Source organism: Pseudobutyrivibrio xylanivorans (assembly GCF_008935055.1).
GTDB lineage: Bacteria > Bacillota > Clostridia > Lachnospirales > Lachnospiraceae > Pseudobutyrivibrio > Pseudobutyrivibrio xylanivorans_A.
The window spans coordinates 1-57671 of sequence record NZ_CP043029.1 but is presented as its reverse complement, the minus strand read 5'-3'; the positions used below and the strand labels follow the sequence as shown (position 1 = coordinate 57671).

At 36.0% G+C, this 57671-nt stretch carries 48 protein-coding genes and 3 pseudogenes (1 of these 51 running past the window's edge); 46 read left to right on the top strand and 5 right to left on the bottom strand.

Annotated elements, in window-relative coordinates:
• The 14 genes from wecB to FXF36_RS15530 all read left to right on the top strand — a co-directional run.
• Positions 1–36, top strand: the 3' end of a protein-coding gene (wecB, locus tag FXF36_RS15595; RefSeq protein ID WP_151625946.1) for a non-hydrolyzing UDP-N-acetylglucosamine 2-epimerase. 1122 nt of this gene lie to the left of the window's left edge; only the last 36 of its 1158 coding nucleotides appear in the window; its start codon lies off the left edge, out of view; it ends in the stop codon at positions 34–36.
• 181 nt (positions 37–217) lie between these two features.
• Complete coding sequence (locus FXF36_RS15590) at positions 218–1261, top strand: polysaccharide biosynthesis protein (protein ID WP_151625944.1); 1044 nt, start codon at positions 218–220, stop codon at positions 1259–1261.
• The gene (locus FXF36_RS15585) at positions 1261–1650 is read left to right on the top strand and encodes a DMT family transporter (RefSeq protein WP_151625942.1); all 390 of its coding nucleotides are present in this window, start codon (positions 1261–1263) and stop codon (positions 1648–1650) included. Before FXF36_RS15590 ends, FXF36_RS15585 begins: the two co-directional genes overlap by 1 nt.
• Position 1651: 1 nt before the next feature.
• The gene (locus tag FXF36_RS15580; protein WP_151625940.1) at positions 1652–1993 is read left to right on the top strand and encodes an EamA family transporter; all 342 of its coding nucleotides are present in this window, start codon (positions 1652–1654) and stop codon (positions 1991–1993) included.
• Positions 1994–2116: 123 nt separating this feature from the next.
• Positions 2117–2938, top strand: coding sequence for a HipA domain-containing protein (locus FXF36_RS15575; RefSeq protein WP_151625938.1), 822 nt, complete (start codon positions 2117–2119; stop codon positions 2936–2938).
• Positions 2939–3151: 213 nt separating this feature from the next.
• Positions 3152–3733 (top strand): hypothetical protein, encoded by a 582-nt coding sequence (locus tag FXF36_RS16815; RefSeq protein ID WP_317617429.1) that lies wholly within the window; start codon positions 3152–3154, stop codon positions 3731–3733.
• A gap of 742 nt (positions 3734–4475) precedes the next feature.
• Positions 4476–6518, top strand: a complete 2043-nt coding sequence (locus FXF36_RS16770; RefSeq protein WP_263008664.1) for a flagellin N-terminal helical domain-containing protein — start codon at positions 4476–4478, stop codon at positions 6516–6518.
• 329 nt (positions 6519–6847) lie between these two features.
• On the top strand, positions 6848–7078 hold the full coding sequence (locus FXF36_RS15555) for a hypothetical protein (RefSeq protein WP_151625936.1): 231 nt from the start codon (positions 6848–6850) through the stop codon (positions 7076–7078).
• A 45-nt stretch (positions 7079–7123) separates the two neighbouring features.
• Complete coding sequence (locus tag FXF36_RS15550) at positions 7124–7450, top strand: hypothetical protein (protein ID WP_151625934.1); 327 nt, start codon at positions 7124–7126, stop codon at positions 7448–7450.
• Positions 7451–7481: 31 nt separating this feature from the next.
• A complete protein-coding gene (locus FXF36_RS16430) occupies positions 7482–7694 on the top strand; it encodes a hypothetical protein (RefSeq protein ID WP_167511444.1) in 213 nt (70 codons plus the stop codon).
• Between the two features lie 19 nt (positions 7695–7713).
• Positions 7714–8208, top strand: coding sequence for a hypothetical protein (locus FXF36_RS15545; RefSeq protein WP_151625932.1), 495 nt, complete (start codon positions 7714–7716; stop codon positions 8206–8208).
• Between the two features lie 21 nt (positions 8209–8229).
• Positions 8230–8613: a hypothetical protein gene (locus FXF36_RS15540; protein WP_151625930.1), complete on the top strand. Its 384-nt coding sequence runs from the start codon at positions 8230–8232 to the stop codon at positions 8611–8613.
• 19 nt (positions 8614–8632) lie between these two features.
• A complete protein-coding gene (locus FXF36_RS15535) occupies positions 8633–9097 on the top strand; it encodes a helix-turn-helix domain-containing protein (protein ID WP_151625928.1) in 465 nt (154 codons plus the stop codon).
• Positions 9091–9387 (top strand): type II toxin-antitoxin system PemK/MazF family toxin, encoded by a 297-nt coding sequence (locus tag FXF36_RS15530; protein ID WP_151625926.1) that lies wholly within the window; start codon positions 9091–9093, stop codon positions 9385–9387. The genes FXF36_RS15535 and FXF36_RS15530 overlap by 7 nt, the downstream gene beginning before the upstream one ends.
• Before the next feature lie 28 nt (positions 9388–9415).
• Here FXF36_RS15530 and FXF36_RS15525 read toward each other — a convergent pair whose 3' ends face one another.
• From FXF36_RS15525 to FXF36_RS15515, 3 genes are read right to left on the bottom strand one after another with little or no spacing between them, the layout of a single operon-like run.
• Entirely contained in the window at positions 9416–10267 is an 852-nt protein-coding gene (locus tag FXF36_RS15525; protein ID WP_151625924.1) for a beta-1,6-N-acetylglucosaminyltransferase, read from the bottom strand.
• Positions 10268–10313: 46 nt separating this feature from the next.
• Entirely contained in the window at positions 10314–11264 is a 951-nt protein-coding gene (locus FXF36_RS15520; protein WP_151625922.1) for a glycosyltransferase family 2 protein, read from the bottom strand.
• Between the two features lie 40 nt (positions 11265–11304).
• The gene (locus FXF36_RS15515) at positions 11305–12687 is read right to left on the bottom strand and encodes an O-antigen ligase family protein (protein WP_151625920.1); all 1383 of its coding nucleotides are present in this window, start codon (positions 12685–12687) and stop codon (positions 11305–11307) included.
• A 161-nt stretch (positions 12688–12848) separates the two neighbouring features.
• On the opposite strand from FXF36_RS15515, the pseudogene FXF36_RS15510 reads away from it, so the two are divergent.
• The 6 genes and pseudogenes from FXF36_RS15510 (at position 12849) to FXF36_RS15485 (ending at position 25069) form a co-directional block, all read left to right on the top strand.
• Positions 12849–14050 (top strand): annotated as a pseudogene (locus tag FXF36_RS15510) (glycosyltransferase family 4 protein).
• Between the two features lie 13 nt (positions 14051–14063).
• Positions 14064–14897, top strand: coding sequence for a glucosyltransferase domain-containing protein (locus FXF36_RS15505; protein WP_151625918.1), 834 nt, complete (start codon positions 14064–14066; stop codon positions 14895–14897).
• A 158-nt stretch (positions 14898–15055) separates the two neighbouring features.
• Entirely contained in the window at positions 15056–15592 is a 537-nt protein-coding gene (locus FXF36_RS15500; protein ID WP_151625916.1) for a hypothetical protein, read from the top strand.
• A 238-nt stretch (positions 15593–15830) separates the two neighbouring features.
• Positions 15831–16703 (top strand): acyltransferase family protein, encoded by an 873-nt coding sequence (locus FXF36_RS15495; RefSeq protein WP_167511443.1) that lies wholly within the window; start codon positions 15831–15833, stop codon positions 16701–16703.
• A 408-nt stretch (positions 16704–17111) separates the two neighbouring features.
• Positions 17112–23324 (top strand): phosphodiester glycosidase family protein, encoded by a 6213-nt coding sequence (locus FXF36_RS15490; RefSeq protein ID WP_151625912.1) that lies wholly within the window; start codon positions 17112–17114, stop codon positions 23322–23324.
• Between the two features lie 542 nt (positions 23325–23866).
• On the top strand, positions 23867–25069 hold the full coding sequence (locus FXF36_RS15485; protein ID WP_151623496.1) for an IS110 family RNA-guided transposase: 1203 nt from the start codon (positions 23867–23869) through the stop codon (positions 25067–25069).
• 181 nt (positions 25070–25250) lie between these two features.
• Here the strand turns inward: FXF36_RS15485 and FXF36_RS15480 are convergent, their stop codons facing one another.
• Entirely contained in the window at positions 25251–26552 is a 1302-nt protein-coding gene (locus FXF36_RS15480; RefSeq protein ID WP_151625910.1) for a glycosyltransferase family 61 protein, read from the bottom strand.
• A gap of 268 nt (positions 26553–26820) precedes the next feature.
• On the opposite strand from FXF36_RS15480, the pseudogene FXF36_RS15470 reads away from it, so the two are divergent.
• The 26 genes and pseudogenes from FXF36_RS15470 to FXF36_RS15340 all read left to right on the top strand — a co-directional run bounded on the left by FXF36_RS15470 (position 26821) and on the right by FXF36_RS15340 (position 56789).
• A pseudogene (locus FXF36_RS15470) lies at positions 26821–27701 on the top strand (acyltransferase family protein).
• A 638-nt stretch (positions 27702–28339) separates the two neighbouring features.
• Positions 28340–30040 (top strand): DUF6056 family protein, encoded by a 1701-nt coding sequence (locus FXF36_RS15465; protein ID WP_151625904.1) that lies wholly within the window; start codon positions 28340–28342, stop codon positions 30038–30040.
• Positions 30041–30054: 14 nt separating this feature from the next.
• Positions 30055–31002 (top strand): glycosyltransferase family 2 protein, encoded by a 948-nt coding sequence (locus FXF36_RS15460; protein WP_151625902.1) that lies wholly within the window; start codon positions 30055–30057, stop codon positions 31000–31002.
• Positions 31003–31319: 317 nt separating this feature from the next.
• The gene (locus tag FXF36_RS15455) at positions 31320–33101 is read left to right on the top strand and encodes a CotH kinase family protein (protein ID WP_167511442.1); all 1782 of its coding nucleotides are present in this window, start codon (positions 31320–31322) and stop codon (positions 33099–33101) included.
• A complete protein-coding gene (locus FXF36_RS15450; RefSeq protein ID WP_243143622.1) occupies positions 33085–33777 on the top strand; it encodes a polyphosphate polymerase domain-containing protein in 693 nt (230 codons plus the stop codon). Before FXF36_RS15455 ends, FXF36_RS15450 begins: the two co-directional genes overlap by 17 nt.
• A gap of 13 nt (positions 33778–33790) precedes the next feature.
• Positions 33791–34459 carry a DUF4956 domain-containing protein gene (locus FXF36_RS15445; RefSeq protein WP_151625897.1) on the top strand — a complete coding sequence of 223 codons (669 nt, stop codon included), beginning with the start codon at positions 33791–33793 and terminating at the stop codon, positions 34457–34459.
• A gap of 194 nt (positions 34460–34653) precedes the next feature.
• Positions 34654–35859 (top strand): glycosyltransferase family 4 protein, encoded by a 1206-nt coding sequence (locus FXF36_RS15440; RefSeq protein WP_151625895.1) that lies wholly within the window; start codon positions 34654–34656, stop codon positions 35857–35859.
• An 8-nt stretch (positions 35860–35867) separates the two neighbouring features.
• Positions 35868–36929 (top strand): acyltransferase family protein, encoded by a 1062-nt coding sequence (locus tag FXF36_RS15435; protein WP_243143621.1) that lies wholly within the window; start codon positions 35868–35870, stop codon positions 36927–36929.
• Positions 36895–38118 (top strand): hypothetical protein, encoded by a 1224-nt coding sequence (locus FXF36_RS15430; protein WP_151625891.1) that lies wholly within the window; start codon positions 36895–36897, stop codon positions 38116–38118. Before FXF36_RS15435 ends, FXF36_RS15430 begins: the two co-directional genes overlap by 35 nt.
• 23 nt (positions 38119–38141) lie before the next feature.
• Positions 38142–39314 carry a radical SAM protein gene (locus FXF36_RS15425; RefSeq protein ID WP_151625889.1) on the top strand — a complete coding sequence of 391 codons (1173 nt, stop codon included), beginning with the start codon at positions 38142–38144 and terminating at the stop codon, positions 39312–39314.
• A pseudogene (locus tag FXF36_RS17040) lies at positions 39283–40408 on the top strand (polysaccharide pyruvyl transferase family protein). Before FXF36_RS15425 ends, FXF36_RS17040 begins: the two are co-directional and overlap by 32 nt.
• A gap of 11 nt (positions 40409–40419) precedes the next feature.
• On the top strand, positions 40420–41601 hold the full coding sequence (locus FXF36_RS15410) for a Coenzyme F420 hydrogenase/dehydrogenase, beta subunit C-terminal domain (RefSeq protein WP_151625883.1): 1182 nt from the start codon (positions 40420–40422) through the stop codon (positions 41599–41601).
• Between the two features lie 24 nt (positions 41602–41625).
• Positions 41626–42678, top strand: coding sequence for a glycosyltransferase family 4 protein (locus FXF36_RS15405; RefSeq protein WP_151625881.1), 1053 nt, complete (start codon positions 41626–41628; stop codon positions 42676–42678).
• Between the two features lie 34 nt (positions 42679–42712).
• Complete coding sequence (locus tag FXF36_RS15400; protein ID WP_151625879.1) at positions 42713–43852, top strand: glycosyltransferase WbsX family protein; 1140 nt, start codon at positions 42713–42715, stop codon at positions 43850–43852.
• 43 nt (positions 43853–43895) lie between these two features.
• The gene (locus FXF36_RS15395) at positions 43896–45047 is read left to right on the top strand and encodes a glycosyltransferase WbsX family protein (protein WP_151625877.1); all 1152 of its coding nucleotides are present in this window, start codon (positions 43896–43898) and stop codon (positions 45045–45047) included.
• Positions 45048–45066: 19 nt separating this feature from the next.
• Positions 45067–46362 (top strand): glycosyltransferase family protein, encoded by a 1296-nt coding sequence (locus FXF36_RS15390; protein ID WP_151625875.1) that lies wholly within the window; start codon positions 45067–45069, stop codon positions 46360–46362.
• A 216-nt stretch (positions 46363–46578) separates the two neighbouring features.
• On the top strand, positions 46579–47430 hold the full coding sequence (locus FXF36_RS15385; RefSeq protein ID WP_167511440.1) for an O-antigen ligase family protein: 852 nt from the start codon (positions 46579–46581) through the stop codon (positions 47428–47430).
• A 214-nt stretch (positions 47431–47644) separates the two neighbouring features.
• Positions 47645–48727 carry a polysaccharide pyruvyl transferase family protein gene (locus tag FXF36_RS15380; RefSeq protein WP_151625871.1) on the top strand — a complete coding sequence of 361 codons (1083 nt, stop codon included), beginning with the start codon at positions 47645–47647 and terminating at the stop codon, positions 48725–48727.
• Positions 48705–50207, top strand: a complete 1503-nt coding sequence (locus FXF36_RS15375; RefSeq protein WP_151625869.1) for an MATE family efflux transporter — start codon at positions 48705–48707, stop codon at positions 50205–50207. The genes FXF36_RS15380 and FXF36_RS15375 overlap by 23 nt, the downstream gene beginning before the upstream one ends.
• Positions 50208–50230: 23 nt before the next feature.
• Positions 50231–51271, top strand: coding sequence for a Coenzyme F420 hydrogenase/dehydrogenase, beta subunit C-terminal domain (locus tag FXF36_RS15370; protein WP_151625867.1), 1041 nt, complete (start codon positions 50231–50233; stop codon positions 51269–51271).
• Between the two features lie 104 nt (positions 51272–51375).
• Positions 51376–51867, top strand: a complete 492-nt coding sequence (locus FXF36_RS15365) for an acyltransferase family protein (RefSeq protein ID WP_167511439.1) — start codon at positions 51376–51378, stop codon at positions 51865–51867.
• A 788-nt stretch (positions 51868–52655) separates the two neighbouring features.
• On the top strand, positions 52656–53006 hold the full coding sequence (locus FXF36_RS15360) for a hypothetical protein (RefSeq protein ID WP_151625863.1): 351 nt from the start codon (positions 52656–52658) through the stop codon (positions 53004–53006).
• Positions 52996–53358 (top strand): IS66 family insertion sequence element accessory protein TnpB, encoded by a 363-nt coding sequence (tnpB, locus tag FXF36_RS15355; RefSeq protein ID WP_072919712.1) that lies wholly within the window; start codon positions 52996–52998, stop codon positions 53356–53358. Before FXF36_RS15360 ends, tnpB begins: the two co-directional genes overlap by 11 nt.
• A gap of 269 nt (positions 53359–53627) precedes the next feature.
• Positions 53628–54764 carry an IS66 family transposase gene (gene tnpC / locus FXF36_RS15350; RefSeq protein WP_151625861.1) on the top strand — a complete coding sequence of 379 codons (1137 nt, stop codon included), beginning with the start codon at positions 53628–53630 and terminating at the stop codon, positions 54762–54764.
• 53 nt (positions 54765–54817) lie between these two features.
• Positions 54818–55054 carry an IS66 family transposase gene (locus tag FXF36_RS16765; RefSeq protein WP_263008665.1) on the top strand — a complete coding sequence of 79 codons (237 nt, stop codon included), beginning with the start codon at positions 54818–54820 and terminating at the stop codon, positions 55052–55054.
• A 55-nt stretch (positions 55055–55109) separates the two neighbouring features.
• The gene (locus FXF36_RS15340; protein ID WP_151625859.1) at positions 55110–56789 is read left to right on the top strand and encodes a site-specific integrase; all 1680 of its coding nucleotides are present in this window, start codon (positions 55110–55112) and stop codon (positions 56787–56789) included.
• 147 nt (positions 56790–56936) lie between these two features.
• Here the strand turns inward: FXF36_RS15340 and FXF36_RS15335 are convergent, their stop codons facing one another.
• The gene (locus FXF36_RS15335; RefSeq protein WP_524538441.1) at positions 56937–57191 is read right to left on the bottom strand and encodes an HI_0787 family protein; all 255 of its coding nucleotides are present in this window, start codon (positions 57189–57191) and stop codon (positions 56937–56939) included.
• Between the last annotated feature and the right edge of the window lie 480 nt (positions 57192–57671).

Genomic DNA, 57671 nt, shown 5'->3' with positions numbered 1-57671 from the left:
ATAGTTAACAAGATGGTGTGGAGAAAAGAAATATAATTAATAATTTAGATGAGTGAGTTTGAACAGACTATATACTTTGCAGATGAACCCTTGATGAGCCATCCCTACTTAGATGGTGCTTTAGCAGCATCTTATGTAGGGTAATGAGCGAATAAGAGCGAAAGCGTGGTGAATTGCAAGGTATATAGTCTGTGATAACCACGGATTGGAGATTATCATGAATTGTGAATTATTTAAAGATAAGACTTTGATGATTACTGGAGGAACAGGTTCATTTGGTTCCACAGTACTTAAGCATTTTTTGGATTCAGATTTGAAGGAGATTAGAATTTTCTCACGTGATGAGAAGAAGCAGGATGATATGAGACATCAGCTTCAGGCTGAGCATCCAGATCTTGCAGGCAAGGTAAAGTTCTATATCGGTGATGTTAGAAATATGCGTTCTGTTCAGGATGCTATGCCAGGTGTAGATTTCATCTTCCATGCAGCAGCACTTAAGCAGGTTCCATCTTGCGAGTTCTTCCCAATGGAGGCTGTTCGCACAAATGTTGAGGGAACAGATAATGTGCTTCATGCAGCAGTTGAGGCTGGTGTTAAGCGTGTCGTTTGCCTTTCAACTGATAAGGCAGCTTATCCAATCAATGCTATGGGTATTTCAAAGGCTATGATGGAGAAGGTTATCGGTGCAAATGCCAGAGTTGCAGCAGGAAAGACAACAATTTGCTGTACACGTTATGGTAATGTTATGTGCTCTCGTGGTTCGGTTATTCCACTTTTCATCGACCAGATTAAGGCTGGAAATCCTATCACAATCACAGATCCAAACATGACTCGTTTCCTTATGAATTTGGATGAGGCTGTTGCACTTGTTATGTTTGCATTCGAGCACGGCGAGCCAGGTGACCTTTTTGTTCAGAAGTCAGATGCTTCTACAATCGGAGATTTGGCAAAGGCTGTTCAGCAGCTCTTTGGTGATACAGGTACAAAGATTATCGGAACCCGTCACGGCGAGAAGCTTTATGAGACACTTATGACTAACGAGGAGTGCGTTCGCTCAATTGATATGGGCAATTACTTCCGCGTTCTTCCTGACGGTCGTGATTTGAACTACGACAAGTTCTTTGTAGATGGACAGGTTCACACCATGGCTAACGAGGCTTACACATCTCACAATACTCGTCGCCTTGATGTGGCAGGCACAGTTGACAAGATTATGACTACTGACTACGTAAAAGAAATGCTTGAGAACTGGGGTAAGTAATGAAAAAAGAGACGATTAAATGGTTCGCCATTCTTCATATTATTATTTTGATTTTCTCTGTAAACAGTATCTGTTCAAAGACAGCAGCTCAGTACGAGTTCCTGAGTCCAAAGTGGATTCTGTTTTATGGAATTGTAATTTGTATTCTTGGCTTTTATGCAATTGCATGGCAGCAGGTGCTTAAGCATCTGCCACTTATCACAACCTACGCCAACAAGGCAGCCACCACAATCTGGGGACTGATTTGGGGATATGTGATTTTTAAAGAGCAGATTACTTTGCCAAAGGTAATTGGTGCGATTGTTGTTATCATCGGAGTTTACCTTGTTGTAAGCGGCGATGATGAAGTGATTGCATCGAAGAAAAAGTCTGAAGAGGAGGTAAAGTAGAATGCTTAAATATGCACTTATCATGCTGACAGGCACCTTCATTGCCTCATGCTCACAGATAGTTTTAAAGAAAGCTGCAGAGAAGGAATACGCCAGCAAAATCGCTGAGTACCTAAACCCTATGGTTATGGGCGCTTATGTTGTGTTCTTTGGCGCATCTCTCTGCTCAGTACTTGGTTACAAGAAGGTGCCACTTTCAATTGGCCCAATCCTTGAAGCCACAGGATATATATGGGTTGCCATCCTTGGAAAAATCTTCTTGGGCGAGCATATTAGCAAGCGCAAAGGCCTTGGCCTTGTGGTCATTATCCTTGGAATTGTGATTGCAGCGTTTGGAGTTTAAAAGAATATTGAAGTAATTATAATGAAGGGACTGGCGAGCCAGTCCCTTTTTTGTGCGAGTCATTCAGATTTATTTGACGCGCGTCAAATAATATTATAGTATTACGCTAGGAGGTTCTATAGAATGGAAAGTAGAATTATCTTGGAAAAGCAAGATTTAAGATTTTTACAATGGTCCCACACTAGAGCATCCAGCGGTACCGCTGGTACTTTTTTGAAGTCTCAGGAGAAAAGAGATGGTAGAAAAATATACTATAAGCTTTCTCGATTTGACAGTGAAAAGGGAATTATAGGACATGAATGTGTAAACGAAATTATTGTGGACAGGTTACTGACTATTTTAGGAGTTGAGCATCTGCATTATGAATTAATACATGCCGATGTGGAAATTGATGGAACCGAATATGAAACCTGGGTCTGTGCTTCAGAAGATTTTAAGCAACGTGGAGAGACAAAAGCGTCTTTGGAAAATTATTATCAGGTCAATTGTGCTTCTGGGGAAAGTCACTATGATTTTTGTAAAGAAAATGGCTGGCAGAAGTATATAGATACTATGCTTGTAGTCGATTACTTGATTTTAAATAGAGATAGACACGGGGCTAATATAGAAGTTTTAAGAAATGCGAGAAATAAAACACTACGAATAGCACCGCTGTTTGATCACGGATTATCGCTTTTATGCTCGTGCCTTTCTCAGGAGGAAATACGTAAATACGATATTGCTGAAGATAAGCCCTGCCAGAATTTTATCGGTAGTAGATCAGTGTATGAAAACTTATCATTGATTGAAAACAAGGAAGGCATTTTTTCGGAACGATTAACTCAAAGAAGTAGAGATTACATTTTTAAGGATGTCAACGAAATTCTTTCGGAAGAACATATAGAAAAGATTTGGAATATGCTTAGCATGAGGTGGAATTATTATGAAAGTCTTTGCAATTCATGATGATGAAATTGATAAAAAAGAAGAAATAGGCTTTTGTTTTTTTATGAGAAGTCTAATTCTTTTGTAATTGAGTTGAAACAGTGCCTTAACGAATGGAATGCACCTTTGTTATTTTCATCGCTCGTGAGGCGAGGAATCTATACGGTGCCTAAAGATATTGCAAGGCTTTGGGTGGAGGAAAGAGTCATACCAATTGGACGGCAAAACATTGGAATGATTCTGAAGAATGCCAAGATGACAAAGTATAATGAGGGGAGATTATTGGCGCTAAGTAAAGGAAGATCATCCCAAGATTCTTGTTATTTACGTGAGGTAAAAACAAATGATTTGCCAGAATGGGTAATGGCAAGGCAGAGTGATAATCTGTTTGAAGCATTTCCTATTATAGATAATAGAATAATATGTTTGTTAAAAAATGATACAGTGCTAGAGGTGGATTTGAAGGAATGCTTAGAAGAAGTACCAAAGCTTTACACAGTTTTATCAAATGAAAGATTGCTTTCCACACTAAAAGTGGATGCTGGCGGATATGGTGTTTCTATTAATGAATCCATATATATCGAGAAGAGAGTGCTTTTGAATAAAGGTATCATAATTCCTATTTACGCGCAGGTATTCAAGGATTTTGCAAAGCATTGCGTCGTCAACACAGCTGAGGCCTGTTCTATATTGGAATGCACCAGGCAGAATTTGTCGCACTTAATTAAGACTGATGTGCTTCATCCATTGAAAGAAGGGTGGAGAGAGAATGTGTTTCTGAAGGGTGAGATTACGGGAGGAGATATGTTGCAATAATGGAAGAGTTGAGTGATTTAAAATGAAGTGGCTATGCAATTGGAAAAGCTTGTTGATGAAGCAAAAAAGCAAATGCAGGAGATTTCTGTTATGGAATACACAGAGGTTGCTTAGGAACTTTATGACCATTCTGTGAAAATCCGTCACAATCAAAAAATGGTGCTATAATGGTGCTACAGGTAGGTGGAAAACTTACCGTAGCGCCATTTTTAATAACAAAAATATTTTTTGAAGAAATTTTAAAAATGGGGTTAAGTTTATAACATTCTATCCGATATAGTTATTGCAAGGGTGAAAAGAGCTGGAAAAATAAAGCTTAAAATATTATTAAAAATTTTTTCAAAAAGCTATAAAGTTTTCCAAACTTCATCCGATAACTAAAATGTAGATAAATGAAACGGATTTTGTTTATCTTCGTTAGCAACATCAAATCTAATATCGTTTTCGACACAGGACACGGATGTTAAGTATCGAAGAATAATTTCAAATCTATTTCCATTTATCAATTGTACATTTACAATTGAATATTTTTATGCTTGTTTATGAGACAAAACTACTAGAAAACAAGGAGGAAATGGCCATTAAACGCCATTCATCCAATTATGTTAAGTAGGTATAATCCCTACAGTGTGTCGCGCGAGCATTGTAGTTGATTATAGATGTAATTTATTAACAAAGTATGTGAACAATTCACATCTCCCAGGAAAGGAATCCAGGGAGTATCTACAAGGAGGTAGAATTTATGGTAGTACAACATAACATGCAGGCAGCTAATGCTTCAAGAATGCTTGGTATCACATCTGGCAATCAGGCAAAGTCAACTGAGAAACTTTCTTCAGGTTTTAGAATTAACCGWGCAGCAGATGATGCAGCTGGTCTTTCAATTTCTGAGAAGATGCGTAAGCAGATTAGAGGTCTTGATCAGGCATCTACAAACGCATCGGACGGTGTWTCTGCAGTACAGACAGCTGAAGGTGCATTAACAGAAGTTCACTCAATGCTTCAGAGAATGAATGAGCTTGCAGTTCAGGCAGCTAACGGCACTAACAGCCAGACAGACCGTAAGTCAATCCAGGACGAAATCGAGCAGTTAACAACTGAAATCGATCGTGTTGCTGAGACAACCAAGTTCAACGAGACTTACTTACTTAAAGGTGATCCTAACGACACAAAGGTTACAAAGACTGTAAAGGCTCATGATGCTGGTCTTGATGGTGATCTTGTAGAGAACGCTGTAAATGGCACAACTAAGTTTACTCTTAAAGAGAAGCTTAAGGATGGCGATCAGGTTATGATCGGTGGCAAGGAGTACAAGATTGGCTCAGGAAAGTCTGAGGATAGCTATAAGACCACATTTACATTGTCAACAAAGCAGTTAGGTGTTGGAGATAGTATCACAGTTGATGGCAAGACAACTACTATTACAAAAGATGTAAAGGCTTCAGATGTAATGGCAGCAACAGCTAATGTTGGTGATCAGATTATAACAAAAGATGGTACTGTATATCAGTATTATGCTCAGACACAAGCAACAGATAATACTGCTGTTAACGTTAAGGCTGGATGGTATGACAAGTCTACATATGAGGCAACATCTCTTTATGAGGCTCAGGGTCATATGAAGACAACTGGTCAGATTGCAGTAGAGGGTTCTACATGGAAACGTATCGGTAATGGTCAGGGTGCTACAGCTGCAGTAGATACAGGCAAGAGAGCAATAGATGATCAGGCACGAAGCGGTGGTGTTACAGAGTTTAATATTGTTAAAAATATTAAAGATGGTGAGAAGTCTATCTACAATATCAATTCATCTGTAGCAGATGCAAACTCAGGAGATAAAAATAAGGTATATGCAGAGCATGTTAAGGGCTCTCAGATTGCTGCTGGAGATTCTATTACAGTTTCTGGTGAAGAACTTACAGCTACTAAGGGCGCTGCAGCAAGTGGTGATGACGTATATGATGCAAAAAAGTTTTCTGAGATTGCAAAATCAATTGGTGCAATGAAGGGTGGTCAGAACGTTACTGTATCTAACATTGACGGTTCAAACTCAGTAAAATATACAATTGCTGAGACTGCAGACCAGGAAGACAGCGCATCTAATAAGTACACTCGTGATCATATTATCGGGCTTCTTCAGGAAGGTCAGCGTGTTGACTATAAAGAAGCAAGTGGCGATACATGGACTACAAAGAAGGATACTGTAGCAGGTATTGATGCAGCTGATGATAGCAAGATTTCAGCTACAAGAGCTTATACACTTATGGCTGAAGAGCTTCAGAAGGCTTCTTCAATTGGTGCAGACACAGAGGCAAAGGTTACTAGCAATAACGATGGTTCATTTGATATTAAGCAGGGTACTGTAGAGTACACAGATAAGCTTTCATTCAACCTTCATGTTGGTGCTGATGCTGATATGACAAACAAGATTAACGTTGATGTTAATTCTATGAGCGCTGCATACCTTGGAATTAAGGGTATTAACGTAAATGATGATACAGGTACAGCAGCAACATATGCAATCGATGCAATCGCTGACGCTGTTGCTAAGGTATCTGAGCAGAGATCTTCACTCGGTGCTGTTCAGAACAGATTAGAGCACACAATCGCTAACGTTGATAACGTAGTTGAGAACTCTAACGCAGCTGAGTCACGTATCCGTGATACAGATATGGCTGATGAGATGGTTACATACAGCAAGAATAACATTCTTGCTCAGGCTGGTCAGGCAATGCTTGCTCAGGCTAACCAGGCTACTCAGGGCGTACTTTCAATCCTTGGCTAATCTTAAGATTAATGAAGCATAGCATTCTTAATCACATAAATTATCGATTTTCGATTCGCGCAGACTAGTTAATCGGTACTAACTAGGGGATTGGGGGACTCCCATCCCGGAGCCCCCTATTTTCTTAAACGGTGCTAACGCACTCTCTCAGAAACGGAATTCGAGAGTATACTTACAAGGATGTAAAAGACTACAAAGGACCTCCAGATTGGAGGTCCTTTTTCATGGCTGTTGACAGAATTACGGATATACCGTAATATAACTACGGAGTAAGTTAATGCAAGATTATTTATTCACTTATTCTGGAATGTTATAATGGAGGAAGAGTAATGGATATTAGTTTACGCAGACTAAGGAGGCCACTTATGGATGAGAAATATTTAACTGTTTCTGATTTAAAGCTTGGCATGAGAACTACTGCCGACCAGCTTAGCCATATAGTCAATAAATACATGATTTTGGTTTATGATAATGATGATGACGATGAAGGTACACTGGTCTTTATTGGAAGTAGGAGAAATAGAGAGTATAAAAAGTGGTTTAATCAGGAAAACCAATAACACCGATTTTTCATTCTCCTTGGGAATTTGAGGAGGATGTAGTGTTTGATGAGTAAAAACTTTATAGAAATTGAAATGCAAAGTCATGCAAAAGGAGGGGGCTCGTTTTCTTGTAGTGCTGATTTTGTATTGGATAACGTGAAAATACATTTTAGAAGAATTCCAGTGAAGATTGATACAGGGTGTGCGATAAGCACTATTCCGCTGCGAAGATTAACCAAATCTCCTTGGGAATGCTATTTACTAAAAAGGAATGATATTGTCAACAATGTACCAGCGATAAGAAGTTATGGTGTTGAGACCGCTGGATCTAAACATGAAAAGGTTGAAACATATAGGCAGAAAATGCACTGTAAGGCATTAAAAATTTAAGCACAGTGTTAAAGGATTTAAGCTGGGGGATGTGCCACTGTCAGTTGATAGTATATACATTAATTATGATAGAACAAGTAGTGTTCTTATCGGTATGGACATCATTGAAAAGATGGTCACCTACATTGATATCAGTAAACAAACAGGCAAGCTCACACTCCTAAGTTGCCCAAAGGAACGTCTTACACCTGAATTTTGGGAAGCAGTTTATAATCATTTTGGGTTAGTGCAGGAGTGTGCGTAGGCGTGAAGGATAAATACAAATGAAATATAGATTTTGTGAATTGTTCGATAATACAGTTGTAAGTTATACAGAAATGCAAAGCGATGGTTCTATAAAAACATTTTTTGAGTGTTCTAATTATAATGTAAAAAAATATGCGGAGTGTTTGTTGCCGGCATATGAATGGAGTGAGATTGAGGGGTACTCCAAGATAGAAATACAAGGCTTAGAATATTTTCTAAAAAAGGTAGAAGAAACATTGCTTTACAGTGCTGGAATGAAGGCCAGCGATTCTATCATTTACTACAAATATTATCCAAATGTAAAAGATGTGCGATGTATTGCAACAGCAACTATGTATGGTGAGGCATTTTATGAAGGTTTTATAGAAGGTGCTGCTGAATTAAATGAAACATTTGATTGGCTTATAAATTCTGGAAGAATAACAGAGGCAGTGGCACTGCTTAAATCCAAAGATGAGGATTATATAAATTCTTTAATAAATGAATATATTTTATACAGAGATATGAATTAAATAAGTTACACGGAGTTATAAATGGGAAAATCAGATGTTATGAGCTGCAATATTATGGATAATCCAGCATATTTTGCAGATACAATTAATAATGGATTGTTTAGAGGTCTGGAGGTTGTTAAGCCGGAAAATCTTCAAGAATTAGATTCAAAAGAAAATGCAGTTTTTGAAGCAGCTTTTAAGAAGGTTGTAGCTGTTAACCAGTTCGCTAAAGGGGATATACCAATTAACGAGGATAAGGAGAATACCGATATGTGCTATGCTCTTCAATCTATGAAGGATGATGCGAGAAATGAAGGAAAGATAGAGACACTAGCAGCCCTTGTAAAAGACGGCCTTTTAGATATATCTGAAGCAGCAAAGCGAGCTGGTATTTCAGTTGAAGATATGAAGGCGATGCTATAAATATTTTGGAGTATCTTACATGCAACAACAATCGCAGGACCTTAGAGTCCAAATCTCAAAAAATATAAAAATACTTCTTAAGACAGAAAAAAAGACCCGCCGTCAGGTGAGTGATGATCTTGGGGTGAAGTACACCACCTTTTGCGACTGGGTCAATGGGAAGACTGCGCCAAACTATAGGATGTTGGAGCAGTTGGGTGATTATTTCAATGTCGGAGCAGTCGACTTCTATGAGCCAGATATTGAGGAGAAGCGTCAGAGAGCAAAAGTGCTGCTGGATTATGCTTCGTATCTTAGTAAAGGAAAGGTACTAGATATGAGTCTACTGGATTCCTTGGAGGAAGAACAGATTAAGGAATTATTAGCATCAGGATTCAGATTTGCTCGTAAACCATTGGAGGAATATGTAGAAAGCACAGGACGACCACTCGCTTCATCAGTGGAGTTTGAGTGTGGTGGGGCTGTTGGGAGAGAGTTATGGTAGAACAGGGAGATATAATACAGATTACAGGGGAAGATATGCTGGCTCTCGTAGTCAGCAAGAATTATTATAACGAATCAGGTAAAGCTATTCTCTGCCCAGTCTATAAGCAGGATTTTGGAACGGCCTTCTGCCAGGAGATTGAATTGGATGGTGAAAAAGCCTTTGTATGCTGTGACTCAGTGAAGCAAATAGATGTAGAGACAAGAGGATATACCAAGATGGGTCGTATGAATCTTGGCAAGTTGATACAGGTTGTTAATTTGATAAAAGCAATTGTGGATTATGTATAGGGGTGTCCGAAAGGACACCCCACTTGATTTAGCTAGAAATAATATCTTCTGAGAACTTTCTTGCAAACATATAAGGGCTTTTGCAAAGCGTTGGATACTCGTCCTTGGAAAAAGTGTAGGGCTTGCCTCTGCCCCAATCCACGTATCTGTGGTTCTGGTATTGAATGTCTTTATTCTTAAAGCCATACCAATTATCTTTGTAAGGTGACATATTGAGCATTGTCTGTACGAAAACCTCATCTGCGCAGTATGTCATTTTGAAATATTCTTCAATAAATTCAGAATGAGCGACTATGTATCTAGCAAAATCATCGGTAATGCTAAACCAGTTGGAACCTTTTTCAAGATATTGCTTTATATCACGAGCACGGTCGATACTCAATATTTTTTGAAAGAGCAGAATAGTATCTCTAAAAATCTTGAGACAAGTATGGCGTTTCCTTCCAATGTGAGTCTGTAAAAGATAATAGTATCGCATTCTTTCGTAAGCAATTTCTGCACCGCCATGTGCATCAAAATCTATGAATTCCCGCCCTTGATTTACGTCAAAGAAATCATGAATTTCGTCCTGAGACTTGAGTGGCATATCAACACCGGATATAAGATGATAGTAATCATAGTGGTCTTTATGTGTTGCTGCTTCAAGAAGGGCAAGCTCTGCCTTGATTTGTGAATAGTCGCCCCAAAAGATGCTTACTGGTTCAACGATAGTAAGTGATGCATTGCAGCAGCCATTTATGAACGATGCCTCATTAAAATCTGTTGATTTTTTATCAATCAATAGAAAGAAATCGTTGCGCGAATCGTTCAGTGTATTAATTAAAAACTGGAGCTGTTTCCAGCTGTTGTGTGCAATTATTAAGTAGGCGTGTTTTCCCATTGTAGTCTCCGAGGTCCATCATTTCATTTAAAAGTAAAAAGTATTACTATCTGTAAAATGGATAAATGATGCGATATCCAAGAAATTTAATTTTCTTCTTCAAATCCATATATTTAAAGAGGTCGTTTCCTAATTGAACTGAGGTATTATAGAGCTTCATCACCCTGCTATGGGTTTCAGTATCATTTGCTAATTTAGTCATCAATAGTATTTCTCCGACAGCAATACTCCATTTCTCTATAGCATATTCATAGTAGGCGTGTTTTATAAGATGATTGCAAGTTAATAGTTTGGAGTCGGGAGAATTGAGTTTGTTATAATTAAAAGAGCTTCGTGATAAACTTTCATCAGAGAGGATTTGATTGTAAACAACATCGTCAAGTAGATAAAATGAATTACAACACGAGATTAATTCTGGTAACAGATATTCATCTTCTGCGAAGCGAATTCCGTCTTTGAAACGGAGATGCTCCCATATGCTTTTGCTGAAAAGCTTACCCCAAACAACAGTGAAGAGAAAGTTACAGTCTTTTATACTGTTAAGCGCCCAAAATGTTTCAGGACTTATAATTCTCTTGGTGAATTGAGAAGGAATCTTACCGATACCAAGCAAATTCCCATCGGTGGAGATAACATCATATTCACCAATCACTACGTCAACTGAGTTGTAAGATATGGCTTTTAACATTTTGTGGAATGCATTTGGGGAGAGATAATCATCACTATCAAGGAAAGTGATGTACTCACCAATAGCGTTATCTAATCCAGTATTGCGAGCAGAAGCTAGCCCTGCGTTTTCTTGATGAATTACTTTGATATTAGGATGAATGGAAGCATAATGATTGCAGACGTTGAGCGTGTCATCGGTACTGCCATCATCGATAATTATAATTTCAAAAGTTACATGCTCTTGGCTTAAAACACTGTCTATGCATTTTTGAATGCAATGTTCCTGATTGAATACTGGAATAATTACAGAAATATCAATATTACTCATTATTATCACCTTTGCTTGGGAACGAAAAAAGTGCTTCCAATTATGAATTCTCAAATGTTGTTTCACATTCAGGAGAGCACTTGTAATATGCCATTACAACGTATAGAAGCAGGTATGCATACAAATTACCGGTGTTTAGTGTGGTAAGTAAATAAATCGGGCAAAGGATAGTTAGAGAACGATTGCCTTTTGATACAAGCACCAGGTAGAAAAGCATTAATGTCAATCCTAAAGTGCCCAAGAGTCCTTCGTTACAGAAGATTTCAACAACGCCAAGGTCATAGGTTTTAATAGGGCGCCAATTGTTGTCCCAATAATATTGAACATCACCTCTTGTTTGGGCACCTGAACCTAGACCGAAAACAGGATTAATCCGTGCTGCATAAAGGATTCCGCTAAACTGCATTGTTCGAGAGAAACTGCCACTCTTGGCGTTTGATCCATAACCGATTGAATCATCAGGAGAGTCTTCAGATAAATCGAAATTGAAACCAATTTCATTTAGGACAGATTTTCCTGTTCCCACATAGTAATACTTGAAATATGGATTCGTAGCGCTTAATACAGTGATGATAACTGCAAGGCTTGCTACAATAATAAAAAGGTTCTTTGTGAATTCCAATCTTTCAGCCTTTGTGCGTAGTACATAAACTAAGTACATCACAGGAATGATAAACAAATATAAAATATCTGAACGTGAGCCTGCATGGATGACAGCAAAAACATCTAACAAAGCGATAGCAATGTAGCGCTTCTGATAAGATGTTCTGTACAAATAAATGATAAGTGGGAGCATAAGTATGCACATATTAGCGTAGACGCCTGGCATGCCTAAGGTGACTGTTGCTCTGAGCAGTCCGAGACGGATGTAATGCTCATTCATTACATGACGGGAAATCGTGTAAAGTGCATCTGCGAGGCGGATGGCAGTGAAGCTTTCAAAAATTCCCAAGATGAACATAACAGTAGCACCTCGTACAATAGCTTTGATTAGAGCATGCACTTCCTCCTTAGTTGGAGCGAGCATATATACTGAAACCAAAAGTAAGAGCTGTTCAAATATAATAAGGAAGATTGTTTTTGCAGCCTGTCCGTAGGTTGTGATGTAATAAAGATTTGAAACAATTCGTAAGATGAAATAACCTGCTAGACAATAGTACGGTTTTGGCAAATCCTTTAAATCAATTTCCTTGAGATTAATACTCTTTCTGCGATTAATACAAGCGTAGACGAAAAATACCAAAAACATCATTCTGCTGACAGTAAGAAGAGGAAGAGAATTATTAATCTCTATTCCGTAGTACTCAGGCAAGAAAAGCATGCATGGTATGAAGAGATTCAAATATTTTTTAGTTTTAAAACAGTAAATATTAGCAATCAAAAGTGCTAATGAAAATGTGCATAAAATTGTTAATCCAATCATAAAAAACTCCTATTCGCAACTCATTATATCATTTGATGTCTTTGAGGCAAACAGCTAATATTGTGGAAATGGTTGAAGGCCCATATCTAAATGATGTATAATTTCGCAAGATGCCAATTGGGGCACTATATATTACAAAACAGTTAATTTGGGAGAGAATGATGAGAGTACTTATGGTAAATAAGTTTCTTTATCCTAATGGGGTTCTGAAACTTATATTTTTAAACTCGGTGAAGCGCTCATGGCAAAGGGACATGAGGTTCAGTATTTTGGTATGGAACACGAGGGACGCTGTGTGGGGAATGCAGTAAATGCCTACACATCAGATATGGATTTTCATGATGCTAACAAGCTGGAGAAGATGACATATCCACTCAAGACAATATACTCCAAGGAAGCGCGTCAGAAGATTCGCTTGGTGCTTGATGATTTTAAGTCAGATGTTGTGCATCTCAACAACTTCAACTATCAGCTTACACCATCGATGATTCTTGAAATCGTTAAATGGAGAAAACAGACAGGAAATGCATGTAAAATTGTGTTTACTGCTCATGATTATCAGCTGGTTTGCCCAAACCACATGTGCAACAATCCAAACACACACGAAAACTGTGAGAAATGTTTGAACGGTCATTTTATGAACTGCACAAAGGGAAAATGTATTCACGGTAGCACAGCAAAGAGTTTTATCGGTACGCTTGAGGCTACTTTCTGGAAGCTAAAGGGAACATACAAGTACATTGATGCGTTTATTTGCTGCAGTAAATTTATGAAGAGTAAGTTGGATAGCAATCCATTATTTGCTAAGAAGACAATCGCAATTCATAATTTTATAGAAGCTATTCCTTGGGTAGAGGCTGAGAAAGAGGATTACGTGCTCTATTTTGGCAGATACTCTGAGGAAAAGGGTATCCGTACTCTTATTGAGGCTGCAAAGAGAATGCCAGAGGTAAATTTCATTTTTGCTGGAAAAGGGCCACTTGAGGATTTGCTTAAGGGAATCGACAATATTAAAAATGTTGGTTTCCAGAGTGGCGACGATTTGGCTAATCTTATCCGCAAGGCGAAGATGTCAGTTTACTCATCTGAATGGTACGAAAATTGCCCATTCTCCGTAATGGAATCGCAGATGTACGGTACACCTGTAATTGGTGCTAATATTGGCGGTATCCCTGAGCTTATCAAAGTCGGAGAGACAGGTCTTCTTTATGAGAGCGGTGATGTAGATCAGCTTTGCAATGCTATACATACAATTTGGCAGGATGATGCCAAGGCAAAGGTTATGCATGTAGCATGCAAGGAACTGAGCTTTGACACTATTGATGAGTATCTGGAAAAGATTATGAAGATATATCAGGCATAGGGAATTGAGCGTTATGGAGAATAAAATTAGGGAAGCGGCTAAGCCGGTTTTTGTAACATGGATTCTTTCGGTGCTGTGTTATCTGCCTATGATTGCAAAAGGATTGACTAATTCGGTGGATGGCTTGTGGGCATCATCATTTTACCAGTCTGGAAATATCGAGCTAGGCTCTGGAAGATGGATGCTTCTGTTTTTGGATAAGTTCAGAGGTGGATATGGTGCAGAACCATTTTCTTCGCTTGTGGCACTATTATTTATTGTGTTTGCAGTATATATTGCTATTTCGATGTTTGAGGAGAGCAGGAAGGTCACTAGCTATATTTATACAATGTTGATTTCCTGCTGCGTTACAATGTGTTGCTTACTGGCATACAGATTTACATCGTTAAATTATTGCTTTGGAATTTTGACTTCAGTTTTAGCTGCATGGTTTTTGACTAAAGAGGTAGGCGAGAAAAAAGATATATTCATGTATACCGGTGCATCGATTGCATTGATGGTTGTTAGCATCGGAATATATCAGGTGAATTTGGGGTGTTTTTTTGTTTTGGTAATCCTCTATATGATGAAGTTGATCTATTCTGAAGAGAATAGGAAATGCAGCAGTTTGTTCATCAAGACCATTGTTGTTTTTATAGTTTCGTGTGTGCTTTATAAAATCGCATGGACTGTTTGTATGCTTGCAAGGCACATAACAGCTTCGGACTACAATGGCGCGGATTCGGTTTCTGTCTTTGGAATAATTGCAGGATTGCCACATTCACTGACATTAATTTACAGGTCTTGGATTAGCTATTTTTATTTCCATCGGGGAATTACGTTTTTGCTCCAATTAGGGTTGTTGTGACGTTGGTAGTCTTTGGACTTTTTATTTTTGCAGGTGTAAAGAGATTATATAAGAACCCTAAGAATCTTGTTTTTTATATATTGCTGTTTTTGTGTTTGCCAGTCGGAGCGAACATTGCTGTTGTGCTGGCACCAAGTACACAAGCAATACTTATGCAAATGAGTATGCCAATGACATTGGTGCTGCCTTTATTGCTTTGTTTCATGGAAAGTATTGGATTGAACAAGAAGTATCTTTGTGGAATCTTGGGTGCGATACTTTTATATGGAAATATCTATGCAGTTGGAACAGATATTGATGCTTTGGCTCAGGGAAGCACGAGCTCATACTCTATTATGAACAATATTGTGGGTGATATTGCTGATAGTCAGCTCATCTCCGATGAATATGAATACGCATTCTTTGGCAATATAGGTGCCAATGTTATGTTTAAAAAGAATGAGCTATACGGCAGAGCTGATGCTTTTGCAAAGTTTGGTACCATGATGACAAAACCGGATATGGTTCACAAGTCATATATAGGTTTGGTGGATGATATTGGCATCAATCTGGAAATAGTTGATAACGATACTTATCTAGCAATATATAACTCGGGTATATTGGATACAATGCCTGCTTATCCAGAGGAAGGCTCCATTATTGAAAAAAATGGGGTTGTTATAGTTAAGGTTTCTGAGGATTATAAGTGGAAATAATATAAGAAATATATGGCCTATGGTATTCTTGGTAGAGGTTACCATGGGCTGATTTTATGCCTGAATGGTGAAATGCTCGTAATAAATGTATAAGGTAGTAAGATATGGGAAAAAGAGTAGAATGGGTAGATATAGTTAAGTACATATGTATTATGTTTGTAATGCTTTCACACCTTGAGAGTAAGACAGCTCTATTGTCAGAAATATACACCCCGATATTTTTGACGGGATTCTTTTTGTGGCTGGATATGTGTATAAACAGCCTGATTCATTTAAGACATTAATGGGAAAAAAGATTAAGGGATTATTTGTTCCTTGGTTTATATTTTCTAACCTTAATATTTTACTATCTCAGGTAATTACTCTTAAGGGTGATAGAGACTTGAAAGGAGAGTTGTTCCAGAATTTTATACAGGTTAGAGAATATGGAGATGGCCTATGGTTTGTAGCTGCATTGTTTGTTGCGTTTATTCCGTTCTATTTTGTTATTAAGTACATTACTAACAAAAGTAAGAGAATAATAATTTCGTTTATTTTATCACTAATAAATGGACTATATGTCCTTTTATTTCCTAAGGATATATTTTCATGGAATAGTCCTAATTTGCCATGGCACCTTGAGTATATTTTCCAGGCGATGTTTTGGATGATTTTGGGATATTCTTTCAAAGGTGGATGGGAGGAATATCTAGATAGAAAGAATAAAAGAGTAACTAGACTAGGAGTATTGCTTATATATCTAATTCTGGCGTTTGCACCATTGGGAAGGTTTTCTGGAGTGTATGTGGAGCTAAGTGAATACGCTATTTCAATTGTAGGACTTATATGCATAATAATGCTTTCTAAAACGCTTAAGACTAATAAGTATTTATCATATGTAGGCGCAAACACATTAATTTTCTTCGCATTTCATGGTAAAGTGTATGCAGTGTTGGAACATATTTTGCATAGCAAGTTTGGGGAATTTTACGGTTTGTGTTTATCAAATATGTTATTGTCCTCGATTGTAGCAATTATTATGACGATAGTGATGTCGATGTTGCTAATTGTTCCTGCGTATATTATTAATACATGGTTTCCGTGGATGGTGGGGAGGGGAAAACGAAAATAGTTTGTGTGAGGAAATAAGGTTATACTTCTAAGAAAAGAAGCCTGGAGCGTATGCTTCGGGCTGTTTTTTAGTAAAACTAACTATTATATTGTAAGAAACAGTGTTATTATATTTATACTAGGTGCGAATTAATAAAAAGATATCGTGCCCAATTAAGGGAATATTGTTCTACAAAGGCGGGGATGAAGGGATAATGTTGTGGGGAAAAGTCTAAATTATTCTATATGATTCTTTAATGTTTCCATTTTCTTACTTTTATCCTACGTTCAAAAAAATGAAAATGTTCATTACTCTATGTGAGAATCGCATTATTCTTGCTACACATTTATGCATAAACAATCAGGGGTTTATGCTTTGTTGGGGTAGGAGGAATAAGCGTTTCTATAAATAAATATTTAGGAGGGAATAATGAAAAAGTTTGGAAAACATAAGAGAATTGTCACATCGATTCTCGCGGTACTCCTTGCTTTGACAACTTTTTTGGTAGCTCCACTTGAGATAATGGCTGCTAACAAAATTGTTGGTTACACCGATCGTTATGACGGTGATGTAATCAAAGTTGTAAAGCAGAAAAACTATAACATAGTACCGGGTGTGACTGAAACTGATGTAGTTCTTAACGATCAGACTGGTGACGCTCAGGTCATGGGATACATGACAACAATTGAGCCAAGCGCAGATGTATCATTTAAGGCAACTTATGATGGATACTATGATGCAAAGAACTACAATAACGAAACGAAGGAGAGTAAATGGCAGGTTGGTGATTGGGGACTGTCGACAACAACTCATCAGATTGCTGCATACGAAAAGGCTACTGGAGAAAATGTAGTATTTGCCACAAATGGTGACTATTTCAACATGCAGACCGGTCAGCCAAGAGGTTCGCTCTATATTAATGGAAATTGCCTTAACCCTGAAAAGGATAATGAGGAACCTTATTTTGCAATTCTTAAAGATGGCTCCTATGTAATTAGGGATGCTGGAACAGATAAGTCTGATGTATTAGAGGCTGTATCAGGACCATTCTATCTTGTTAAGGATGGAAAAAATGTTGTTCCTGGAACATCAGAGCTTTTCCCTGTAAACAGTGTTGGATTTAAAGCTGATGGTTCAGTTGTATTCTTTATGGCTGATGGACGTCAGTATCCAAGATCTGTCGGAATGTCAATCAATGAGATGGCTGATTTCCTTGTTGCACAGGGAGTCGTTAAGGCTATTTACCTTGATGGTGGTGGTTCTGCTACTGTTGTTACAAGAAGAGAAGGTGAGAAAAAATATGCAGTCAGAAACAATCCTTCTGATGGCTCAGAAAGAAATATCTCTTCTGGTATTTTAGTTGTAGCAAACTCAATCAATGATGGTAAGTTCCATCATGCAGTAATATCTTCTAATGGTGATTTGTTTACACCAAATTCACCTGTGGCATTTACAGCTAAGGGTGTTGATTCTGCTGGTGGTGAGGCTGATTTGCCAGAAAGTGGATTAAAGTGGGCCCTTGCAAAAGATTCAGCAAAGAAGGGAACAATTGATGAGAACACAGGTGTGTTCGTATCTAATGGTGAATTAGGTGATGTAAACGTAGAATTGTACTATGAGAATAAAAAGATTGCAGAGAGTACAGTAAAGATTGCTGAACCAGACAATATTTATTTCACATCTGCATCAGCTTCACTTGATTTTGGTCAGAGAAGTAATCTTGGACTTATAGTTCGTTCTGAAAATGCAGATATGGTTTACAAGAGTGGTGACTTCAATTGGACAATTGAACCACTCAATCCAGAGGACGCACAGAATGATTTGGGTCATATGGATGGTAATGTTTTTGTGGCTGGTAATGCTACAACATCCATGCGTGCAAAAGTATCTGTAAGTTTTACACGAAAAGATGGAAAAGAAATATCTTCAAGTATCGTAGTAGAAATAGGTAAGATGCCTGTTGTTGCATTTGATTTTGAGCCTAATGCAAATGGCCCTCTTAAGGGAGCACATTTCCACTGGGGCAAGAGTAATTATGTAGATGCTGGCGTAACTCCTGGATACTATGGAGATTACGATGAACTTACTGTACCTGTTGCAAATAGCAACAGCATCAATGAGACTGTTTATGCTACATTAAAGGCTCCTTTCAGATTTACTGGAAACTATGACACAAGCGTTCCTGCAGCTGAAATCTTTAAGGAGAATGGTTATGCGTTCTACTTATGGCCAAACAATTCTATTACACATTACTGTGCTGGTAATGTAACCACTACTTCAGAAGCAAATGGTGGACAGGTTCGATTTGGCGAATATGCTATGGAGCTTAATTTTGATTATGCTTCATACGATGGCTCTTCTAACTCAAACTATTACATTAGAAATTGTAGTGGTTCATACGATGTAGAAGGAAGACCAACAGAGGTCGGCGTATGGGTATATGCAGATGCAAAGACATATAATCTTGCAGGATATACATTGCACGCAGATATTGGTGTATTTAATGGAACATCTTACAGCACAAAGAATTTCACACTTGTGCATGACGATGTAGATACAGATGGCAAGATTTCAACTACATCAACAATCAACTGGGTTGGTTGGAAATATTGCTATGCAAATCTTTCAGGAATAGCTAGTTATTATAGTCCAGAGCATCCATTTAGAATTAGAAATGGTGAGGGAATGATATGGCTTAGCTATGCGCCAGCGTCAGGTGGTGGACGTTATTCAGGAAGTTTCTATTTTGACAACTATCGTTTTGTATATGGAACAAATCTTGATGATTTGGATAATCCATACTTCAAGAGCTTAACAGTAAATGGAGAGTCTATTTTCAATGTTTCAGATGTAGCAGTTGATACAAACAGCGTTGAAATAACTGCAACATTTGCAGATGTTGAAGGAAAAAATGCTTCAGGAATTGATCCTACAAGAACAACCTTCAGCATCGACGGAAAAGAAGTTGCTTGTGATGGTGATGAAAACACAGCAACTACAAGACTTGAGCTTGCTAATGGACTTCACAGTATTGGTGTTACAATTTACGATAAATTTGGTAATACAAATACACTTAATTCATATGTAACAATTGGTGAGTCAGCTGAAACTGATGCAAAAGCTTTACTGACAGGTGCAGATACTGTAGTTCTTGGAAGTGATTATAAGCTTTCACTAATCACACAGGGATCTGTTAAGTCTGTTGACATGACAGTTCTTCAGCTCAATTCTGATTTCGGAGAGCCAACAGTTACAGCAGCAGAAGGCTGGGATGTTGAGGCTGCATATTCAATTACTGGCTTCAAGAAGGCAAAGATGGAGATTAAAGCTAATTGGACAGGTGAAGGTGAAGCTCCTGCTAATTCAGAGGTGGCTACATTATCATTTAATGTTCCAACTAACTTAGATCCAGCTATTGATTTCTTCACATACCAGGTAACTAATTCAACCTGCATCACAAACGATGGAAGAACAGTAACATCTGCTCAGCAGAAGGTTATTCTTACACTTAGTGCTTATTATACAATCGATACAACAGTTGCAATGTCAGGAAGAGACACTGTTCTTAGAGTGGTAAATCCTGCAGGAGAGCCAGAAGAAGGTGTAGAAGTATTTGTAAATGGTGTATCAATAGGATTTACGGATGCTAATGGAGAAATTGTAACAACCGTTACCAGAGACATTGCTCCAGGTGGTTCATTTGTAGTAATTGCTAAGAAGGGTGAACTGGTTTCATTCGAGACAACAATTACTGTAATGAATTCTGTAGTAAATGGTGAAGGTAAGCCAGAAGGTCTTATGCACACAGCTACAAAGCATGCTGATAGTGAGCAGATAATCACTTGGTTTGCACCAGTAGCTGAAACAGAAGCTGCAGCAGTTGTTGAGTACTCATTGAATAGTGATTTAAGTGCTTCAACTACAGTGACAGGAAGCAATACACTTCAGGCATTCTCTACAAGCAAGGATGCTGCTTATATCAACACAGTTAAGTTGACAGGCCTTGAGGGAGGCAGAACATATTACTATCGCGCAGGCGACGGAAATAATTGGTCTGATATTTCATCATTTAAGACAACAGCAAAGGATGCACCAGTTTCATTCTTTGTAGTTGGCGATACACAGATGCATGGAAATAGAAAGACAGACGCTGAAGAAATTCAGTTATTAAATGGTTTAGGAACACAGGTTGCAGGTTCAGATTTTGGTATCCAGACAGGTGATTATGTCGACAATGGTGGAAACTATAATATGTGGGAGGAAATGGATTCTACATTTAACGAGGCATTCCACGAAGCAGACATAATTCATACTCTTGGTAACCATGAATATTATGGTGATGCAAATGGTGTTGCAGCTAACGTAATCTTTGGACATGGTGCAGACGAGAAGGATTACTATTCTGTAGAGTACGGCAATGTTTATGTTGCTGTAATCAACTACAGTGCTAACCTTTCAAATGCATGTGCATGGTTAATTCAGGACGCACAGGCAAGCTCAGCACAGTGGAAATTCTTATCTGTACATCAGCCTGCATACTACACAAATCCAAATGGTGGCAGCCAGAGATTCCATAATTCAATTCCAAAGGCAGCTGAGGCAGCTGGAATTGATGCAGTATTCTCAGGACATGATCATGCATATGCAAGAACAATGCCTATGACATCTGGACAGATTGATGAAGAAAATGGTGTTGTTTACTTCGTATGTGGTGACCTTGGAGAGAAGAGCAGAAATATTAACTATGCAGCAGATAACAATCCTGCATTCAACTTTGCAATTGTAGACCAGAGCTACGATGCAATCGCAGTAAAGGTTACAGCTACAAATGAGTCTCTTTCATTTGCAACAGTAGACAGCCAGGGCAATATTATTGATACATACTCAAAGGAAAGCAGCTGCGCGGATGGACATGATTGGAAGTACTATGATCGTGCTACTGGTATGATGATTTGTGGTAACTGCGGTGAACAGGCAGATCCTAAGGTTGAGTTATTTAGTGGATGGTTAGAGGATCTTGAGACTGGTTCACAAATGTACTTTGTAAGTGGAAAGATTACAAAGGGATTCTCAAGAGTAGAGAATATTCCATTTGCATTCGATGAAGAAGGTCTGTTGAATTACACAGGACTTCTGGCAGATAATGGTAAGGTATATTATGCAGAAAATGGATATTGCCTAACTGGTCTTCACGTTATAAATGGAAAACAATATTTCTTTGATCCAAAAACATATGCAATGGTAGAGGGTTATCGCGTAGTTTCAGTAGAGGATTCTAATGGATTGCTTACTGAAGAAACAGGAATAATCTTTGAAATGGATAAGAAGATTGTGAGGGAAGCAGATGGAAAGCTCTATTATTATATAGAAGGATTTAAGGCACCAGCAGCTGGTTTTGTTGAAGTAAATGGTGATTATTATTATGTTCAGTACGATGGAAGTGTTGCTACAGGAAATGTACAGGTTAACCAACCGAACAAAATGATAAAAAGAGGTACATATTACTTTGATGATGAAGGTAAATTAGATTTAACAGGATTTAAGCATGGCTTAATTGAAGAAGATGGAAAACTTAATTATTATGTGCTTAACCAAAAATATTATGCTGGTTTAATTAAAATTGATGGTTCATATTACTATATTAATAGTAAGTGTTTTGCAGTTACTGGCAGTTACTATGTAACTAAAAACAATGGATTGATTCCATGTGGTAGATATCTTTTTGATGAGAATGGAAAAATGGAATTATCTGATGAACTTAAAAATGGAATCGTAGCAGAAAATGGAAAAATGTTCTATTACTTGAATGGCAAAAAGACATATGCAGGTTTAATATTGCTTGATGGACATTATTATTATATTAACCATGACTGCGAAGTTGTTACTGGAAGTTATTATGTTACTAAGGATAATGGTTTACTACCTCAAGGACGTTATAATTTCGATTTGAATGGGCGTATGATAATTCATGATTCATTGAAGAATGGTCTTTGTAAGGAAGATGGTGGTATCTATTATTATGTAAATGGCGAACGAAATTACGCAGGCTTAATAGATATTGAAGGTTACTTATATTACATTAATAGCAATGGCAAGGCTGTAACTGGAAGATATTATGTGACTAAAAATAATGATATCATGCCACAAGATTTCTATGAGTTTGCGGAAGATGGCAAGATGATAATTGATCGTCAGAAGAATGGTCTTTATGAAGAAGACGGAGTAAGATATTACTACGTAAATGGTAGAAAGACATATGCTGGTTTAATTTACATCGATGGCTATTATTACTATATTAACAGTAGCTGCCAGGTAACTACAGGAAGACATTATGTGACAAAGAATAATAATCTCTTACCTCAGGGCCATTACAACTTTGATGAATATGGCAGAATGATAATTGAAGAGAAACCTGAGACAAATGAAATTGTTGATGATGAGATTCCTGAACCAACTGAAGAAATAACAGAGGAGCCTGTTATAGATGATTCATCCTCAGAAGAATTAACAGAAGAAACAGAAGAAACAGAAGAAACTGTTATTGAAGAAAATACAGTAGAGGATTCAGTTGACGAAGTTATAGAGGAGGATACTGGGGATGTAGTATCTTCAGAAGATGCAGAAATATTTGCTGAGGAATAAGGTGTTATAAAGTAATATTTTAAAATTAAAGGGGGCTGTTAAAAAACTCCCCTAAAAAAGTAAGGAGTGAAATCTTCGGATTTCACTCCTCTATTATTAAAAAAAGAGACACAGAACTATGTCTGTGACCCAATTCCGGTGTATAATTATACCTATTCTAACCGAATTAAATATTAAGTCTGGAAAGAACCGATTGAGGGCTTACAAATAAAAAGGATTCAGTACCCATCTGTTCAGATGGTGGCTGAATCCTTACCTTTTAGGGTAGTTTTTTTACAGCGGCTTTTTAGTACCATAAAAGTGTAGTTGTTAGAGAGTAATTAACTCTGACATCTGCACTTATTTTTTTATAATAAGGGGAGTAATTGGTATGGCGAGCCGCTTTTTGGATTATCACATCCGGCAACAAAAACTGTCAACCAACCCCTTATTATAAGTATTCGCTTAAGCAGGTAGGGATAAGCTCCCGTGTAACCAACTAAAATGAATGGTAATAAGTGTGGGTGGTAAACAATTACTAATTCAAGTATAGGAGGTTATGTATGATCAGCGTAGGTATTGATGTTTCAAAGGAGAAAAGTACAGTGTGTATACTGAAACCTTATGGAGAGATTGTCGCAAGCCCATTTGAGGTAATGCACACAGAGAGTGAGTTGAAGAATCTGATTCAAATGATTCAGCGGCTGGATGGAGAAATTCGTATAGTTATGGAGGCAACCGGCATATATCATTTGCCAATGTTGTCAGCGCTTCAAGACCAGAACTTTTTTGTGACTGTGATCAATCCTTTTGAAATGAAGGAGTATGCATCCAGAGGGCTTAGAAGAGTAAAGACCGATAAGCAGGATTCAATCACTATCGCGAACTATGGAATTGATAACTGGTATCGCTTGGAAAACCATCAAGGAAGTGATGATGTGTACTCAGAACTAAAGCTTTTGGGAAGGCAGTATTGCCATTACATGGAGCTTCACGTAAAGGCACTGCTTGAATTAACGCATATGCTGGATTATACAATGCCAGGAGTAAAGAAGGAGTTTCACAGTTGGAATGAGAGCAGCGGGAAGGACAAACTAAGTGATTTCGTAGAGAGGTACTGGCATTTCGATAATATAACGGCGATGACCAAAGAAGATTTTATTGAGGATTATATTTCCTGGGCTGCCGAAAAGAAATACCACCAGAACCGATCAAAAGCAGCTACGCTTTATGATCTTGCATCTGATGGTATCCCGACATTGCCTGCCAATACCCCATCGACCAAAATGCTGGTATTGGAAGCAGTAAGGGTACTTCGAGAAATCGACAGTACCTTACTGAAGATAATAACACGAATGAAAGAACTGGCAAAGACACTTCCTGAATATGAAACTGTACGAGCGATGGGAGGTGTTGGGGATGTCTTGGCACCTAAACTGATTGCGGAGATAGGCGATATAAGAAGATTTCATAGTGGTAAGGCGCTTATTGCATTTGCAGGTATAGATGCACCGCCATATGAGTCCGGCCAATTTGTGGGAACTAATCGAAAGATTAGCAAACGTGGTTCAAAGCTACTGCGCAAGATTGGTTATGAGACAATGAGAGTTTTAAAAACGCACAAAGCTCCAGAGGATGATGCGGTATACCGGTTTATTCTAAAGAAAGAGGCCGAAGGGAAATCTAAACGTCAGGCTAAGATAGCAGGACTAAATAAGTTTCTGCGAATTTACTACGCTCGTGTAAGCGAAGTTTACAAAGCATAAAAAGTAGAAAATACAGCTTATTATTGGCTGATGAAAGTCAGCCTTTTTAGTGTGCACAAAAATAATAAGAATAGGGCAAAAAGAAAACCTGCTGGGAAAAGCAATTTACGCTTGACTTTTCTTAGCAGGTTTTGTTTGACATAATTACTTATTGATTTTGTAACAGAGACTGCTACGGTTTTTATTTTGAACTTTTACCCAATAAGAATTTGATAAAATTTTTTATCACCCGTAAAACGGTTGAATGAAGATGAAGATCTGTATAAATTGGATCTAATTTTATTCGGTTGCTGAAATAAATGTTGTATCTTCTAGTATTTTCGGATAATGGTCTGGTACTTGCAATTATTTCTCCGCCAATATCATAAGATGAATCTTTGTATTGTAGATATTTTAAACAGTACTTCTTTGCGTTAATTGTGTTTTTTATTGATTTAGAAAAACCATTTTTACCTATTTTATATTTTAGGTCGTTATCGCGTAAATAATCTATTAAAGAGTTTGAAATATAATACCAATATGGTCCACTGGTTGGACTTACTGGAAATAATTGTATGTATGAATCAATATATATGACTTCACATCCAGAAAGTTGGTTGATTGGAAACTGAATGGTATTGATTCGTACATTACGATTTATTATGGTCCACTTAGTTGAAGATGGTGAAAAAATCATATTATGAGGTAAAGTTCCCGATGTTGTGACTATTTCCTTGCAATCAGCATAAATGGATAATTGCTCTAGAAAGCTTAATTTTTCAGGCTTAACAATATGATATCCATTTTTACGGAAGATGGTCTCAATCTCTTTCTCGCCAATCTCAGTTTGTTTTGCCTTTTTTAGTCCAGTTCTTGTCAGATAGACCTTATCATATGTTAGTTCAGGACGTTTTACGGTGGCGCGAATATGATCCATGAACATTTTAAATTCAGCGCTATAGTAATGTGGACGCTTCATTGAAAGCTCTGGTACATATAGCTTTTTAAATCTTGTTGGGTTCTTGATAAATTTAATCTTATTAAGATCTATACCAATTGCTATAAGTAATTGAGCTATATTTGGACTTAGCTGCATTTTGTTTTTGGACGCCGTAAGAACAATATAATCATATTCAATTTTATTAAGTGTAAACCAAAATCTTGGTAAAACATCTACTAGAAAGTGGCCCCATTGATCTAAATAGTATCCGCCCCATATAACGTTACAATCACTTTTTTCCAAGTTTTCAATATTGAACTCATAGGGACCATTCATTAAATTTTCGGCTTCTAAAGCAGAGGCATTTATATATTCACTTTCACTTGTTAGACATCCACCTTTTCCATTTGGACTGCCTTCTATAAGTGGTTTAAAAGGAAGTGCAATGGCATCTGAATATTCAAGAATCTGAGGATGGAAATCACTTTTATAATAGTCTTTATCAGAATATACTTTATAATCATCCAAATACTGTGATTCTAGATATTGAAAATTTTCCATCATTAGTACCTTTCTTATATGTTGTATTATATATGTTTAAAATTTCAAATATTCTAAACATGAAATATTAGCAATGTGTAAAACACATAATGTAATATAATCGTTGCTTGGGGATGTTGTCAAGGCGAAAGCCAAAGTTGTATAATGAATAGAATTTTGATTTTGGTGACAGAAAACAATAGACATTCTTGTGTAATAAAAATAGGTTCGAGCTAAAAAGGAGTCTAGTAAAATCACCATTATATAAATCAGTAATAGGGAGAATATCTAAATGAAAGAGAGATTGGAATGGATAGATGTTGCTAGGGGTATAGGAATATTATTAGTTGTGTTGGGGCATTGTTTCACAACGGTTGTTAGAAAAGATAATATGATTGCAGGTTATATGTATAATGCAATTTATTATTTTCATATGCCATTTATGTTTTTTATTTCTGGAATTGCATTTAATATTTCTATTGATAAATACAAAAGTGCTGATTCTGTAGGATACTTTATAAAAAAATCAAAAAATTAATTGTACCTTATATATGTTACTCGTTTATCGTGTATATAGTATTTTCAATTGCTAATTTATTCTCTCGGATGAATGGGATACTTGATAGGGCTGGGTATGGAAAAATAACATTTATTGAGTGGATTAAGGGGCTGCTCTCTGGGGAAAACCTTTATTGTCAACATTTATGGTATATATATTCGCTGTTTATTCTTTCAATCATATCATTTGCTTTACTGAAATTAGTTGGAAACAAGTATAAGTATATTCTTTTTATGATAACGTTTATATGTTGGTATTTTTTTTCTAATTCTGAGTATTATGATGTTGTATGGAAAACATCGATGAGAGGAATTTGGTATGCTGCTGGAACGCTAATGAATAAGGAATTCTTAACATATAGAAAGAATAGAGTATATGTGATGATTTGCTTGCCATGTTTGGTTTTACTTAAGTGGTATACAGAGATTTCAAATGTTAAATATAACATTGAACAATTTCTGGATTTGATTATAATTCTTGGAATTGTTCTAGCGTTTCTTACATTGTCTTTTTATATAGATTTGAATGGAGGAAAAAGAATTACTTGGTTGGGAAAGCATACTTTTCCAATATATATCTTCCATCAGCCTTTTTTGGTTCTGGACTTGGTGTAATTCTTTATGGTTCATTACATTTAAATATTGTATTTTGCATAATTATTAGTTTTATCAGCTGTAGTGTTTTTCCTCTTGCATTTGACAGAATACTAAAGCACAAGAGATTGAAATATATACGGCAGCTGCTGTTAGGATGACAAAAACCAGGAAAAGCTATTGACTGGTCTTTCAGACAATCAAAGGCTTTGGATGTTGCGGTGGTAGCCAAGAGGTCAACGTAAATGCGCCATAAGGAGCATTTACGAGGCGACAGCTAATCTAAGAGAGGGGTTTAGTGATTTGATGAGCTATTAATATCGTAATGAAGCTGGATCGGCAGACAGGGGGGCTGCCGTTTTAAATTTAATTAGGAAATTTCTATAAAAATCTCCTTGTATTGAGTAAAAAACGTTTAATCAAAGTTTTCGGAGGTCAATCAAAGTTTATGAGGGGGCAGTAGTGCTTCGGAATACTAGGGAATTAATTGAAGCTAACTGCTACTTGTGTTATAATACGCATTGCTTTTTGCGGAAAGAAAGCATAAATTTCAATACATTAGCTGTTCTGGTTTTAGGGTAACAAATACAGATATACCATTATCTTTCCCCAAACTAGGTATTTGGGTAAACATAACTAAGGAAGAGAGAATTTTAATTATGGAAGAGAAATGTAAATCGTTATTAGTTAGGTTATATTTTATTATTGATATGGTGATATTCACCTTCTTTTTAATTATTAATATTCATACTCCTTTAATTGCTGAGGATTATGCACTTCTTGCTATTTATCCATATGAAAAAGTTAGTAATCCTATAGAAATATTAGCAAGAATGTCAGCAAAAGTAATTAAGCAAATGCTAACCTGGAACGTGAGAGTAGGAGAACAATTATCGATTGTTTTTGGGTGCTTTGATAAGGATATTTTTAATGTGTTAAATACATTGATGAGCCTATATTTCTTGCTCTTGATACAACTATATGCTTTTAAGACAGAGAGGTCTATATATAGAAAGTTAATTTCAACAATAACGGCGTTTTCTTTAATAATTCTTTGTCAACCGGTCTTGGGAGAAATATTTTTTTGGAAAACCGGAAGTACAAATTATCTATGGGGAATGTGTATTCTTCTTACATTCGCTCTGCCATTACGATTTATAATCGGGGAGAATAGCATAGATATTATAGGAAATTCAGTTAAAAAAAATATATTGTTTTGTTTGTTGGGCTTGGTTGCAGGTATAACAAACGAAAACACTGTTGGAGCAGTTTGGATAGTATATCTAGTTTATATTATCTGGGGAAAAATAAAAAGTAAAAAACATCCTCTTTGGATTTATACAACTTTTTTATTCTATACAATTGGTTTTGTTTTCATGCTTAAGGCACCAAGTACAAAGATACGCGTAGACTATTACAACAACAAGATTGGTGTGGGTAAATTAACTATTTATGATTATTTTATAAGAGCGTGCAGAGTTGTTGGTAAATTTATATACTATGATTACATGTATATCCTGTTAACTATTATTTTGATAATTATATGCTATCATTTTAAGAAAAAAGTATCTTTGGATATAAGTTTTTTTGAGTGCTTGATAATGCTCTTTATATTGGGAACCTTATCTAGTGGAGCTTTGATTTTAAGTCCATATATTGAAATTCGTGCTTTTTTTCTTACACAATTTATGATGTTAGTATGCATGGTTTATTATATGTGCGAACTGTTAGAATGTGCAAAGGTTAAAATCTCCGTTGTTTCTGGAGGGATTATAGTCGGCCTTACTTTGTTATTAGCACTAACGATGCATAATATTTTTTCGGTTTATTCTGACTACCAGAATTACTGCGAAAAACGTAACTATGCAGCACTTATGTTAAAAGAAGATTTCTATTGGGGAGAATATTGGAAACACCCATCGGAAAGAATTTTAAATACAAGAGAAGTGTTGCTTAGGGAGACACCAAATTTCTCACAAAAATACTATAACAAAGATTTTGATGTCATAAAAAAAGCCATCTGGGATTTAGAAATTGATTCTTATGAAGAAGTTTCATCTGGAGGTAATGCTAGTATCACCAAAAATGGTGATGACTATTTTATTGATGGCTATACGAATTCTGAAATCGTTAATAATACAGATGTTTATGTGAGTTTTTTTAATGACCGAGAGGTTATATATAGATTTAGTGATATTGGAGAAATACAGAAAGATGGAGCTTTTACGATAAAAATTACTACGCCTGAAAGAGAAAAAGGGGCCAAAAGAGTAATGCTTTATGTTGTAGATCGAAAGCAGAATAAATATGAAAGACTTGATTTTGACGTTTTAAATATAAAAACCACAGAACAAAAATAGGGGAGAGGAATTTAATGAAAAAAATATCCTTAATCATACCGTGTTACAACGAACAAGAAGCATTACCAATTTTTTATAAAGAGGTTACTTCGATTTTGAAGAGTATTTCATTTGACTATGAGCTTTTGTTTGTAAATGATGGCTCGAAGGATAATACCCTTCAAATTTTGCGAAATCTTACTAAAGAGGATGACCATGTGAAGTACTTTTCTTTTTCTAGAAATTTTGGGAAAGAAGCAGCTATGTATGCTGGGTTCAAAAATGCTTCTGGCAACTATGTGGCAGTAATGGATGCTGATATGCAGGATCCACCTAGCTTATTGCCTCAGATGTTGAATATTTTGGAACAGGGTGAATATGATAGTGTTGCGACTCGTCGTGTTAATAGAGATGGGGAACCAATTATTCGAAGTTGGTTTGCAAGAAGGTTTTACAAACTGATTAATAAAATCTCAGATGCTGATATAGTTGATGGAGCTAGAGATTTCCGTTTGATGAAACGCGAAATGGTTGATGCTATTTGTGCTATGGGTGAGTACAATCGTTTTTCAAAAGGTATATTTGGCTGGATTGGCTTTAGAACATATTGGCTGCCTTATGAAAATACAGAACGTGTTGCTGGAGAGACAAAGTGGAATTTTTGGAAATTATTCAAATATGCTATTGATGGAATAATAAATTTTTCACAAGCTCCCCTCAGTGTTGCTTCATGGGGAGGGATGACAATGACAATGTGTGCATTTATAAGTTTAATTGTTATTGTTGTTAGAAAAATTATATTTGGTGATCCTGTGGCTGGATGGGCATCCACAATAAGTGTGGTCATTTTTATAGGAGGCATACAACTGTTTTGCTTTGGAATAATGGGACAGTACGTGGCAAAATTGTATCTTGAGAGTAAACATAGACCACATTATATCCTTTCGGAAACAAATGCTTCCGATGTTGGGATGTTGGGGTGATCGAAAGATTGTGATGCGGCTTTTGTGGTTATCCTGAAAATAAAAGAGAGAGGTTTGAAGTGTGCTTCATTTCGAGCCTCTCTCTTTTTGTGTTCAAATTGTGAAATTATGATATAATAGTCAAGCATTATGCTCAGATTTTCTATATATAGGTTATTGTCACCATATATATTATCTGTGTATAATGTTTGAAAATGGGCGTGTGGTGTGGTTTTTTGTGCGCCCAATTGGAGAAGGGAGAATGCTATTTATTATCTAGAAATATATAATAGTAGTCGAATTATGAAATGACCAAATCGAAACCTATAATATTATTAATGATGATATTAGGCGTATTTCTATCAATCTTTTGCTACCAAAAGGTTAAGACAGATGACGGGATTGTTGATGAAGTGCAGCTTTGTATTGAAGGAAATGAGCATATAAAGTTATATAAGACTAATGGTATTTTGTATGCATTTATTCCGTCTGGAATAGATTTGGGAGATGTTGCTATATCATGTCCTAAAAATTGCATGTATATAGATGGTATCAAGGCGGCATCTGGAGATACGTTAGGGGATCTTAAATTATCTTTTGGAAATTCTTATAGTCTGTTATTTAAGCATAACAAATATGAATTCAAGGTATTACAGTCTGAAAATGTCTCAACATTATTTATTTCCAATGCGACAGGCAATTTTGAAGAAGTTCTTAGTGATAAAAAACATAGAGAACCTGTTCGCGTTAACCTAAAAGATAAAAATGGCAATCAGCTTTATACTGATGTAGCAGATATATGCGGAAGAGGAAATACAACATGGAATCTTGATAAAAAACCCTTTAATTTGTATTTTGAAAATAATGTATCTTTACTTGGGCTTGAAGAATCAAAAAAATATTGCCTTTTAGCTAATGGATATGATGAATCAAATCTAAGGGATAAGCTGGTATATGATTTTGCCAAAGAGGTAGAGGATAATTGGACGCCAGGATGTGAATATGTAGACTTATATATTAATGGCGAGTATTACGGATTATATCTGTTATCTGAAAGTGTGCAGGTAAGTGAAAATAAAATAGATATTAGTCCTGATAGTGGCTATTGGTATAGTATGTCTATTCCTAGTAGAGTGGCTTCGTTGGATGATTATGTAGTCACAGATGATGGTAGGATTGTTGAAGTTAAGTATGCTGGAGATGATTCTTCAATATTGCTGGAGCACTTAAATGAGCTTGAAACGTCATTAAAAAATGATGGTGCAGCTGAACTTATAGATACCGATTCCTGGGTTAGAACATATTTGATAAACGAAATATTTGCAAATACTGATATATGTTCATTGTATTTTTATTGGGATGCAGCAGATGTTGCCAATAAGATATATGCTGGACCACAGTGGGATTATGATAATGCTCTTGGAAATGCCGCTTGTAATAAAGTGAAACAACCTTCTACAGCTCAGATTTCTGGGCAGTTGTCAAGATTCACTAATTATGGAAATTCCTGGTTCGGTGAGTTGGCTGATTCTCCAGAATTTGAAGAGAAATATAGGGAAGTATATAAAAGCGAGTATCGTTCAATTTTAGATGATATCATTGAGAATAGAATAGATGATTTGTCTAATAGTATCGAAAAGGCATCTTATTGCAACTCTGTTCGCTGGAGTGGAATGTTTACAGCAATGGGCCATAATGACTCAGCTGGTGATATAAAGCAGTACTTAAGCGAGCGTGTAGATTTTTTGGATTCTATGTGGGTGGACGACGAAAAATGGCACTCCATTAGAATTAATCGTGGGGCTGGCGCGAGCTATGTGTTCTTTTCTATTAAAGAAGGGGAATGTATTGCTGAAATGCCAGATGGCAATACATTGGGAGTTGGCAATATAGCTTATTTTATAGATGAAAACACTGGCGTAGAATTTTCACCTAATGAAATTATTAACGAGGATAGGTGTTTAAAGGCGGTTTTTGCTGAGGAGACACAGGCTAAGGCTACAGGACATCACATACCGGTAATGAAACTGATTTGCTATATGACCGGATTTCTGTTTTTTATAGCTTTAGCTTATCTGGCTACTATGGATAGGAGGATACATATTGGGCAACAAGTATAGGCACGAATATAAGTATCTTGTGACAGACCAACAAATAGAAGTATTAAAGCAACGATTGAATTATCTGATTCCGATTGATAAGCATGTTGCAGAAGGAAGCGATACCTATAATATTAGATCATTATATTTTGATGATTATTTTAATCGTTGTTATTATGAGAACCTAAACGGAACTGATCCGAGAGAAAAGTTTAGAATAAGAATATACAATGGTAGTGATTCAAAAATATCTCTTGAGTGTAAGAGGAAGGAAAGAGGTAAAACATTGAAGACTTCCACTTCACTTACAAGGGAACAGTGCGAACAGCTGATGGCTGGCAGACCGATAGTGGATGATATAGAACATCAGCCTATAGTATTGAGAAAGCTTACAATGGAGATGCTGATGCACAATATGAGGCCTGCTATTATTGTGGGTTATGATAGGGTTCCTTACGTTTATGATGTGGGAAATGTGAGGGTTACTATTGATACAAATTTGTATTCATCGACTGATTTAAATGATTTCTTGACAGGTAACATAACTCAGAGACCTGTTATGCCAAGAGGACATCATTTGCTAGAGGTTAAATGGGATGAGTTTATCCCGGATGTTATTTATCGAGCATGCCAGCTTGATAACTTAAATCAAACTGCATACAGCAAGTATTTTTTATGCAGACAATATAATATGTAGGAGGAATAATGAAATGGAACACATTTTTAAAAGATCATTTTTGGAAGGGTATGCAAGCGTAGATATTACAGTGGAATCTGTGATTTTAGCTCTTGCAGTCACCTTTTTGATAAGTATATATATTTTCTTTGTATATAGAGTATTAACAAGAAAAACTTTTTACTCTAAGAATTTTAATATTTCATTAGTTGGCGTTGCTCTTATTACATCAGCTATTATTGTTACAATCCAATCATCAATTGTTGTCAGTTTAGGTATGGTAGGTGCGCTTTCTATTGTAAGATTTAGAACTGCCATAAAAGATCCAATGGATTTAATGTTTTTGTTCTGGTCGATTTCAATAGGTATTATATGTGGCGCAGGATTTGCAATGTATGCAGTGCTTCTGTCATGTGCTATTACAGTTACATTGGTTGTTTTGGATTGGGTACCAGTGGCTAAGGCACCTATGATTTTAATTGTTAACTGCAGTGATTTGGATGCAGAGGAAAAGATAACAGGAATAGTTAAAAACTATGTTAAGCATTTTTCTGTAAAATCTAGAAATTTGACTTCAACAACATTGGACATCACAATAGAACTCCGTACTGATGAGGGCGGAAAGCTGGTTAGGGAATTGATAGATGTGGATGGAGTGTCATCAGCTAACCTTCTACAGCATAACGGAGAAGCTACTTTTTAGTAAAACGACTCCCTGACAGGCATATGCCTCGTTGGGGAGTTTTTTGCGTCGAAATTGTGAAAAGTAACATATATGTTAATGAAATTTGATGCTTATTTTACTAATCTGCGATTGTCAACAGTTGTTTGAAGGTTGTATAATTTTTCAGTGTGGGCAAAATTTAAGCTCAAGAAGGATATGTAATGGAGAATGTTATGAAAGTACTTATGGTTAACAAGTTTCTTTACCCTAATGGGGGCTCGGAAACGTACATTTTTAAATTAGGTGAAGCCCTGATTGCAAAGGGGCATCAGGTTCAGTATTTCGGAATGGAACATGAGGGTAGATGTGTTGGCAATAATGTTGAAGCATACACATCTGATATGGATTTTCATGATGCCAGCAAATTAGAAAAACTCACATATCCTTTGAAGACTATTTATTCAAAGGAAGCACGTCAGAAAATCAGACTTGTTCTGGACGATTTTAAGCCAGACGTAGTTCATCTGAATAATTTCAATTATCAGCTTACACCATCTATGATTTTAGAGATTGTTAAGTGGAGAAATCAGACAGGTCATAATTGTAAAATAGTTTTTACCGCACATGATTATCAGCTTGTTTGCCCAAACCACATGTGTAACAATCCAAACACTCATGAGAATTGTGAGAAATGCCTTAGTGGTCATTTTATGAACTGTACTAAGGGTAAATGTATTCACGGAAGTACAGCAAAGAGCTTTATTGGAACTCTTGAGGCAACTTTCTGGAAGATTAAGGGTACATACAAGTATATTGATAAGTTTATTTGCTGCAGTGACTTTATGAAAAGTAAGCTTGATTCAAATCCTCTTTTTGCTCCAAAGACAGTAGCAATTCATAATTTTATAGAGTCTATTCCTTGGGTAGAGGCAGAAAAGGAAGATTATGTTCTTTACTTTGGTAGATATTCAGAGGAAAAGGGGATTCGTACGCTTATTGAGGCAGCTAAGAGAATGCCTGAGGTTAATTTTATTTTCGCTGGAAAGGGCCCCCTTGAAGATCTTCTTAAGGGCATTGATAATATCAAGAATGTTGGATTCCAGAGTGGTGATGATTTAGCAAACCTTATTCATAAGGCTAAGATGTCAGTATACTCTTCAGAATGGTATGAGAACTGTCCATTCTCTGTCATGGAGTCACAGATGTACGGTACACCAGTTATCGGTGCCAATATCGGAGGTATTCCAGAGCTTATAAAGGTAGGAGAGACTGGTCTTCTCTATGAAAGCGGAGATGTGGATCAGCTTTGTGATGCCATTCATACTATTTGGCAGGATGATAACAAGGCTAAGGCTATGCACTATAATTGTAAGAAGCTTAGCTTTGATACTATAGATGAGTATTTGGAAAAAATCTTAAAAATATACGTGAAGGAGTAGTTGTGGGAGTGAATAATAAGAGAGATGTATGGGTGGACAATGTAAAAGTTATCGCCTGTATATTGGTTGTCTTGGGGCATTTTTTTCAATCGATGGTAAAATCAGATATACTTCCAAAGACAACACTTTATGGATGGTTTAATGATACAATTTATTACTTTCACGTACCTTTGTTTTTTATTTGTAGCGGTTTTTTATATCAGAAATATTCTAAGGTGGTAGATTTTTCATCTTGGAAGAAGAGTGTTTTGAAAAAATTCTTGGCATTAGGAATTCCTTATTTTGTATTTTCTTTTGCAACCTGGTTTTTGAAAAAAATGTTCTCATCTTCTGTAAACGATGAACTTGGAGGTATTGTAGATACATTAATCTATCATCCTGCATCACCATATTGGTATTTATATGCTTTGTTTTTTATGTTCGTTATTACTTTGACGACAAAAAATGTAAAAAATCAAATCGCTTTATTGATTATAGCATCGATTCTTAGAGTGCTGTTTAGCATAGGTGCTTTTTCAAAGTTTAGCCAAGTTTTTATAATTAGTAAATTATGTGAACATTGGGTATGGTTTATTATAGGGATGATGCTCGCTTACAATTATGTAAAGTATGTAAATGCTTTGATTGGCGTGGTGATGTTCGTTGTGTTCTTAATTGGTTCTTTTATAGTTCGTTTTTGGGGAGCAGGAGTTGTTGCGAATGAAGGACTGATGAGGTTTGTTTTAGCTGTATTAGCTTGCTATTCAGTGATTAGTATTGCACATTCCTTGTTTGAAAATGATGTTCAAAATAAATGTTGGCAGTTTTGCGCTAGATATACTATGCCTGTATTTTTGATGCACACACTGTTTGCTGCACCATTGAGAAGCGTATTATTTAAATTTGGTATACACAATTCTATTATTCATGTTGCTGCAGGATTAGTTATTAGTTTTTTAGGACCTGTTGTTGCAATGATTATTTTGGAGAAACTAAAACCATTAGATTTTATTGTTTATCCAACTCGTTATATAAAGATAGGAAAAGGGGTAAAAAATGGAAACAATTGTACTAAAGAAAATAATTGTTAATGGCAACAGGGCTGAATATGAAACTGAGTATCCACAGGCAGTAAAGCAGGTACTTAGATTTGAAAAGAATTTTTTCATCGAGATGCCTGAAGGATATAATCTTGAGGAAGTCCCAGAGTCGGTATTAACTATCACTTATGTGGGTGCAATGCTTGGAATAGCAATGGTGTTTGATTGTGATATTAAGGTTAATAGTATCGATAAAGAATATTATGAAGATATAAAAGAGCTCCTTGAAGTTTATAGGGGAATGTACCCAAGACTAGCATGCAACGTGAATATTATCGCTAATAATATTGAACAGAACGGCAGAGCAGATGGCGATACAGCGTCACTCTTCTTTACTGGTGGAGTAGATGCTACCAGTGCAATGATAGAGGTTGAGAAAACACATCCTATTCTTGTGAATATCTGGGGTGGCGATGTGCCATTTGATGATGTTAATTATCATGAGCATTTTGTTAATTATTTAAATAAGCTTAAAGACAATACAGATGTAGCAGATTATTGTTTTATTAAGTCTAATTGTAGAATCTTAGTTAATGAGCCTATCATTGATAAGCTTTATAGAAAAAAGATTGATAGAGTAGATTACCACGGATATTGGTCAAGTATAGCTCACATTGTTGCTATGTCAGCTATAATGGCGCCTCTTGTATATTTTAAGGGTATTAAGACACACTACATTGGTTCTTCTTATAAAGCAGATAGTGGTGCTTTCAGAGGTGATGGAAATAGCGTAGATATTATCTCTAAAATCCATTACTTGGGATGCAAATTTGAAGCTTCTGACAGTGATATTACTCGTGTTGAGAAGGCTAAGAAAATTGTAGATTATCAAAAAGCTAAAAATTCAGAGCTTTTAAATTTACGAGTATGTTGGTACAGAAAAGGCGAAAAGAATTGTTCAAATTGTGAGAAGTGCTATAGAACAATTATGGAAATCGCATCTAACGGTGGAAATCCAAATGAGTTTGGATTTGATGTGGATGATGCCAAATATGACGAAATTAAGAAATATTTGGAAACAACGGTTGTAAAGAAACCATTCTGGGAAGCTACAAAAGATAATTTTAAGCTTTATAAAAATGATAATCTTTGGGATAAGAAGCTGGAGTGGATGTGCAACATTAAGATAAATAGCTTAAAGGCATATTACAAAACTGTTATTAAGAAATTGTTTAAATAAATAGGAGTTGAAAGGGAGATAAAATGGCAGAGAAGAAATTAAATGGGACCGTAATTGTAACTTACAGATGTAACGCACGTTGTTCAATGTGTAATAGATATAAGGCACCATCAAAGCCTGAGGAAGAAATCTCAATCGAGACAATCAAGAAGCTTCCTAAGATGTATTTCACAAACATCACAGGTGGTGAGCCTTTCATCAGAACAGATATCAAGGATATCGTTCGTGAGCTTTATAAGAAGTCAGATCGTATCGTTATTTCTACAAATGGTTTCTTTACAGACCGTATTGTAGATCTTTGTAAGGAATTCCCACAGATTGGTATTCGTATTTCAATCGAAGGTCTTGAGCAGACTAACAATGAGATTCGTGGTCTTGAAAATGGATTCCAGAGAGGATACCAGACACTTAAGAAGCTTCGTGAGATGGGTATGACAGATGTTGGCTTTGGAATGACTGTTCAGGATAAGAATGCTCCTGATCTTGTGCCTCTTTACCAGCTTTCAAACGAGATGGGAATGGAGTTTGCTACTGCATCTCTTCACAACAGCTTCTATTTCGTAGAGGCGAAGAACATCATTAAGGATCGTCCAATGGTTGCTCAGAACTTCGAGAATCTTGTTAATGAGCTTCTTGCTAGCAAGAGTCCTAAAAAGTGGTTCAGAGCTTACTTTAACCACGGACTTATCAACTACATCTATGGACAGAAGAGACTTCTTCCTTGTGACATGTCATTTGATACATTCTTTATCGACCCATACGGCGATGTAATGCCATGTAATGGTACAAAGGACAAAGAGGTCATGGGTAACCTTAATGAGCAGTCTTGGGATGAGCTTTGGAATTCAGAGGCAGCTGAGAAGGTTCGTTCAAAGGTTAGATGCTGTGATCGTGATTGCTGGATGATTGGTTCAGTCTCACCAGCTATGCACAAGTACATTTGGGTACCACTCTGGTGGGTAATCCGTCACAAGGCTAAGTTCTGGACAAAGAAGAAGTACAGCATGTACGAGAACAAGATTGTTCGTGATCTTCGCGATGGCAAGGTTACAAAAGAGGACCTTGATAAGTGTAGTACATGCGATATGTGTGCAACAGTAAATAATGGTCTTTCAGCAGCTTCTATGGAGCAACTCAAGGATAGAACTGGTGAAGAAATTGTAGATGCAGATATTGCAGCACAGTTACGTAAGTAATAGTTGTTATTATAAAAATGTTTATTTGAATGAGGAAGTAATGAAAGTAGGAATAATTACATTTCATCGAGCAGTAAATTATGGGGCAGTTCTACAGGCGTATGCATTGCAATATGCTGTTGAAAAATTGGGGCATAAAGCAGAAATATTAGATTATAGATGTGAAGAAGTTGATAGAGCAGCTTCACCTTTATTAGGTTTTCGTAAAGGTGAAGGCTTTAAAACTGCAACTAAGAAATTGATTTTTAGAACTAGAAAGAATGTTTCTTTTAATTCTTTTATGAAGAATTATATTCATTTGTCTAAAAAGGCAGTTACACATGAGGATCTAGTTAAGCTTTCGAAAGAATATGATTCATTTTTCACAGGAAGCGATCAGGTCTGGAATTATGGTTGTGCAGGAAATGATAAAGCCTTTTTTTTGGACTTTGTAGATGAAGGAAAAAGAAAACGCCTATGCTGCAAGCTTTGGAACAGAGAAGCTGTTTGATGGAGATCCTTTCAATTATAAAAAATTATTAGCTGATTTTAATAGTATTTCTGTAAGAGAGCGAAGCGGTGTTGATATTGTAAAGTCTGAATCTGGAAGAGATTCAGAGGTTACTTTGGATCCAACATTACTGTTAACAAAACAGGAATGGATGTCTGCCGTTGGTAAGCGACCATTAAAGGAAAAGTTTATTTTTGTATATTACATTCGTGAATCAAAGGATTTGCTTGAATATGCAAAGCGTCTTTCAGAAAAAACAGGTTATAAGATTGTAAATGCCAAAAATAGTCCTGAATTTTTTGCAAAGTGCTCACCAAGCGATTTCCTTGCATGGATTTATTATTCAGAATACTTTGTTACTAACTCATTCCACGGAACAGTGTTTTCATTGTTATTCAACAAGAAATTTGCTATTGAGCTTGATAATGGAAAGACTGTAAATAACCGCTCAAAGGAATTGTTAGAGACAGTAAAGGTAGATAGAACTTTATCACTTGATAATATAGATAGAATCAATGAAGAAACTGATTATTCAGCTGTGGAGTGTATCCTAGAAACAGAGAGAGCTAAATCCATTGAGTTTATAAAAAAGGCACTGGGATAAGGGCAGGAATAATGATAAAAATAGATAAAAGTACGTGTACTGGATGTGGTGCTTGTGCCAACATATGTCCTAGAAATGCAATTGAAATGATTCAGGTTGATAAAGGCTTTTATTATCCTGAAATTACAGAAGACAAATGTGTTGGATGTGGTCTATGTGATAATGTCTGTCACGCAGATGCAGATGTTAGCTTACACGATTCAGATGATGCGTTTTTGTTCGTAAATAATTCCATAGAAACTAGAAAGAATAGTTCTTCTGGTGGTGCATTTTCAGTATTGGCCAATGCTTTTATAGAAAAGGGCGGATATGTAGTTGGTGCTGAGTTTGGTATGGATTTTTCTATTCAGCATAACATATATAATGACAAGGAAAATGTGAAAAGGTTTCAGACGTCCAAATATGTTCAGAGCAATACATCCGATGTCTACAAGAAGACATATGATTTGCTCAAGAATGGGGAGCGGGTTTTATTTTCAGGAACCCCTTGTCAGGTGTCAGGCTTGATTACATATTTGAGCAGAAAGAATTGTTCTACAGAAAATCTACTGACAGTGGATTTCATTTGTCATGGAGTAGGTAGTCCAGCTTTTTGGAAAGATTGTTTGAAGTACTATTCTCGAAATGGTAAAAAGCAGATTGTTGATGTTAACTTCAGAGGAAAGCCTAGAGCTGGTAAGTTACAGAATTTGTATATTAAATATGCGAATGGTAAAAGGTTCTTTGCTCCATCAACAAATTTAGAGATTTTTTATTATCATTTCTTGAAGAATTACATTCTTAGAGAATCGTGTTATAAATGCAAATATTCGGCCCTGGGAAGGGTTTCAGATATTACACTTGCTGATTGTTTTAAGTTCGGAGAAGATACAAAACATTTGAACGATGGAGTTGGAACATCATTCTTGATAATGAATACTACAAAAAGTATGAATTATATTGAAGAATTCCAGCAGGCAGGAAAAATTCAAAAAATAACAAAAGCGGATTACATCCAGCCTAATATGCAGGAGGCTACGCCAAAGCCTTCATTATACGAAGAGTTTTGGAAGTCATACGAAAATGGTTTTGATTCTGCATTAAGAGTAAGCGGATATAGTAACAGCAAAAATTCATTGAAAAGAAAGATTGCTGCCATAGTATATATGCTAAGACTTGATTCTGTTGTAAAGAAAATTAAAGCTGCAAAATAGTAGATTTAGAGATGGAGAGAAATAATGAGAAAAGTTCTCTATATAACTAATATTGAAGTTCCATATAGAGTAAAGTTTTTTAATAGTTTGTCTGAAAGAACAGACCTTACTGTTTTATATGAGCGTAATAACTCCGCGAATAGAAACAGTGAGTGGGCTAAGAGTGTGAATGCGTCATATAAAAAGCATTTCTTAGAAGGATTGAAGATATCAAATGAGAATTCTTTCTCGTTTAAGATATTTAAGTATTTAAATGGCAACTATGATGATATTATTATCAGTTGTTTTAATAGTCCTGTTCAAATGATGGCGATACTTTATTTAAGGTTGAGGGGAAAGAAATATATACTCAGCTTTGATGGAGAACAATTTATTGGTGAATCAGGACTGAAAAATCATCTGAAGAAATTTTTTATTAAGGGCGCAGATAAGTATTTGGTTGCAGGAGAAAAGTCTGCAGAAAATATTAAGAAGCTAGTAGGTGACAAAGAAGTATTTCCATACTATTTTAGTTCTTACACAGAAGAAGAGTTGACTAAGAATCAAGTGGATTGTCAGCCAAGAGAAAAATACGTACTGGTTGTAGGACAATACTTTGATTATAAGGGACTTGATATAGCACTTAAGGTCGCTAGATTAGACCGTACGATAAGATATAAGTTTGTAGGAATGGGTAAGCGCACTAAATTGTTTGTGAAAGAGCAATTGTTTGAAGAAGATACCAATATTGAAGTAGTACCATTTTTACAAAAGAAAGATTTGATTACTGAGTATAAGAAGGCGGGAGTATTACTATTACCTTCACGAAAAGAGTGCTGGGGATTAGTTATTAATGAAGCAGCATCATTTGGTACACCAATTATATCAACAGTTGGAAGCGGCGCTGCAATGGAGTTTTTGCGCGGTGAGTACGAAAAATATTTATTTAGTATTGATGATACTATTGGTATTCAGGGAGCGATTCATAAATTACTTACCCAGGAAGATGGTGACTATTCTAGATATTTGATAGAAACTGGGGCACATTATAGCGTAGAAAAAATGGTTGAAGCACATGAAAACGCTTTAAACGTGTAATAATACAACTATTTTGGTATAGAAGGAGTTATTGATGAAAGCAAGAGTTATAGCATATTATTTACCACAATTTCATCCAGTACCTGAAAACGATAAGTTTTGGGGAAAGGGATTCACAGAATGGACTAATGTAGCTAAGGCAAAGCCTTTATTTAGAGGACACGTTCAGCCAAGAATACCTGCAGATTTAGGTTTTTATGATTTACGATTAGCGGAAGTCAGAAAAGAACAGGCGGAACTTGCAAAGGAAGCGGGCATAGAAGGATTCTGCTATTGGCATTACTATTTTGGAAATGGCAAGCAGGTTTTGGAAATGCCATTTAATGAAGTTGTTAAAAGTGGTGAGCCAGATTTCCCTTTCTGTTTAGGATGGGCAAATCACGATTGGACAACAAAGACTTGGGATAAGGGAAAGTCATTAGCAAAATCCACAATGATTTTTAAGCAGGAATATCCTGGAGAAGAGGATCATATTAATCACTTCAACAGTTTATTACCAGCTTTCAAAGATCCTAGATATATTAAGGTTGATGGAAAGCTCTTGTTTGCATTATTTGGCGCAAAGCGATTTGAAAACTTAAAGGGATTTATGGAGCTTTGGAATAAGCTTGCTAAGGAAAATGGATTTGAAGGATTCCATTTCGTAGCGCTTGCTCCATCATTAGGAGAGCTTGATGTAAAGGTACTCAAGAATCCGGAGGAAGCAATTAGAAAGAACTTCGAGTGGTACTATGAGAATGGTTTTGATGCTGTAAACTCTATCAACTTAAAGTATGCAGAGTTAAAGACTGGCGGAACATTACATAAGGCATTCTATGGATTTATTAGAAAAATCAAGTGGCTTTCAGCGGTAGAAAAATATGATTATAAGAAAATCATGTCGAACTATTACACAGAAGTAGATAAGGATGAGAGAGTATACCCACAGCTTTTAGCAGGCTGGGATAGATCTCCTCGTTCTGGAAAGAATGCTATTGTTTACTACAATAACAATCCAGAGACTTTTGGAGAAGCAGCTAGAAGAGCGATTGAGACTGTACAGAATAAAGAGGACCAGCATAAGATTATTTTCCTTAATTCATGGAATGAGTGGGGAGAGGGTGCATATATGGAGCCTGATCAGGAATTTGGTAAAGGCAAGATTAATGCATTAAGAAAAGAGTTAGAGGATTAGTATCCTAAGGTTAGAGAAATATAGATATAAGGAGAAATACTTTATGAAGATAATAGCATTCTATTTACCACAGTTTCATGATATCCCAGAGAATGATGAATGGTGGGGTAAGGGGTTTACAGAATGGACTAATGTAAAAAAAGCCCAGCCTTGGTTTGAAGGACATGTACAGCCTCGTATCCCTGTGAATGATAACTATTATAATTTGTTAGATGATGATGTAAAAGTTTGGCAGGCTGAGTTAGCAAAGAAATATGGCATTTATGGATTTTGCTATTATCACTATTGGTTTAACGGAAAACTTCTTTTAGAGAAGCCAATGGAACAGATGCTTCAGAATAAGGATATTGATTTGCCATTCTGTATCTCTTGGGCTAATGAGCCTTGGACAAGGGCATGGGTAGGTGAAAAAGAAGTAATCATGCCACAGTATTATGGAGATATCACAGAGTGGAAAGCACATTTTGATTATCTATTACCATTCTTTAAGGATGACAGATATATCAAGGTAGATGGTAAACCATTCTTTGTAATCTATAGAGCAGAAGCTGTTACAAATTTAAATGATATGTTAGATACCTGGGATCAGATGGCAAAGGAAAATGGATTCCCAGGAATGTCATTTGCTTATCAGGATGTAACATTCGACTTGATTGAAGGTCGAGACGATAGCAGATTTGATTACAATATCGAATTCCAACCTACTTATAGTCGAACAGATAAAAATATTGGAACAGGAATCAAATCAACACGTCTTTGGAGAACACTTAGAACTATTAAGAGAAAGATTAACGTGTTGAAGGAGCAGAGAACAGGTGTTGATGCTGTACGTGCTAATGAGAGGGAAAAGACAGCTGTAAGCAGGGAGGACTTTGCTGAGGCTTGGTCATATATTCTTAATAGAAAACCTGCATCAGAGAAGAATATTCCTGGTGCGTTTGTAGGTTGGGATAACACTCCAAGAAAAGGAATTAATGGTTGTGTTTCTGTTGGTGATACACCAGAGGCTATTAAGGAATGCTTTAAGAAACAGATTATAAATGCTCGCGATAATTATCATAAGGATATGATTTTTGTACACGCGTGGAATGAATGGGCTGAAGGCGGATATCTTGAGCCGGATAACAGATTTGGTTATGGCAAGCTTGAAGCTATCAGAGATGCATTACAAGAGACCAATGAATTCCCTTGGTAATTACTATGTGGAGTAATAAATGAAACGAATAAAACCTAAGTATAAAAGAATAGTTTTAACAATTTCATATGGAAATTATATTCACGGCAAGGGTGGTACTGATAAGGTAATAAAAGCTCATCAGGAAATATTAAATAACAGAGATATTTCTGTTATTCATTTATACAGAGCTTATTCTATAGGTGAGAAAATAAAGATACATAGAAATGATGTGTGGAGACTTCTTTTGGACGGAGTGGATTGTGGTTTGTTTTCCACAAATGAAGTTATTAATACCATTTATACGTTGAATAGCGAAGACTATGATGTATTGAATGTTTTTATTCATCACATAAAGAATATTCATATAGAGCAGCTTAGTAAAATACTACATAATGTTAATTGCAACATATATTTTTATTTGCATGATTATTTTACTGTATGTCCAGCATCTGGATTGATTAATGAGCAGGGAATATTCTGTAACTCTGATAAACCAAATGAATTAAAGTGCAAAGGTTGTACTTATTTCAATGAATCAATCCTTGATAGATTAGATGATATAAGTGATTTGTTTAATACATATAGAGAACGTCTTACTTTTGTAGCCCCTTCGGAAGTGGCAAAGAATGTTTGGATAAAGACATATCCAGATTTCGAAAATAAGACAATTGTTATATATCATCAAAAGATGGTGGGACACTATTTAAAAAATAAGACTGAAAAAGATGAAAATGTTCCTCTAAATATTGCATTTGTTGGTTATCAACGTCCTTTAAAAGGCTGGGACATTTGGTTTGATGCAGTTAAAAATATTCGTAACAGTGTAAATTACAAGTTTTTTCAATTTGGTACTGTGAATACACATGTAGATTATATTGAAGAAGTTGAAGTTGATTTTACTAAGAATTTAGACTCGATGATAATTCAGTTGAGAAATAATAATATTGATGTTGCTGTATTGTGGTCTTTGTGGCCAGAGACCTATAGCTATACTTTTTATGAAGCAATGTCAGCTAATGCGTTTATATTGACTAATAATAAAAGCGGGAATATTGCATACCAAGTTGGACAACTCAAAAATGGTATAGTTGCTGATAATATAAACGATTTAGAAAAATTATTATCAGATGAACAGGGATTAAGAAGTAAGGTTAACAGCTTTAAGTTGAATGCAGAACCTGGACCATTAGAGCTACATGAAAATGATGAACTTCTATCACTGATTAAGTTTGATAATCCTGCAACTTGTAATTGTACTTGCTCCAGCGTGTTGGAGAGGATTAGTTTAAGGATTTATAATGTTGTTTTGTTCTTGTACAAAGAGTTAAAATGAGAGAGTTGCTATGTATATAAAGATAGATAAGAAAAGGTTTTTAGAATATTTACCAGTATTTGTTTTTTATGGTATGGTTTCGCTATGGGATGGGATGGTAGGATTTTTCCAGGAGCGGCATATTATGCTAATAGAATTCTATACGTTGTTTCCATATGTGTATTACTATATATCAATAAGGAAAAAAGAAAATACTTTAGCTTGATTTTGCCTCTAATGATGGCTTCAGTAATTGCCTTCTTCAATAATGCTGACATTGCTAACAACTATACAATTTCTGCATGGAGTTGCTGCTTCATAATGTTATTTTATTGTGCTGGGAATAATTTCAATAGATGGCATGATTTCTTTTTGAAATCGTTGTCTGCAATTGGTGCCTTCTATGCATTCACAACGCTTCTGGCGATGGTAGATTCTCATTTCTTTATGAATGTATGTATTCCTTTTTTCGCTGGTTATGGATATTCAAATCAAATGATAAGCTTATATAACCAGGGATATATTACAGGTTTTTCACCTCATTATAGTACTACAGCCATATATTTAGCGGTAACCTTTGGGGCACCATTGGCTTATGGATTTGCTACAAATTTTAAAAACAAAAAGATGAATATTCTAGCGGTGGCTATTTTTGTAAGCGTATTAGTCACAGGTAAACGAGGTCATACGATATTCATTATCGCTGCTGCTATGGTTATATATCTATTGGTTCATTGTGACGAACCAGTAAGGCGATGGGTAAAGATAATTATAATTATTGTAGTTGCCGCGGTGATATTATATATAGCTGCTCAGTTTGTACCACAGCTTATGAATGTTGTAAATCGATTCATAGAGACAAAAGAAGCGGGTGATATTGAGATGGGACGAGGTCAAACTCGAGCTGTAGCATTGGAGGTTTGGAGGCAGCATCCTTTCTTTGGAATAGGATGGAATGCTTTCTTATATTTTTATGCTGGTATTATTGGAAAAAAGCTGAATGTACATTGTGTTTACGCACAGTTATTGTGCGAGACAGGTATAATTGGATCTCTCCCATTTTTCTTTTTTTCATTTCCTCTATTATAAAGGCAATTATATTATTGCGTAGATATACTTTGAATAAAGAGGATAATTCCATTAAATTCAAGGCACTAATTTATTCAGTTTTTGTGCAGATTTTTTTCCTGTTATATTGTATAACTGGAAACCCATTGTATGATTATCCTACACTTTTTACATACATGATGGGATGTGCTATGAGCGAATATTATTGGTTAAATAGAAAAGAGAGAGCATTAAATTGAAAAAAATAGGAATTTTAACTTTTCATTTCGCATATAATTATGGGGCTATGCTTCAGGCATATGCATTGAAGGAGTATCTTTCAGATGGTAATGAGCTTGAATTCATAAATTATCAGCCAGAAAGAACAAGAAATATATACACAACTAATCCTTTTATTTTCGGAATGCATCCAAAGCTTGTTTTACAAAGAACACTGGATTTTCCTAAAAAGAATAAGCAGGCAAAGGTATTTGAAGATTTTAAAAATAAATACTTAGAAGTTAACGACAAGCCATTCTTTTCACTCGAAGAATTGAGAACTGCATTGAATCAGCATGATCTTAATGTATTTGGAAGTGATCAGATCTGGAATCTTGATATTACTGGTGATACTCCTGAGTACTACGGTGAGTTATGTAATAGCGAAAAATGTAATATTGTATATGCTGGCAGTTTTGGACACGATAAGCTTACTGAAAAGGAAAATGATTATATAAGTATCATGTCAAATTTTGACAAAATATCAGTAAGAGAGAGCTATGCAAAAGATATTCTTGAAGAAAAAGGTATTAATTCAGTACATGTTTGTGATCCCGTATTCCTTTTAGATAGTACTAGTTGGGAAGCTTTAACGAGAGAGCCAGCTGGTATCAAAGGAAATAGGTTCATATTGTATTATACACTTAAAAATGATAAAGAGCTTACTGAAAGGGCTAATGATATTGCTGAGAAGTTTGGATGTAAATTAATATCAATTCATCCAAATGCAAATAAGATTCTCGTTGGAAAACAACTGTATGGAATCGGTCCACAAGAATTTCTATGGTTAATAAAGAATGCTGAATATATATGCACTAATTCATTTCATGCATCAGCATTTTCATTAATTTTTCGAAAAAAATTAGTTCATTCTCAGTTGGAAAAGGGAAAGGGGAGAGTTCAATCTCTTTTAGAAACAGTCAATTCTAAAAAAGGCATGGATAGCAACGGGATAGAATGTATGGATTTGTCAAAGATAGACGGAACTAAACTAGTTGAGTATGTAAATAAATCGAAAGAGTATTTGGCGAATATTTATGAGAAAGAAGAAAACAATTAAAAATATAATTTTTGGATTTGGTACCCAGGTCATTATTATAGTATTAGGACTTTTCATTCCACGTTTGGTAATGTTAAATTATGGTTCTGATACAAATGGATATACAGCAACTATTCAGCAGATATTTACGTATATGGCTCTTATGGAGGCAGGCATAGGACAGTCAACACTGAATTCATTATATGAGCCATTTGCAAAAAAAGACAAACTTTCTGTATCTCAGAGAATGAGTGCATCCCGCGCTTATTACAGAAAGGTAACAAGGTGGTACGCATTATTAGTGGTTGCAATGTCGGTAGTACTTCCATTTGTGCTTAATACTAGTATTGATAAAGTCGTGGCTGGTAGCGTTGTATTTTTTGAAGGAATGAGTGCTGTAATTTGCTTCTATTATTTTGCTTGCTGGAAACAGTTATTACAGGCAGATGGACGATACTATGTAGTTCAGGTCATCACAATGATTAATTCAGTATTGGGATATGCTATTAAGATAATCCTGGTATATATGAGCGTTAATATTGGTATCATTCAGTTTGCATTCTTTATTCTTTCACTAGTTCAACTTTTGATATATAAGATTTACACTCAGAGACATTATCCTTGGGTGGACTTTAATGCAAAACCAGATCCTATCGCGTTGAAAGATCGAAAAGCATTCATGGTATCTCAAATTGCTACTACTATTTTTTCAAGTACAGATATGATTGTACTTTCAATAATAGGTTCAACAGCGCTTGCAAGTGTATATTCGATTTATGGTTTGATTTTTAATAACCTTCTTAAAATCTTAAACGCGTTATATTTTGGTGTTGTGTTTTTGTTAGGACAAATGTGGCAGAAGGATAAGAAGGAATATGTATACTTGCATGATGCATTTGATGTTGGTTCACATTGGTTAATTACTTCAAGTATGTCAGTTGCATACATTATGACTATTCCATTTATATCTTTATATACCAAGGGTGTAGAAGATGTTCAATATATTTATGCTAGTTTGCCTTTATTATTCTGTCTTGTACAGATATTCTCATGGAATAGATATGTTAGTGGAAATTTGACAGCTATAGCTGGATATGCAAAGCCAGTTAGTAAGGTTTCAGCAATAGAAGCATTTCTTAATCTCTCATTATCTATTATTTTAGGTATTAAATTTGGGATTGTAGGTGTTCTTTTTGCAACTATGATTGCTTTACCTGTAAAGATTATATACTGTTTATTTTTATCAAATACAGTAATCTTAAAACGTTCAATATGGGTATCGACAAAGATTATTCTTACAAACTATATTATGTTTGGACTCTGTGTTTTATATACACATTTGAATCCTGTAAAGGTAGATTCTTTTAAGTCATTTGCATTAGATACTATAATAGTTTGCTTGATTATTTATCCACTTTTTGCCGTACTAAACGTACTATGTTCACCTTCGCTGGTAAAGCATTATTATCCAAGAGTAATGGCAAGAATTAGACAAAAGTAGGGATAAATTTGAGGATATTTAATATGTTAGATTTTACTGTAGAAGAAGCAGGGTTTGATTACACCAGATTAAAAGCTTATTCTGGTTATTATTTAGATGAGAATAATCTATTGAAATCGGCGTCTGGCGGAGCAGCGTCTGTTCTTGCTGAGTCAATAATTAATCATGGGGGTATAGTATTTGGCGTTTCATATTCTAGTGATTTTAAAAGAGCAGAATGGAGATGCGCTAGTAATTTACAAGATTTAGAGTGTTTAAGAAACTCAAAGTACTGTGAGTCTACTAAAGAAATAATTGTCGATGGAGAAGCAAGGAGTTTGTATCCCTTTGTAGAAGAAAAGATAAAAGAGGGGATACTTATTCTCTTCATCGGTCTCGGATGTGATGTGGCTGCTCTCAAGAGTATGTGTGAAGCTAAAAAAATAGATGTAAGCAATTTATATACTGTTGAGATTATTTGTCATGGACCAACATATTCTTTTGTTCAAGAGCAATATATTACAATGTTGGAAAAAGAATATAAGTCTTCTGTTATTAGTTTTTCTATTCGGTATAAAAAGAATGGATGGATGCCTAGTTATGTTCGTGCAGAGTTTGCCAATGGGGATGTTTTTGAAAAACTACGTGGTGAAACGGAGTTCGGAATTACTTTTGAACACCTATCAAAATTAAGCTGTTACAACTGTAAATTTAAAGGTGCTAATCATAAGGCAGATTTAGCTTGTGGTGATTACTGGGGATTAACAAAATCTATGAAAGGTTGGAACGACAATGGCGTATCTCTATTATTAGTTCAGACTAATAGAGGAGAAGAGCTTTTGCAAATGATAGATGAAAAAGCCTTTCACATTGAAGAAGCAGACATTGCTTTGGCATTAAAAAACAATCCTTTATATTACAAGTGTAGAGAAAAAGATGAGCACTATGATAAATTTTTAAAAATGATTAAAGAACGAGGAATCCACTATGCAGTAAATCATTATCCTACTACCCCCAAAAAAAGGATAAAAAGAGCAATTAAACGTTATCTCGCAAAGAGTGTAATAAATACCATGAAGAAATGATAAAATGTAATATTAATGAATTGAGGTGATAGTAAAAAACGGATGGTAAAATGCTTAGAATGTTGAAATGAATGGCTTGGATTAAAGCAGAAGGAGAGATAAAGTTGAAAAATGGACTTTCGAAACAGATAACAAAAGCCGTATATGGATTTGCAATTTTGATAATGATATATCATCATTTGTTTTTAGATCCAAGCAGAATAAGTATAAGTTATTATTCGGTGTTAAGTATAAAGGTGGGGAATATAGCACTAGAACAGTTGGTAGCATGGTTCTGTAAAATTTGTGTTGCAATTTATGCATTTATTAGTGGATATGGATTGTATCGTTCGGCATCGGGAAGTAAATATGTCAAACCTACTACCAGGTTACAAGAGAATTATAAATATGTATTGAAACATTGTCTGCAGCTATTAAAAAAGTATTGGGTAGTTTATATGGTGTTTTTGCCATTTATTATTGCATTTGAGCTTGAGGGTTCTGTTAAGAGTAATTTAAGTGATTTGTTTTTGGGGTTGTTTGGGTTAAGCCCTAAATTCAATAGTGCATGGTGGTACATCAAACAATATTTTTTATGCTATTGTTGTATCCATTAATTGATTTTATGTTTCTAAATTTTAAAGAGAAAAGATTATACATTGTGCAACAGGCTCTTAGAGGTATTGCACTTATAATGTTTTTAGGAGTGCATTTCAATAAACCAATTGCACAGATATGGCAATTATTAGGCTCATATTATATTGTATATCAATATATAGAAATTTTTATAATTGGATATATATGTTCAAAGTATTTACTCTTTGAAAAAGTAGCAAAGATAATGGAAAAACATGAAAAAATAAGTCATATTCTATGCGCAATTTGTTTAATTGCTTGTGTTTTTATTCGTAGCTATTTTTGCCGAAGCGCTAGTGATATAAAGTTGGATGCCTTGATTATTGCTCCTTTTATATACTGTATTGCATATTTTGTTGACCATATACCTAATTTAAAAAGGTGTCTCCAGTACTTTGGTGGATATTCGACGTACATGTGGTTGGTACATATTTTCTTCATATATAGGTTTGGAAATTTTTTAGTAACATTTAGTCATATTTCGATATTAATGTATATTTCAGCCATAATTGTTAGTGTGCTTTCAGCGAAAGTATTATGTAAAATGGAAAAAATCATATATAATCGATTTACCGTTTGCTAGAAATCAGCATGTTGTTGGTAAACGTTAAATCATGAGTACCTCGTTCCATTTGTTCGGATTTGAGATAATTCTGTATAGCAACTATGGATTGTATGGAAACTATGGACATAGTTCTCATACAAGTCATAAAACCCGAACATACAGGAGGATACTCATATGAAAAATTCAGCTGCCTTAAAAAGACAGATGCGTTATCAGCAATGGGTTGAAGAAGTTAAAGACTTCAATTCCAGACCCAAAGACATGACAGTTCGTGAATGGTGTGCCCTTCACGATATTAAAACACCAACCTTCTATGATCACATGAGACGAGTTCAGGACTATTTCGCAAGTCAGCTTCAGACTACAGATGAATCTAATCAGATGGTTGTTAGTGAACCGACTTTTGTTGAACTATCACCTGCTATTACCGAACCAAAACCAGTAACGTATGGTGTAGCKTCAATCATTTGTGGCAATGCGMGTATAGAAATATCAGAAGATATTTCGGAAGAGTTTCTATTAAAACTGATAGGAGCAATAGGCCATGCTCAATGACACTACCAGTTTTAAGAAGATATACATTGCTACAGGTTACACTGATCTTCGCCAAGGTATTGATGGACTGGCATCATTCGTAAAGCTAAGATTCAATCTAGATCCTTTTGACAAGGATACCTTGTTTTTATTCTGCGGAAGAAAAGCAACCAAGATAAAAGGCCTTGTATGGGAAGGCGATGGCTTCCTCCTTCTTTATAAAAGACTTGAGGTTGGTGCTTTTGCCTGGCCTAGGACTGAGTCAGAAGCTCTGGCAATTTCAGCTGAACAGTATCAAAGGTTAATGAGCGGTTTTACTATAGTCGCTAAACATCCGATTTCAGAACTCAAAGAGCCTAAAGAAATCGTTTAGTTTTGTATAAAACAGAGAATTTTGGGGCGCCCAGAAAACGCTGATTTTAAGCGATTTTCTTCTTGTTTAAAGTCTTGAATAAGGCTCATATGTGGGCATATTTTCTCTGGAAATACCATTAAATCAATTGAAAAGGCTTGTTACTAGCCTTTCATATATAAGCTCTGTGAAGCCTACAAACATAGGCATTATGACGAATGCTGAAGTGCTGAAAATTAGCGTAAATACTGCATTTCAGCTATAATAGTTCCATAAGAAATGGAGCGATTATGTCAGTTAAATTCACAGAGGAACAACTGAATAACTTTGACAAAGCAATGCTAATACAGCTGTTTTTAAATCAGCAGGAGCAGCTTGAATCTATCGATAACAAGATGCAGCTTTTACTGGAGCAGATAGCTGATATGAACCGTCAGCGCTTTGGTCGTTCATCTGAGAGATCTGATGAATCTAACCAACTGTCATTTACCATCGAGGATGGTGAAATCATTTTCAATGAGGCTGAAGCCTTTGTAGATGATTACTTTGATGATGACGATGAAGGAACTATTACCGTCACTAGAAAGAAATCTAAAGGCAAAAAGGAAGAAGATATCAAAGGTCTTCTTGTTGAAGAAGTCCCTCATGAAATGACAGAGGAAGAGCTTAAGAGCTTCTTTGGTGATGAAACCTGGAAGCGTCTTCCCGACGAGGAATATATAAGGTACAAATACACACCAGCCTCTGTTTCAGTTGAGAAACATCTTGTGGCTGTTTATTCTGGTTCCAAATCAGAACGAATGGTTAAAGCTAATCATCCTAAGCAGCTACTTAGAAACAGCCTTGCTTCAGCAAGCACTGTTGCGGGTGTTTATAATGCTAAATACGTAAATGCGATGCCGCTATATCGTATTGAAGCTGAGTATAACCGAGTTGGTATTAATATTTCACGCCAAACAATGTCTAACTGGGTTATCCAGTGCGCTGACAGATATTTAGCAGTCTTTTATGATTATCTTCATGAGCATCTGTATGACTACCACGTAATCCAAGCTGACGAAACACCTTGTCTCGTTAACAAGGATGGTCGAAATGCTGGTTCAAAGAGTTACATGTGGGTTTATCGAACAGGTAAGATGTACAAGGATAAACCGATTGTAATCTATGATTACCAGCGGACTAGAAAGTCCGATCATCCAAGAGAATTTCTCAAGGATTTCAAAGGCATCTGTGTTACAGATGGCTATCAGGTTTATCATTCCATTGAAAAGGAACGAGAAGACCTGACAATCGCAGGATGCTGGGCGCATGCAAGACGCCGATTTGATGAAGCCTTAAAGGCTACACCAAAGGATAAACAGAAATCCTGCACTGCGAATAAAGCTTTGAAGATGATTCAGGCTATCTATCGCGAGGAGAAAAACTAAATGACCTTTCTCCTGCCGAAAGATATGAACATCGACAGCTCACTGTCAAGCCTCTGGTTGAGGCCTACTTTGCGTGGGTTCATAAAGTTGAACCAAGTGTATTAGCTAACAGTAAAACTCATAAAGGATTACAGTATTCAATCAACCAGGAACAGTACCTAAGAGTCTTCCTAGAAGATGGAGAAGTTCCTATGGATAACAACGCTGCTTTATCCGAAGGAATTACTTATCTGCATTTTTGCTCTGAAATGCTGATAACAATGCATCTTGCAGAAAAAAGTGTCGCATAATAATCGGGATCATGCCTATAATAAAATCACCATAATGCAAAGGGGGTGATTAATTATGGCACGACCAAGGGACATACGCTTTTATGATCGAATTGATCCTAACGATCAAAAGAACAGACCATGGCTATTGGAGTATTGTACTAACAGCAGAAAACTCTGCGAGTACATGGAACAAAAAGGTGCTGGAAGCACTGCTCGATTCTATACCATCAATCTTCTAACAATCCTATACGAGTACTTACTAGAATCAGATATCATGTATTCTGATTCTGTTGCAGAGAAGTGGTTTTCAGAAAGACAGCCCCATATCAAGGGAGAAAAGATTACGCTGGACAGGTTGATTGACATCTATAAGTTCGGTGAAGTGCAGCCAATCCATGCATATCCATTCGTCCTGCCATATACGGATGCATTATGTCCGATGTGGAAAGATCTTCTTACGGAATATCTGGATACAGTAGACCACGCAGAAAGAACCAAAGAACAAATAAGAAACTGCATAGCAAGATACCTGTATCGTCTGCAATCATGGGGGATAACCGTACCGGAAAAGATCACGTTCGATGTTATCGAAAGCTATTGCCAGATAGACGCACATGCCTCTGATAATTCTAAGGTGCGCTATACTTATGCAATAGGTGATATTATGAACTACATGGCAGATAAAGGATTATGTATCCATGGTCTTGCGTGGTATCCATATTTTAGGATGCACAACCGAATTTTTGATATCAAAGATTTTGCTGATGATCAGATATCAGAGATCGAAGGGGCTCGGGAGATAATCAGTTTATTATCAGCAGAAGGATTTGCTAGGCTGATACCGGTTTTTCTGAATGATTTCACGGCGGCCGGATACAGCGATTCACCGTGTAAAACTGCAAGCTACGTTCTGCACAATCTTCTTTTGTTTATGGAGATTAACGGCCTGAATTACAGCAAGGCAGTTGCTGATGTATGGCTAGAACATGAAACGACATACCATCACAACGGAAACTCATGGAAGCAGGCATGGAGAGTTATTTATCTCTTTGATGTCTTTGTAAAAGAAAAAAATCTTGCCATAAACACAATACAACATTGTAAATCGCTTAAGTGTGAGATGCTGCCGCCGTGGTGCAAAACGGAACTTGATTCCTATCTGAAAATAAAAAAGAAAGAAGGATGGTCAGTATCTACAATAAATATGATCCGCTCATCCGTAACACGTTTTTGCGAGTATCTCGTATGCTCCGGGCTTACATCATTTTTTGAGGTTAGTCCGGAAGTGATAAAGGATTTTAACCTTAACGACAGGCATGAAACTCCGGAAGGGAAAAATGCATATAATGTCAGGATTCGAAGGTTCATTAGATACCTTGAGCGGAAAGAAATCCTCCCATTTGGAATAAATGAAGCATTGTACTGCGCTTCAGAGAAAAGGGAACATATTGTAAAAACATTATCATCAGAAGAAAAGGATGTCATCAATAGCAAGAATTCATCTGCCAATACGCCCATGGAACTTAGAGACACAGCAATCCTACTATTGGGCATAAAAATGGGACTACGATCAATAGATATTACATCCCTCAAGTTATCAGATATAGACTGGGACGGACAGACTGTGCGTATCGTGCAAGAAAAAACGGATCACGAAATCATCCTGCCTATGCCGGTAAGTGTTGGCAATNCCATTTATAGATATATTACAGAAGGTCGTGCAAATRAAAAGACTRTDAACACCTATTTATAATAARATATTGTATACTTAATATTAGATTAAWTATTCTAATAGATCTATTGGAGCATTTCTAGAAATAATAATTGCCCTAAATAATGTACCACCTTTAGCTTCACTCTATTTTTTACCTACAATTAAAAGGGGGGCTCCTGGTCAGTTTTAAGTGTAAATCAACACTCCAGTCATCATTCTTGTATCTATCTCACTTATGGATAAAATATGCTTTGCTACTGATAAAGTAACATCATATACATTCGTTCCGTAAAAATCATTAATCAACATAACCTTTACCAAGACAGTTTCCAAGCTATCGTTAGCTAGATTCTTCTTAATGAAACTCGAGATGTATTTCACTTTTTCTTCGTATTTTTTCCATTGTTCATTATATACTTCTTTCCAATCACAATTATATATTTCGTTTTTCGTAAACGGTAAACCATAGGTACCGCCTTAAATTAATACCGCCCACTCAAGTGGCTCACTTTCAAATCAGCGTTAGTAGCTCAAAATGAAAATGTCACAAGAGGGTGCGGAAGTTACTTCACTGGTTTTCTACATTCACTTGGAAGTTCATMTGAAARGATACAATATATACATAAWACTTCTATCTGTGTCATCCAGATGCTCTGGAATTACAGTAAGAAGATATTTGAAATACTCATAAGGTTTAAGGTTATTCGCCTTCCGTTTCGGCTATRTCKTAAKCSTGATATTKTWVTTTCTTACATATGTAACGMACAWCTCATTAGTAGTTGWATYTWMATAWGGTTCRATAYATRCAAAAGTTTCATTATCAACTCCGGCTGCATACCATCCACGCTCTGTTGGTTTCCAGTCAGCGGCCTGAATAGTACCATTAGCAAACAAATAGGTATCATCCGAAAAACCTACGTA

Bases quoted from the DNA above. Each gene is read 5' to 3' on its own strand.
- FXF36_RS15555 (WP_151625936.1), top strand. From the start codon at position 6,848: ATGGATATTAGTTTACGCAGACTAAGGAGGCCACTTATGGATGAGAAA.
- FXF36_RS15425 (WP_151625889.1), top strand. From the start codon at position 38,142: ATGGCAGAGAAGAAATTAAATGGGACCGTAATTGTAACTTACAGATGT.
- FXF36_RS15545 (WP_151625932.1), top strand. From the start codon at position 7,714: ATGAAATATAGATTTTGTGAATTGTTCGATAATACAGTTGTAAGTTAT.
- FXF36_RS15505 (WP_151625918.1), top strand. From the start codon at position 14,064: ATGGAGAATAAAATTAGGGAAGCGGCTAAGCCGGTTTTTGTAACATGG.
- FXF36_RS15535 (WP_151625928.1), top strand. From the start codon at position 8,633: ATGCAACAACAATCGCAGGACCTTAGAGTCCAAATCTCAAAAAATATA.
- tnpB (WP_072919712.1), top strand. From the start codon at position 52,996: ATGCTCAATGACACTACCAGTTTTAAGAAGATATACATTGCTACAGGT.
- FXF36_RS15540 (WP_151625930.1), top strand. From the start codon at position 8,230: ATGGGAAAATCAGATGTTATGAGCTGCAATATTATGGATAATCCAGCA.
- FXF36_RS15395 (WP_151625877.1), top strand. From the start codon at position 43,896: ATGAAGATAATAGCATTCTATTTACCACAGTTTCATGATATCCCAGAG.
- FXF36_RS15410 (WP_151625883.1), top strand. From the start codon at position 40,420: ATGATAAAAATAGATAAAAGTACGTGTACTGGATGTGGTGCTTGTGCC.
- FXF36_RS15575 (WP_151625938.1), top strand. From the start codon at position 2,117: ATGGAAAGTAGAATTATCTTGGAAAAGCAAGATTTAAGATTTTTACAA.
- FXF36_RS15465 (WP_151625904.1), top strand. From the start codon at position 28,340: ATGGAAGAGAAATGTAAATCGTTATTAGTTAGGTTATATTTTATTATT.
- FXF36_RS15480 (WP_151625910.1), bottom strand. From the start codon at position 26,552: ATGATGGAAAATTTTCAATATCTAGAATCACAGTATTTGGATGATTAT.
- FXF36_RS15390 (WP_151625875.1), top strand. From the start codon at position 45,067: ATGAAACGAATAAAACCTAAGTATAAAAGAATAGTTTTAACAATTTCA.
- FXF36_RS15455 (WP_167511442.1), top strand. From the start codon at position 31,320: ATGATGATATTAGGCGTATTTCTATCAATCTTTTGCTACCAAAAGGTT.
- FXF36_RS16815 (WP_317617429.1), top strand. From the start codon at position 3,152: ATGATTCTGAAGAATGCCAAGATGACAAAGTATAATGAGGGGAGATTA.
- FXF36_RS15370 (WP_151625867.1), top strand. From the start codon at position 50,231: ATGTTAGATTTTACTGTAGAAGAAGCAGGGTTTGATTACACCAGATTA.
- FXF36_RS15590 (WP_151625944.1), top strand. From the start codon at position 218: ATGAATTGTGAATTATTTAAAGATAAGACTTTGATGATTACTGGAGGA.
- FXF36_RS15430 (WP_151625891.1), top strand. From the start codon at position 36,895: ATGGAAACAATTGTACTAAAGAAAATAATTGTTAATGGCAACAGGGCT.
- FXF36_RS15385 (WP_167511440.1), top strand. From the start codon at position 46,579: ATGATGGCTTCAGTAATTGCCTTCTTCAATAATGCTGACATTGCTAAC.
- FXF36_RS15500 (WP_151625916.1), top strand. From the start codon at position 15,056: ATGAGTATGCCAATGACATTGGTGCTGCCTTTATTGCTTTGTTTCATG.
- FXF36_RS15485 (WP_151623496.1), top strand. From the start codon at position 23,867: ATGATCAGCGTAGGTATTGATGTTTCAAAGGAGAAAAGTACAGTGTGT.
- FXF36_RS15520 (WP_151625922.1), bottom strand. From the start codon at position 11,264: ATGAGTAATATTGATATTTCTGTAATTATTCCAGTATTCAATCAGGAA.
- FXF36_RS15375 (WP_151625869.1), top strand. From the start codon at position 48,705: ATGAGAAAGAAGAAAACAATTAAAAATATAATTTTTGGATTTGGTACC.
- FXF36_RS15445 (WP_151625897.1), top strand. From the start codon at position 33,791: ATGGAACACATTTTTAAAAGATCATTTTTGGAAGGGTATGCAAGCGTA.
- FXF36_RS15515 (WP_151625920.1), bottom strand. From the start codon at position 12,687: ATGATTGGATTAACAATTTTATGCACATTTTCATTAGCACTTTTGATT.
- FXF36_RS15525 (WP_151625924.1), bottom strand. From the start codon at position 10,267: ATGGGAAAACACGCCTACTTAATAATTGCACACAACAGCTGGAAACAG.
- FXF36_RS15440 (WP_151625895.1), top strand. From the start codon at position 34,654: ATGAAAGTACTTATGGTTAACAAGTTTCTTTACCCTAATGGGGGCTCG.
- FXF36_RS15585 (WP_151625942.1), top strand. From the start codon at position 1,261: ATGAAAAAAGAGACGATTAAATGGTTCGCCATTCTTCATATTATTATT.
- FXF36_RS15400 (WP_151625879.1), top strand. From the start codon at position 42,713: ATGAAAGCAAGAGTTATAGCATATTATTTACCACAATTTCATCCAGTA.
- FXF36_RS15405 (WP_151625881.1), top strand. From the start codon at position 41,626: ATGAGAAAAGTTCTCTATATAACTAATATTGAAGTTCCATATAGAGTA.
- tnpC (WP_151625861.1), top strand. From the start codon at position 53,628: ATGTCAGTTAAATTCACAGAGGAACAACTGAATAACTTTGACAAAGCA.
- FXF36_RS15460 (WP_151625902.1), top strand. From the start codon at position 30,055: ATGAAAAAAATATCCTTAATCATACCGTGTTACAACGAACAAGAAGCA.
- FXF36_RS15530 (WP_151625926.1), top strand. From the start codon at position 9,091: ATGGTAGAACAGGGAGATATAATACAGATTACAGGGGAAGATATGCTG.
- FXF36_RS15490 (WP_151625912.1), top strand. From the start codon at position 17,112: ATGAAAAAGTTTGGAAAACATAAGAGAATTGTCACATCGATTCTCGCG.
- FXF36_RS15580 (WP_151625940.1), top strand. From the start codon at position 1,652: ATGCTTAAATATGCACTTATCATGCTGACAGGCACCTTCATTGCCTCA.